Origin of the sequence: uncultured Selenomonas sp., assembly GCF_963528755.1 — a bacterium.
Classification (GTDB): domain Bacteria; phylum Bacillota; class Negativicutes; order Selenomonadales; family Selenomonadaceae; genus Selenomonas.
The window spans coordinates 113,855-170,241 of the sequence record NZ_CAURXA010000002.1 but is presented as its reverse complement, the minus strand read 5'-3'; the positions used below and the strand labels follow the sequence as shown (position 1 = coordinate 170,241).

The following is a 56,387-nucleotide window of genomic DNA, read 5'->3' as shown; positions in this document are numbered from 1 at the left end:
GCAGTCGGATGCGGATGCGCATGAACGGCATCTGCGCGTGGAAAACAGACATATAGATCAGACGAGGAGAGATATTTATGGCAAGCAGAGTTTTAGTGGTGGATGATGCGGCATTCATGCGAATGATGGTCAAGGACATCTTGTCCAAGAACGGCTACGAGATCGTTGGCGAGGCAGAAAATGGCATGAAGGCTCTGGAGAAGTATCAGGAGCTCAAGCCTGATCTCGTGACGATGGACATCACGATGCCGGAAATGGACGGCATCAGCGCGGTCAAGGAAATCAAGAAGGTCGACCCGAATGCGAAGGTTGTCATGTGCAGCGCTATGGGGCAGCAGGCGATGGTCATCGAGGCGATCCAGGCAGGTGCGCGCGATTTTATCGTCAAGCCGTTCCAGGCGGATCGCGTTCTTGAGGCCGTGCGTAAAGCGCTTGGCTAATGCTGGAAAGAAAAGGGTACTTCCTTTGCCTCCTCCTGTGGGTTTTCCTTGCCCTTGTCCTTCCGTCCGTCGGCTTGGCCGCAGACGGCGGAGGGTATCTTTCGGGCTATGAAAACCAGGATCCGGCGCCGAATGGTACGCCAGGCGTTTCATGGTGGTCGACCATCGCCTACGTCGCGAGCCTTGTTGTCGTGTTTCTCTTCGTGGCTGGCCTTGCCTATTATGTTTCCAAGATCTTGGGCGGACGTTTCGGGCGTGCGATGTCAGGCGGCGGCGGGCGCTTGCTGGAAAATCTTCCGCTTGGCCCGGGTCGCTCTGCCTGTGTCGTTGAGTTGGCAGGCAGAATTTTGCTGCTCGGCGTGACGGAGCATACGATCACTCTCTTGGGAGAGGTCGAGGATGCAGCGGAGGCGGAGGCAATCTTGAAGAAGAGCATGGAGGCGTCGCCGATGCCATTTTCCGGTGCGACGGGGCTTGAACGGCAGTTTGGCTCTCTTGACAAGCTGGCTGAAAGAATCCCGACGATATTCAAGAATGATGCATTTCGGAAGTAGAGGAGTTGTGAAGCGTTGATGGAGAAGCGGCCGATTTTGCTGGGAAGCCTCCTTTTCTTTTTCTTGCTGTTCATCACACAGGAAGCTCTTGCGGCACCTCTGATTCCAAGTCTCAGCGTCAATGTCGGCGAGGCAGCGGGGCCACAGGATGTCGCGGCGTCCCTGCAGGTTCTGGCTCTTCTGACGATTCTTTCGCTTGTGCCGTCGATTTTGGTTATGACGACCTCGTTCGTGCGCATCGTTGTCGTCATCGGTTTTTTGAGGAACGCCATGTCGACGCAGAATGTGCCGCCGAATCAGGTGGTGCTCGCACTGTCGCTCTTTCTGACGTTCTACATCATGCAGCCGTATTGGAGCGAGGCGAATCAGCAGGGAATCCAGCCGTACCTTGCGGGGCAGATTACACAGGAGCAGGCGATTGACAACACGCTTGCGCCTCTTAGAGAGTTTATGTTCCGTCAGACGCGCGAGTCAGATTTGGCTCTTTTCGTCAATCTTTCGGATGCCGAGCGGCCTCAGTCGCAGGCGGACGTCTCGACGGCGACCTTGATACCGGCCTTCGTCATCAGCGAACTTAAGACAGCATTTCAGATCGGCTTCATGATCTACATCCCATTTATCGTGATCGACATGATCGTGGCGAGCACCTTGATGTCAATGGGCATGATGATGTTGCCGCCTGTCATGATTTCCTTGCCGTTCAAGATCCTGCTCTTTGTCATGGTCGATGGCTGGCATATTCTGATTAAGTCGCTTATCGTGAGCTTTAGGTAGGAGGGACGCGGATGTCCAGCGATCTCATCATACAGATTGGGCAGAACGCCCTTTGGATCGTGCTCTTGGTGTCTGCTCCCATGCTTGGCCTCGGCCTTGCTGTCGGACTCCTTGTGAGCGTCTTTCAAGCGACCACGTCCATTCAGGAAGCTACGCTTGCTTTTATTCCAAAGATCATCGCGGTATTTGTCGCCATCTTGATTTTTGGTCCGTGGATGCTCAGCATCCTCGTGGAGTACTTCACGAATATTTTCGTGAACTTGCCGCTCTATATCGGATAACGAGGGGAGATGCGCCGTGGATTTTTACACCCTGCTCCAGGGGCATGCGGCAGCTTATCTGCTCGTTCTGACGCGCGTTACGGGAATTTTCGTCATCGCGCCTTTTTTTGGCAGCCTGAATATCCCCGCGCATATTCGTGTGGGGACTGCTGTTGCGTTTTCCTTCGTGCTGTTCCCCATCGTGGACAGCTACGGCCCTGTGTCGGCGCCAGACAATGTCTTCCTTTATGCGGCGGCAGCAGCAGGAGAACTCTTTGTTGGCTGGTTGATCGGCTTTGTGGCATACGTGACTTTTTCGGCTATTCATTTTGCCGGCAAGGTCATGGATATGCAGGTTGGATTCGCAATGGTCAATGTGATGGACCCGACTTCCGGTCAGCAAATTCCGCTTATCGGAAGTTTTCTTTATAATTTGGCGATCATCGTCTTTCTCGTCGTCAATGGACATCACATGCTCATTGCGGCGCTGTTTGAGAGCTTTCAATCCGTGCCGATGGTGGGGGTTTCGCCTTCGCCGAATCTTGCAGGCTTCGTTGTTAATCTGGTCAACGGTGTTTTCGTCACGGGCATGAAATTGGCGATGCCCGTGACGTTCTCCATACTATTGACGAACGTTGGGCTTGGTATCTTGGCGCGCACGATGCCGCAGCTCAACATCTTCGTCGTCGGCCTGCCGCTTCAAATCGTCATCGGCATGTTCGTCCTCTCGATCCTCATGCCGTTCTACGTCTTGTTTCTGGATGTGTTGTTCAATGAAACGTATGCGCAGATCACTACCGCCCTCCATGCAATACGATAGCGAAATGACCGAGTTCGTCTTCGACCTCCAGCTCTTTGCCGGAGAGAAGACGGAAGAGCCGACGGCGAAGCGGCGCAATGATGCGCGGCAGAAAGGGCAGGTCGCGAGAAGCCAGGAACTTAGCGGCGCCTTCGTGCTCTTGGCGGGTTTCTTCGTGATGCGTGCGCTCGGCAGCACGATTCTCGCGGAGATCGAGACGTACACGGTTCATATCTATGCGAACATGAACCAGACGATCGATGCGGAAACGGTCATGCGCCTCATCATCGATGGGATGATCGTTCTGGCAAAGACGGCGTTTCCTGTGATGATCGCCATCCTCGTCATGGGGCTAGCCATCAATTTCTACCAAGTCGGTTTCATGTTCACGACGGAGCCACTTTCTTTCAAACTAGACAAGCTCAATCCCATTACGGGATTCGGGCGGATTTTCTCGAAGCGCTCCGTCGTGGAACTGATGAAGTCCCTCCTGAAGATCGCGATCATCGGCGCGTTTCTCTACGTCTACTTGTCTGGAGAGATCATGCATATGCCGGAGTTTATCTATCTCGATCTCAAGAGCAGCATGGCGCGCATGGGAGATATCATCTTTTCACTCGTATTTCAGATTATCATCGTCTACTTCATCATGGCGGCAGCGGATTTTGCCTATCAGAAATGGCAGACGACGCAGGATCTCAAGATGAGCAAGCAGGACATCAAGGAAGAGTTCAAGCAGACGGAAGGCGATCCGCAGATCAAGGGCAAGATCCGCCAGAAACAGCAGCAGATGGCGATGAACCGCATGATGAAGGAAGTGCCGGAAGCCGACGTCATCGTGACGAACCCGACGCATTATGCCGTTGCTCTGAAGTACAAGGCGGGCATGAAGGCACCGGAAGTCGTTGCCAAGGGGCAGGATCTCGTCGCGCAGAAGATCAAGGATATCGCAAGAGAACACCGCGTGACGATCGTGGAGAACAAGCCTCTGGCGCGGGCGCTCTATGCGGCGGTGGAGGTCGGAGGCATCGTGCCACCCGAACTTTACCAAGCAGTTGCAGAGGTGCTCGCTTACGTCTACCGATTGAAGAAGAAAAAATTTGCTTAATGAGAAGTTTCCTAGGGATAGAGGAGCAAGAACAGCATGGCGACAGAAAATCCGACGCTTTCCAATGGCTTCATAACGAAATACAGCGACATCTTTATAGCTGTGGCAATCGTCACGATCGTCGTCATGATGATCATCCCGTTGCCGACGGCTCTTCTTGATTTGTTGATCTGCGTGAACATCACGTTGGCGCTTGTCATCGTCATGGTGACGATCTACAATGTGGAGGCTCTTGATTTTTCTGTCTTCCCATCGCTGCTCCTTGTGACAACGCTATTTCGACTTGCCCTCAACATATCAGCTACGAGATTGATCTTGTTGAACGGCTATGCAGGCGATGTCATCCTGGCGTTCGGTAACTTCGTCGTCGGCGGCAATGCGCTCGTTGGCTTCATCATATTCGTCATCCTCATCATCATTCAGTTCATCGTCATCACGAAGGGCGCGGAGCGCGTCGCAGAGGTGTCGGCGCGCTTCACTCTCGATGCGATGCCAGGCAAGCAGATGGCGATTGACGCTGATCTGAACCAGGGCGCCATCACGGATGCCGAGGCGAGCAAGCGTCGCTTGAAGATCCAGCAGGAAGCGGACTTCTACGGTGCGATGGACGGTGCTTCGAAGTTCGTCAAAGGTGATGCCATCGCGGCCATCATCATCATCATCATCAACATTACGGGTGGTTTCGTCATTGGCATGCTGACGCGCAACATGACGGCGCTGCAGGCTCTGCAGAGTTATACGCTGCTGACGGTTGGCGAGGGTCTCGTCAGTCAGATTCCGGCTCTGATGATCTCGACGGCGACGGGCATCCTCGTCACGCGCTCGGCGTCCTCTAAGGGAAACCTCGGCCTTGACGTGGCGCTGCAGCTCTTCAACCGCAGCCGTATCTTTTACATTGTCAGCGGTGTGCTGCTGTTCCTCGCCATCGTTCCGGGCATGCCAGGAATCCCCCTCGGCGCTCTTTCCGTCTTATGCTTCATCGCGGCGCGGCGTCTCAAAGGTTCGGAGAAGGCGGTCGAGAAAGTGCCTGAGCAGAAGAAAGCGGAGAAGGCGAAGGCGGATGCAACGAAGCCCGAGAACATCGTCAACCTGCTGCAGGTCGATCCAATGGAACTTGAGATCGGTTACAGTCTCATACCCCTCGTCGATACAGGGCAGGGCGGCGATCTTCTCGAGCGAATCGTCATGATCCGACGGCAGTGCGCATTGGAACTTGGCCTCGTCGTGCCGACGATTCGCATACGTGACAACATACAGATCAAGCCGAACAATTATATCATCAAACTCAAAGGAATCGAGACAGCACGCGGTGAGCTCATGCTCGATCACTACCTCGCTATGAACTCGGGCACGGTGTTCGAAGAAGTGCCGGGTATCGAGACGACGGAGCCGGCCTTCGGTCTTCCCGCGCTGTGGATTGCCGAAGATCAGCGTGAGCAGGCAGAGCTCAACGGCTACACGGTCGTCGATGCCGTATCCGTGCTTGCGACACATTTGACGGAAGTCATCAAGATGCATGCGGCGGAGATCCTCGGACGTCAGGAGACGCAGAACCTCCTCGACAACTTGAAGAAGACGAATCCAGCGCTTGTCGACGAGGTCGTGCCCGAGGTTCTCGTTGTCGGTGAAGTGCAGAAGGTTCTCGCAAACCTCTTGGCGGAGCGCGTTTCCATACGCGACATGGAGACGATTCTCGAAGTACTCTCCGACTACGGGCGCGCGACAAAGGACACGGACATTCTCACGGAGTATGTGCGCCATGCGCTCGCGCGTCAGATCTCGCAGCAGTATGTGCAGAACAACGTGCTGCCGTGCATTACGCTCGATCCGGGATTGGAGAACAAAATCGCGGGCGCAGTGCAACGCACGGAACACGGCTCTTATGTCAGCCTTGATCCCGATGCGATGCAGCGACTTTTGGCGTCGCTCAATGCGGAACTACCGAAGCTTACGAACATGGGTTACGAACCGATCGTGCTAACAAGCCCCGCTGTGCGCACCTACTTCCGCCAGCTTGTCGAACGCTCCGTGCAGGGGCTCGTCGTACTCTCTCATGCGGAAATCGAGCAGACGGTTGAACTTCAGATTCTTGGGACGGTGAGAATTTAATTGCGCATCAAGGTGTTTCAGGCCGCCACGATGAAGGACGCCATGGCTCAGGTGAAAGATGAGCTTGGTGACGACGCGGTGATCCTGCATACGAAAAAAATAAAGAAGGGCGGCATCCTTGGCTATGGCGCAAAAGAAATCTTCGAGGTGACGGCGGCTCTCGACGAGGTGACGCGGCGTCCCCCCAAGAAGCGGTATGAGCGTTTGCCGACGCTTGCCGAACTGCAGGCTGAGGCAGCAGGCGGAGAAACGAAGCCGAAGAGCGCGGTGCCGTTGCCGCAAGGTCATGCGGCTGCACTGACGCAAGCGGCGCCTGTTGCTCCCGCCCAGCAGGCGCCTGTCCCAGTTCCAGCAGGTTCGCCGGTCACTCCTGTGCCGCCGCTTATGCAGTCTGCGCAGCCGATGCAGCCGATGCAGCAGCCTCCGCCGATCGAGTTACAGCAGCCTAGGCTTTCGCAGAGCGCGGCCAAAAGCTACCGAACGGCGGGCACGGAAGCTGCGGTTGCTGAGGCCGCGAGGCAGGCGCGTGCAGCATCGCCCGTCGCGCATGGTGATGCTTCGGCTGAGCCGTTCGTGCCATCGTTTCCTTCGGGAAAAGCGCCGGAAGCTCCCTTTCAGCCGCTCGTGCCATCTGCCGGGGAAGCCCCTCAAGAACCGCCCGTACGCAAGGCGCGGCGCAGGAAGCCTGCACAGCCAAAGCGAAGAAAAGTGCATGCAGCGGAGGCGAAAGAAACTGCAGGAGTAGAGGTGGAAAGGGAGGCGTCATCTTCGCGCAGGGGGAAGCGTGAGGAGGACGAGGCAGCCGCATCCTCACAGGAAAAGCGGCGAGAAGACGAGTCGCCGTCTTCCAAGAGTGAGGAAGAGCGCCAGCGCGAAACCATCGAGGAATTGCAAAACGAGCTGGCTCAAATGAAGGCGATGCTCGTCCAGGTCGTCAGCAAGGAGAAGACGCCCGAGGACGAGATGTCCCTGCAGCAGGTGCTGAAGCAGCAAGAGGTCGAATCGGACATCATCGACGACGTCGTACTGCAGCTTCCCGCTGAAGCCATTCTGGCCGACAAGGATACGCCGCTTGCCTTAGAAGGGCTGAAGAAGTATCTCGCCGACAACGTGCAGATGGCGGACGGACTTGAACTCAAGAGCCGCAAGCGAAAGATCGCGGCTCTCTTGGGGCCGACGGGCGTCGGCAAGACGACGACGCTCGCGAAGATCGCCGCGCAGTGCGTCTTGGAAAAGGGCATCAGCACGGCGTTCATCACGGCGGATACGTATCGCATATCGGCGGTCGAGCAGCTCAAGACGTATGCTGACATTCTTGGACTTCCCATCGCCATCGTCTATACGCCTGATGAACTCAAGGAAGCCATACAGAAGTTTCGTCAGAAGCAATTGATTCTCATCGATACGGCGGGACGCAGTCAGCACAACCGCCGTCAGATGGCGGAACTCAAGGAATTTCTTGCCGTCAACCAGAATATTGAGAAATATCTCGTCCTCAGCGCCACGACGAAGAATGAGGATGCGAAAGACATCATCGACAAGTTCTCCGTCTGCAAGCCAGACAAGGTGATCTTCACGAAGACGGATGAAACAAAGAGCCTTGGCATCATCCTGAACATCTTGCGCAGGAAGGAAATGCGGCTCTCCTATCTGACGAACGGACAGAGCGTTCCCGATGACATTGTACCGGCAGAGGCTGGAAAGCTTGCGGAACTTTTTTTGAGGTAGATTATGCAGGACCAGGCAGCGAGCCTCCGAAAGCTCGTAGAAAACAAAAAGGACTCTGCCGCCGCGGATTCCGGCACGGACGCTGCCCGGGAGGCGCCAGAGCCGAGTGCGGCGCGCCCTGTACCAAAGGAGGGCGCACGCATCATTGCCGTCACGAGCGGCAAGGGAGGCGTTGGCAAGTCGAACTTGACCGTGAACCTTGCGCTCGCCTTTCTTGCCGAGGGAAAGAAGACGCTTGTTATTGACGCTGACCTTGGTATGGCGAATGTCGACGTCCTTTTGGGAACTTCTTCGAAATACAATCTTCTGCATCTCTTGGATGAGGATGTCGTGCTCGACGACGTGATCTTGAAGGGGCCTTATGGGCTTCGCTACATCTCGGGTGGCTCGGGCATGGAACAAGCGGGCGAGTTCACGCCCGCCGAGCGGGATTTACTCGAAGAAAAGCTCACGGGCTGCGGGGAATTGGCCGATGTCATCCTCATCGATACAGGTGCGGGCATCGGCAGAAACGTCCTCGATTTTATCTTGGCGGCGGATGAGGTAATCCTCGTGACGACGCCTGAGCCGACGGCCATGACCGACGCTTATGCCGTCATGAAGGCGTACAGCATGTATGCGGCGAAGCCGAACATGCGCCTCGTCGTCAATCGTGTCTACGACGAAGCAGAAGGTCTCGAAGTCGCGGAAAAGCTCAGGAAGACGGCGGAGCGTTTTCTGCACATGGAAATCCAATCCCTCGGGGCGATTTACGAGGATCGCACGATGATCCAAGCGGTGCGTCAGCAAAAGCCGATTCTTGAAGCGCATCCGGACGCGCTTGCGGCAAAGTGCATCAAAGCGATTGCGCGATCTATGCTCTATGGGGAAAAGGTCTTTATAAAAAAAGGTTGGAAATCATTTCTGCAATATTTCCTTGATTTTACACGATGATGGGGAGGTGCCTTGCCATGGCAGGCGATTTGATGAATGCGGCAACGGTGTTGAAAATTGGGCAGAGGGTTGAGTTTTACCTGGAAGATGACGATATAAGATATACGAGCCGCATAGAAGACATCACTGCGGACAGATTGATCGTCGCCATGCCCGTGGACGAAAAGCGCCGCCCCATCATACCGGCGCCGGATGAGCAGCTCTATGGCCTCGCCGTGGGCGAGGCATGTCGCTACCGATTTTTCTCCGTATTCAAGGGTAAGGCGCGTGATCCGATTCCTGTCTGGATGATCACGAAGCCTGAAATCGTCGAGCGCCATCAGAACCGCAGTTTTGTGCGTGCGATGGTGCGCCTGCCGATTCAAGTGCGAATCATCGATACGGAGGGGCGCGAGAGCGAACTTATGAAGCTTTACACCACGGACGTCAGCGGCGGCGGCGTTTCCTTCACCGTGCCGCGTCATGTCAAAGTCAACAGCCGGGCGTCCATTGTGTTCACGAACTTCCCCAATATCGGCACGCTGTCCGTCATGGCTCGCATCGTGCGCTCCCTGCCGCTTGAGCCGAGTGATCGCGGCTGGCAGATTGGGGCGCACTTTCTGGAGCTTGACCGGGGAACGATGAATAAGATCGTCCACTTTGTCTTCAGTGAACTGCGCCGTCAACTCACCTTACACCCTGACAGTCCCGCTCAGGAATAAAAGCAGGATTTTTGGTGGTGACGGCGAAGAATATTAAAGAATGATGCAAGTAATTCGCGATTCGCGTTCTGCCTGGCTGGTACCAGGGCTCTTGGCGAAGGTTGCGGAGCAAACTGACAGGCTGCTGTGCCTCTTGCGCAGATACTGCAATGAGCAAGACGCCCGGAGGCGGCAGAAAACAAACAGGGGGATTTGAATATGGAAACAAATCAGTACATGGACATGTTTTTGGACGAGTCGCGCGAACATCTGCAGTCCTTGAACGATGGTCTGCTGAGCCTCGAAAATGACCCGAACGAGGTGTCCGTCGTCAACGAGATCTTTCGTAACGCGCATACGCTGAAAGGCATGTCGGCGACGATGGGGTTCAACAAGATCGCCGAACTTACGCACGAGATGGAAGATGTCCTTGACCTCATCCGCAACAACCAGCTCAAGGTGACGGAAGACATCATTGAGACGATCTTCAAGTGCCTTGACTCCCTGCAGGAGATGATCGAGAACGTCGGCAACGGCGATCCCGAGGATCTCGTCGACGTTTCCGACCTCGTGAAGAAGCTCTCGTCCATTTCCAAGGGCGAGCCGCAGCCAGAGGCGGAAGCAGCGCCAGCCGCAGCGGAGGCGCCGGCAGCTGAGGCAGCGCCCGCATCTTCGCTCGATTATACCGAGGATGACAAGGACGCGATGCGCGCGGCGAAGCAGGGCGGTATGGCGGTCTTTCATATACACATCCGTCTCGCCGACACGTGCCTCTTGAAGGCAGCGCGCACTTACATGGTCATGAATGCCCTTGACGAGATCGGCGATGTCATTAAGTCGGTTCCGCCAGCGGAAGACCTGGAGGCGGAAAAGTTCGATCATGATTTCGATCTTGTGCTCGTCACGACATCTGATACGCAGGCGGTATCCGATGCGCTCGCACCTGTTTCCGAATTGGAAGAGGTGAAGATCGAGGAAGTCAACCCTGACAATCTCGCAGCCCCTGCTCCTGCAGCAGCGCCAGAGCCGGCGCAGGCCGCCGCTCCCGCTCCTGCAGCGGCGGCTCCTGCGTCAAAGCCCGCAGCAAAGCCTGCGGCGAAACCGGCTGCAAAGCCCGCAGCAAAGCCCGCAGCCGCAGAGAAAAAGCATCACGCGAGCCAGTCTGTGCGCGTTGACATCGAGAAGCTCGACAACCTCATGAACCTCGTCGGTGAACTCGTCATCAACAAGGTGCGCCTTGAACAGATCGGCACGACGAATCGTATGCCAGAACTGACGGAGACGTTGGAGCAGATGGATCGTGTGACGACGGACTTACAGAATGTCGTCATGAAGGTGCGCATGGTTCCCGTCAGCCAGGTGTTCAATCGCTTCCCGCGCATGGTGCGCGACATCGCCAAGGAACTCAACAAGGACATCAACCTCACGGTCGAGGGCGAGGAAACCGAACTCGATCGCACGGTCATCGACGAGATCGGCGATCCGTTGATGCACCTTCTGAGAAACTCGCTTGATCATGGCGTTGAGCATCCTGACGACCGTGAGAAGAAGGGCAAGCCGCGCACGGGTGAGGTCGGACTCATCGCGCGTCACGAGGGAAATAACGTCGTCATTATGGTCACGGACGACGGCGCGGGCATCGACGCCGAAAAGATTCGCGCAAAAGCAGTGGAGAAGGGGCTCTACACCCAGGATGAAGCCGACGCACTTTCTGATGCGGATGCTGTGCGCATCATCTTTGCGCCAGGGTTCTCTACGGCCGATCACATCACGGACATTTCGGGTCGCGGCGTAGGCATGGATGTCGTGCGCAGCAAGATCGAGTCGTTGGGCGGTCATGTCGATGTCGAGACAAAGATTGATGAAGGCTCCGTATTCAAGATCAAATTGCCGCTGACGCTCGCCATCATCCAGGCTCTCCTCGTCAAGGTGCAGGAAGAGATGTATGCGATTCCTCTCGGCTCGATCGACAGCACGATCAACATCCATCCGGATGACATCAAGACGGTGCAGAATCAAGCAGTCATCGTACTGCGCGGGCAAATCATTCCGATCATCAACCTCAGCACGGCGCTGCAGGTGCCGCGCACAACGGAAGAGGACAACGACGACATCTTCGTCGTCGTCGTGTATATCGGCGAGCGCAAGGCGGGCATCGTCGTAGACAACCTTATCGGTCAGCAGGAAATCGTCATCAAGACGCTCGGAAAACTCCTTTCCGGACTCAAGATCTTCTCCGGAGCCACCGTGCTCGGAGATGGCCGTGTCGCCTTGATTTTGGATGTCGGTACGGTCGTGCAGCAGTAAGGGGGAGGATTAGACATGGCTAAGGAAAAGAAGGCAATCATGGAAGACGTTCAGGTGGCCGCATTCAAGCTCTTGAAGGAAGAGTACGGCGTCAACATCCTGAACGTGCAGGAAATCAAAGTTTTGACAGACATCACGCGCGTGCCCTTCGCCCCCGACTACATCAAGGGCGTCATCAACTTGCGCGGCAGCGTCCTTCCCGTCATCGACCTCAAGCGTCGCATCGGTCTTGAGGACGCTCCCTATACGGATGCGACGCGCATCATCATCATGAAGATTGGCGAGTTCTCCATTGGTATGATCGTCGACGCCGTGACGGAAGTGCTGACCATCTCCGGACGTGACATCAATCCGGCGAAGGACGTCAGCGACAGCACGAGCAACCGCTTTGTCAGCAGCATTGGCAACATTGATGCGCGACTGATCATCATGCTGAATCTCGATGAGATCGTTGACCTGCCGGAAGATATGAAATAAGACATTGTATCCTTCTCCTGCCTCGCAGGATGGGAGAAGGATATTTCTATCGGATCATGCCAGTATGCTAGAGGTGCAGTTATGACGGAAGATATTATCGATCTTTCCCCGGTACAGCTTGATGTGCTGCGGGAGATAGGAAATGTCGGTGCGGGAAACTCTGCGACGGCCTTGTCGCAGCTTATCAATCGCCGCATTGATATGAATGTGCCGAAGGTTTCGGTCGTCCCTCTCGACGAAGTTCCCGATCTCGTCGGTGGGCCGGAGACGATCGTCGTCGGCGTTTTTCTGCGCGTCTATGGCAAGGCGCCGAGCAACATCCTGTTTCTCATGCCGAAGGACAGCGCTTTCTACCTTGTCGACGCCCTCATGGGCAAGGAGTCGGGGGAGACGACGCACCTCGACATGATGGCGGAGTCTGCCTTGATGGAAATCGGCAACATCCTGGCAGGAGCTTACCTCAATGCGCTCTACAGCTTTACGAACCTCTCTCTCATTCCGTCGATTCCTGCGCTCGCCATGGATATGGCAGGCGCCATCTTGAACGTCGTGCTCGTACAGCTCGGCCAGATGGGTGATCACGCCATGGTCATTGAGACGGAGTTCCTTGCCGAAGATGATGAGTTGCGCGGGCACTTCTTCCTTGTACCGGATCCAGGCTCCATGGAAATGATTCTTTCTGCAGTGGGGGTTGGATGACATGGCTGATATGTTACGCGTAGGAATCGCGGATTACAAGGTCGGTAAGGCTCCGCAGCAGATCATCAGCTACGGTCTTGGCTCCTGCATCGGCATATCCCTCTACGACCCGCAGACGAAGGTTGGCGGCCTTCTGCACATCATGCTGCCAGACAGCACGCAGGCGAGAGCGCACGAGAATCATGCGAAGTTTGCTGACACAGGCGTGCCATTGATGCTTGGCGAGGTCTTGAAACTTGGTGCAGCGAAGAACCGTCTCGTCGCCAAAATCGCGGGAGGCGCGCAGATGTTCTCGTTCGCCAATGCATCCGATGTCATGCGCGTGGGCCTTAGGAATGCCGAGGCTGCAAAGAAGGCACTCTCCAAGGAAGGCATACGCATCATTGCCGAGGATACAGGCGGCACATACGGCCGCACGGTACAGATCGATCTGGCGACGGGAGACTACAAGGTCAAAACGATCGATCGCGGGGAAAAGATTATTTAACGGGGGATGGACTTTGTTTAAGATTGGAACAGCACTCGTCACGGGCGTCCTCGCAGCCTTCCTTACCGTTCTGACAGCCGTCTCGGCAGGTGCACGGTTTTCCACTGCAGCGGGGAGAAGCCTTGCGGTGTTTCTTGTCGTCACCGCACTCATCTTTCTCGTTGCCTTTTTTTTGGAAAAGCAGTTTCCTGCGCTTTTTTCGCAAGCGCAGCTGGAGGAAATTCCAACGAGGAAAGAGGGAAAAGCGACGCAGACGGCGAATGATAAAGAGAAGTCGAAAGGCTTGGAAAATGCCGGAGAAGATGGGGAAGCAGCAGACGCGCAAGTGGATGGTCAAGAGCAGGATGCGGATTTTGAGGTCATGGAAGAGACCGCCGCTGCGGTTCCCCGTGGAGAATGACTAGACGAGGAGGCGGCTGATTGATGAAAAAGGCAGAGACCACCTCCGCAGAAATTCAAGATCTTTGGGCGCTTTACCGGGAAACGCGCGCACCAGAAGTTCGTGACAAACTTGTCGAAAAGTACTTGCCGCTCGTCAATATCATTGCGGGACGCGTCGTCGTCGGTTTGCCCGCACATGTTGATCGGGATGATCTCGTTTCGAGCGGCTTTTTTGGTTTGCTTGACGCAATCGAGCGATACGACGTCGAGCGCGGCAACAAATTTGAAACGTATGGCGGCGTACGTATTCGCGGCGCCATGCTTGACTATTTGCGTACGATGGATTGGATTCCCGTATCGAAAAGGCAGAAGATTCGGCGCTATGAGCAGGCGGTGACGACATTGGAAGGCCGCCTGGGGCGCTCGGCGACGGACGACGAACTTGCCGCGGAACTCAAGATATCGAAGAAGGAACTGCACGATCTCGTTTCACAGACGAATATCGCGACGGTCATTCCACTTGAAGAGTATGTCCGCACGGAGTCCCCGTCCTCACAGACGATTGATCCCGAAGAAAATGCCGAGAAAAACGAATTGCGCGACACCTTGGCGGAAGCAATCGATCAGCTTCCAGAGAAGGAGCGCACGGTCGTTTCTCTCTATTATTATGAGGAACTTACCCTAAAGGAAATCAGCCTCATCCTGCATCTTTCGGAGGCGCGGATTTCTCAGCTCCATACGAAGGCCGTCTTTCGGCTTCGGGGGTTTTTGGCGAGATGGAAAACAAGCCTCATGGAGTGAGGCAAGAAGGAGGCAAAAAAGGGCATGAGCGAACAGGAAAGGGCTGACGGAGAGCGTCCGGTCTACAGCAAGATCAACGTCCACATCAGTTCGGACAAGATGGTGGCCACGGTCGGGTTTGACCACACGGATTCCAACGCATATCCGACGGCGGAGATGATCAAGAAGGCGCTCCAGGACAAGGGTGTCGTATTCGGCTTCGATGAGGCGGCGATCGAGCAGGGCGCGAAGGACGGCCAGGATTTTGAGGCGGCGCTTGGCAAGGAGCCGCAGCATGGCGAGGACGCCTATCTGAAGAAGAACTACGACCTCGGGGTCAAGGGACGCCCTAAGACGGATGAGTATGATCGAGCAGATTATAAGAACATGAACCTCTTCGTACTCGTGAAGCAGGGCGAGCTTCTCGCTGAACGCGTTCTGCAAACGGACGGAGAGCCAGGCATGAACGTGCTCGGCGGCAAGGTCAACCAAAAGAAGGGGAGGCCGCTCGTATTCAAGGCTGGGAAAAATGCTTCGATTCGCGATGAGAATTTCCTCTATGCCGATATCGACGGTCAAATTGTTGATACGGGAAAAGTCATCGGCGTCGACCCTCGCCTCGTCATCAAGGATGATGTGGGCGTTGGCACGGGCAACATAGACTTCACAGGGGCGGTCGCTGTCCAGGGAAGCGTGCAGGCAGGATTCGTGGTAAAGGCTACGGGTGACATCGAGGTCGGCGGCATCGTTTCGGGCGCTGAGGTCGAGGGAAACAATATCCTCATCAAGGGCGGCATTCAGGGCATGAACCGTGGCTTCGTCAAGGCGAAGGGGATGCTCATGGCATTCTTTGCGGAAAATGCAGAGATCGAAGCGGGACATAATGTCACGATTGCCGACGTTGTACTGAATTCACAGGTGCGCGCAGGCAAAAAGGTCACGGTGCTCGGCAAGCGCGGGCAGATTATGGGCGGCTCTACGTTCGCTGGGGAAGAAATCGAGGCGACGCAGATCGGCAATCCCGCGAATGTCGCGACGAAACTTGAGGTTGGCGTCAACCCGATGGTACAGCGGCAGTACAAGGCGGTGTGCCAGGAGTACGGTGATACGAAGAAGAAGCTCGATGAGATCAAGAAGACTCTCGCTACGCTCGGTAAGGTTGACATCAGCAAACTGCCGCCCGAGAGACAGGAAATGGTCGCGCAATTGGGGAAGGTGCGCTTTCAAGTGGAAGGACAGTTGGAGCGTCTTCTGGAGGAGATGGACGGACTTGAGGAGAAAATCCAGAGCATGAAGCGCGGCCGCATTCGTGCCGCCGATACGATATATCCGGGTGTGAAGCTCAAGATCAATAATGTCATCAAGAATATTCATTCGGAGGAAAAACGCTGCACGTTGAGCGTGGAAGGTGATCAGATCCGCACCGGCGCTTATTGATTTTGACGACGTTTTTGCAGATTGTGTCCCTTTGATTGCGCTCGGAAAGGATGGTGGGATGCATGGATGTAACCCCGATGAGCTTGCAGGCAATCGTGCCACGCACTTCCGAAGCCACGCAGGTACAGCATAACATGAATCAGCAGTCGGCTGTGCAGCAGGATTTTCAGGCCGTGCGTGACAAGCAGGAAACAGCGTTGAAACAGACGCAGGTCAGGAAGAAGGATCAGGCAGAAGAAGAACGCATCAAGGACGATCCCGATCGCCGCAAAAAGCAGGGGCGCGGCAGGCGAGGCTCTGGTGGAGGCAGGCATGCCGATCAGGAAGAGGAAGCGCCGACGGAGAGGTTCGCCGTCGATGTGTTCCGCGGACGCAATATTGATATATCTACGTAGGGAATGAAACGGGGCTGTCATAAGTCGTAGTCGACTCATGTGACAGCCCTATTTTAAAGAGAGATCTGAATTTGTCAGCGATTCATGGAGATAAGGGGAGCTGCGAGAAGTGATCACGGAAATTCTGGGTGCATTGATTGTCTTGGGGGCGGTGCTCGTCCTCATCATGCGGCGCCTTTTGAGCAAGGGAAAGGCCAAAGAGAAAGAATCGGTTGAAGTTTCCGCGAGCCGTCTGCGCTATGAGATCGAGCGCTCAGGTGACGCCGTCATCGGCAGGATGCAGATCCATGTCGAACGATTGGAGCGCATTTTGGCGGAGGCGAACGCGCAGAAGGCAGCCTTGGATGAGCGTCTCGCTGCTCTCGCGCAGTGGGAGAAGGTCTACGGTGCACGGCTCGGCGCTTTGCCGCAGCAGATGGAGTTCGCGTCTTCTGCGCCCCGCACGGCGACGCAGGCGCATCCGGCTGCTTCTCACGTCACTGTGGCGCCTGCTGTTTCCGCTCCTTCTGCCGTTGAACTTGCCGCATCGTCCGCTGCAGCCGTTGCGCCTGCTGTGGCCTCCGCCGTCGGTGCAGGAGAGCCGGCTTCGAGCTTTCAGGCAGCCCTGATGAAGCAGATGGCCGGAAGCCCGATTGGCAGTGCGGTGGATTTGCAACTGCCGCCTGAGGAAATGGAGACGGACGCGGCGGCGAACGTCACGCATGGCGTCCAGGCGGCGCAGGAGAATATGCGTCGGGAGATTCCCGTCCAAGAGGACGCCGCATCCCTTGCGTTGTCGGCGGCGCAGACGCCCGATGAGACACAGGACGATGAGGTGTATGAGTACGAGGAGTACGAGGAAGACGAGTCGGAGGAAGAAGACGAAGAGACAGTGATGGAAGAAGAGGCGGACGAATACGAAGAGGACGAACCGGCGGACGAGGAAGAGCCGCCGGAATTTGCGGGCGGGGATTTGACCGCTGTGCGGGAAGGGAACGAGGCGGACGATGCGAAAAGTCCGTCGTCTGATGCGCCTCCGAGCCGTCAGCAAGAGCAGATCCGTGCTTTTCTACGCCAAGGAATGAGTGCGGAGGAAATTTCTCAGCGTCTAGGGCTCGGACTCGGCGCCATCGAACTCGTTCGCAACATGGAAAAGCGTGCGCATGAAGAGTAAACTACACGCACAAACGTCCACCTTGTGGACATTGTGCGCCGCCCTTAATGAAAGTTACCCAATCAGTCTGCGCCCTTCGGGCTTGACTTCTTGGACTTTCATAGTAAACAAAAGGGCTTGGCAAAATGCCAAGCCCGCAATATTCATGGTGCGACAGGAGGGATTCGAACCCCCGACCCACGGCTTAGAAGGCCGTTGCTCTATCCGACTGAGCTACTGACGCGGTGGTCGGAGCAGCAGGATTTGAACCTGCGACCCCCTGGTCCCAAGCCAGGTGCTCTACCAAACTGAGCCATGCCCCGAAAACATCAATGAAAAGTGTATCACGCGTAATGTGGAAATTATAAAGGATATGGCGCATTTTGTCAAGATACGGAATTGCTTGACATAAGAATTACTTAATGGTATGCTTTGCCGTGGAATTCCAAGATGTCAAGCCAGAAGGATGCAGACCGATTGTCTAGATTTCTGTAAATGTGCCGCGCAATGTCCATGAAGTGGACGTTTCTGCGTGTAGCTTGTGAGGTTTTCCCTAAAAATTTTATAAGGTTTGGATCAGGTGTCGCAAGACTTAATAGGGAATCCGGAGAAAGCCGGAGCGGTCCCGCCACTGTAGCAGTGAGCTGCCTGCAAGAAGTCACTGAAGCATATGCTTTGGGAAGGCGCAGGCGAGCGATGAGCTGGAGTCAGGAGAACTGCCTGATCGACAATCGCCGTTTGACCTACGAGTGATGGGGAAGGGGATTTTGCGCGATCATCGATCGTTCCAGCTTCTGCTGGTTTTTTATGATGTTCTATGGTGCGAAAAAGCCTCTTCCTTGACGGGAAGGGGTTTTTTCTTGCAAGGTTGGCACACATAACGCCTGCAAGGCGAATGTTGGTGCGTGCTATTGCAGATGGCGTGATTGTTAGGCTGGATGCATCGTATATGGAAGGAGAAGATCATGATGACAGAAAGAGGGCATACGCCTGCAGTGCATACAGGTTACAAGCTTCACGAGGAAGTAAAGACAGCGGGCACCGCTTTGCGGCGAGCCGCAAGCCTCGGCGTGCTTGTGGCGGACAATGCCGCGTTCTCTGCTGGTGAAGAACGTGATGCCATCCTCGTCATGAGTTTCGGCACGACGTTCAAGGAGACGCGCGAGAAGACGATCGACGCCGTAATGGAGGAGGTGCGGCGCGCGCATCCCGCCGCCAAGGTCATGCTCGCCTTCACGTCGCATATCGTCGTCGAGCGCGTGGAAAAGAACGAGAGCGTTCGCTATCCTACGCCCGAAGAGGCGCTGCAGAAGCTCAAGGAAGAGGGCTGTACGCGTGTCGCTCTCGTCTCGCTCGACATCATCCCGGGCATTGAGTATGCCTACAAGCGGGAAGTCTTCGACGAGTGTAAGCCGTGGTTTCAGCGCATGACGCTCGGTACGCCTCTTGTCTATTGGCAGGGGCAGGAGGAGAAGCGCGATGATGTCGCAGAGGTCATGACGGCTGTTGCGAAGGAGTTGCCGGCGCGTGCAGAAGACGAAGCCGTGCTCCTCATGGCGCACGGCACGCCGCATCCGGCGAATGCCTACTACGCTGTCATGCAGGAGCGCTTGGAAAATCTCGGTGAAGAGCGCGTCTATATCTACACCGTTGAGGGTCGGCCGAATTTGGACGATGTCGTGCCGAAGCTCAAGGAGGCGGGCATAAGGAAGGTCACGCTCGCCCCATTGATGCTCGTGGCAGGCGATCATGCGACAAACGATATGGCGGGCGACGAGCCGGATTCGCACAAATCGCTTTTGGAGCGCGAAGGCTTTCGTGTGCAGACGATTCTCAAGGGCATCGGAGAAAACGCCGCTGTGCGCAAAATTTTTGCGGCACGTGCAGCTGAGGCATATGAAGCGCTGAGAGGGAAAGACTGAGATTTTAAAAGAAAGGTGTCAAGGAAATGGGAATGTTTACGAGACAGAAATTGACGATCGCTGTGCTGTTGGCATTCATGAGTATGGGATTGGCTGGAACCGGTCAAGCGGCAGAAATGGAAAAAGCAGCCTCAGAAGAAAAGGAGACGGTAGCCTCCGAGGAGGCAGTGGAGCATCAGATCGATGAGACCGTGGTAACGGCGGATCGACATAACCGTGGCTTTGCCGCGCGACGCGGCTCCGTCGGTATCCTCGGGCAGCAGGATACGATGAAGACGCCGTTTACGGTGACGAACATCACGGAGGAGACAGTGCGCTCCTTCAGCGACCCGTCTCAACCCTTGGACAGCATCTTGGCGCAGTCGCCGTCAATCCGCCAATCGGGCAGCATCCTGCACAATGACTTCACGTTCCGCGGCTTCCGTGCTAACGGCACGAGCACTTACGTGAATGGCATTCCGGGGATATGGACACAGTTCAATGCGCCGATGCATGTCATCTCGCGCGCCGATGTTGTGGCTGGTCCGAATAGCGGCCTTTCAGGTACGGGCACGCACTATGAATCGAATGCTGCGGGTGGTCTCGTAAATTTCGTGACAAAGCGTGCGGAAGAGAAGGATTTCAATCGCTTTACGGCCACATTCTCGGGAAAGGGCATGTTGGGCGGCTATCTCGATCTCAGCCATCGCTTTGGCAGGAATCGTGATTGGGGCGTGCGCGTCAATATCGAAAAGGTTGATGGAGAGACGGCGGTCGACAATCAGAAGGTCAAGTCGTCAAGCATCTATGTGAATGTTGATCACCGCGACGAGCGCAGCAAGACGAACCTCTTCACGGGCTATCGCAGCAACGAGATCCTCGGGGGGCAGCGCTGGTTCAAACTTGGAGGAGCCGTTACGAAGCTGCCTGCCGTTCCCGATCATTCGCGTGACTATGCCTTCGATGGCATGGACAAGGCATCATATGGCTGGGTGCTCGCGCTGAATCATGAGCAGAAGATGAATAAGGACTGGAAATGGTTTATGAATTTCGGTCTCCTGCACAATAAGCTCAACAAGAATGTCATGTACGAGTACAGCGCCTTGACAATCCTGAATGATAATGGAGATTTCAATATTCGCCAACAGAGTTCGGCGACGCCGCAGAAAGCTTATTACTGGCAGGCAGGCGTTCAAGGTGATGTAAAAGTGGGCGAGACGAGGAATCATCTGACACTCGCCGTTGATCGCGCATGGCGTCAGCGTCATGGGACGAAGAACTTTACCACATATAATCTTGGCACGGGAAACATCTACACGAGAATCTTTAACTATATAGATTCAGCACATCCCGAATACGAAACGTTCTTGTCCAACAAAACGCGCATCGCAGGCATTTCTTTCGTCGATTCGATTGATTACAAGAAGCTCAATGTGCTCTTGGGAATCCATCACCACTCTTCGCATGTTGATTCTTACAGTCAGACGACGGGTCAGGTGTCGTCGAGTGCGAACGACAGTGCCTATTGCCCGACGTATGCCATCATGTATCATCCTGTGGAGAATTTCTCTATCTATGCGAGTCATGCCGAGAATTTTGACGTGGGGACGGTTGTAGCCAGCAAGTATAAGAACAAGGGCGAGATACTTCCTGCGGCAAAGACGAAACAGAACGAGATCGGTTTCAAGTATGTCAACAAGGGTATCTTGACGACGTTGAGCTTCTTCGACATCGAGCAGGCGAACAACATTGATGTGGTGCGCGGCAGCGACATGTACCAACTGCAGGATGGCAGGATCCGCCACAAGGGCGTGGAGCTTTCTGTGAGCGGCAACGTGGCGAAAAAATGGAATTTTGCTGCGGGATTGTCGTATCTCAACGCGAAGTACGATAAGACAAAAGGCGGGCAATATGACGGCGTTATTGAGTCGGGACGCCCGTATTGGTCAGGCTCGCTCCTCGTGCGCTACAATGCGGATGAGAAGTTCGGCGCCTTCGGGCGCATGGTTTACACGGGAAGCGCACCGGTACTTTACGAGAAGTTCTGGGCGCCTTCGTACGCTGTGTTCGATCTCGGCATCGAATACAAGACGAAAATCGATAAGCTTCCGGCACGTTTCGCGCTCACCTGCTACAATCTTTTCGACAAGTCGTACTGGATGATTGCGCGCGGCGACAATCTCTACATGTCGACGCCCCGCACCTTGGCGCTGTCGATGAGCGTAGATTTTTAAGAAAGCGTTGTTTCTAAAGATAAGAGCATAAATGAGGGCGGGAGCTGCGAGGCTTCCGCCTTGATTATAGGAGGAAAGCATGAGGTGGAAGAAAAATGGCGCATGGCTCTTGGCGCTTCTGTTGCTTGGGATGCTGCTTCTGGCAGGCTGTGCCAAGACGGATGCACCGAAAGAGCAGAGTCCGCGCGGAGAGGATGCCATCGTTCTGGCGGCGTATCGACACTTGGCTCCGGGAGAGCATGACGGCTACTATTGCAGTAAGATTCTGGAGGTATGGGAGCCGCTCGTGACAAACGATGAAGAGACGGGCAGACCAGCTCCTTGCCTTGCACAGAGCTGGGAGATGTTCGATGGAGGGCGCAGATGGCGCTTTCATCTGCGCCGCGGCGTGCGCTTCCACGATGGAACGGAATTCACGGCAGATGCCGTGCTCAAGAATATGGAACGACTGGAAAAGGGCGTGAAGCCTTCGGGCTTCTACATGCTGAACATCCGCAATTTTTATCCTCATCTCGTACGGGCATACAAACTCGATGATTATACGGTGGAATTTACCTTTTCCGAGCCGAATGTCAATCAACTCTACAATATGATGAATTTCGGCAGTGCGATGTACGCACCATCGTGCCTGGCTGAAGATGGCAACTTCTCGCGCGAGGCGATCGGCACAGGGCCGTTCAAGATTGCAGAAAACAAGCTGGGCGAGTATGTCATTCTTGTGCGCAATGAAGATTACTATGGGGAAAAAGCCCGTGCGGAGAAAATCATCGTGCGCAATATACCGAGTGCCGACGTGCGTTTTTCTGCGTTGAAGACGGGTGAGATCGCGGGTGTGCTCGATTTGAAGGCGATGCCGCCGTCCTTGGCGGAAGAGCTCAAGAAGGACGGGCGCTTCACGCTTTCAGTCAGCCGCTCTTCCCTAGTTCAGATGCTCCTCGTGAATGGCACGAAACCGCCATTTAACGACGTGAGGATGCGCAGGGCGCTGAGCCTCGCCCTGGATCGCAAGACATTGGTGGATGCACTCTTCCTGGGCTATGCCGTGCCGACGACGAATCTTTTGAGTAACGCCAGCCCCTTTTATCGTGAACTTCCTGTGCCGTACGATCTGGCTGAGGCGAAGCGCCTGGCAGACGAGGTGCTGCAGGGGAAACGCTGCAGCGTGCGCTACTTGCTCAACGGCGCCGATCCGCTGCAGAAGGGAGAAGCGGAACTCATCGCGTATTGGCTTTCTGAGATTGGTCTCGACGTGCATATCGTGCCCATGGAGTATTCGACGATGACGGCGGAACTCAGGCACGGCCGCTATGAGATCGCGCGTTCCCAGCAGGGATTGCCGAATGGCGATCCGCAGTTCATATTCAATGCGTTTTTACTGCCCGACGGTGCGCGCAGCAAGGCAGCATGCCTTGGCTATCGAAGCGAGGAGGTTGAATCGTTGATGGCGCAGCTCAAGACGCTGACCGATGAAGCCGAACGCGCGAGGATATTCCTGCGCCTGCAGGAAATTTCTGCAGAGGATCTGCCCGTCGTGCCGCTCTATTACGACGAGAACATCGTTGCTTGCAATAAGGAAATTACGGGCTACAAGGCTTTGGTCTATGGCATCACGTTATCAAAAGTGGAGAGGAAGTGAGCGAATGGAATCTTTTGTTGTGCGGCGCATATTGTCCGTGCTTCCCGTCTTGCTCGGCATCAGTCTTCTGACTTTCGGACTGAGTTTCCTCGCATCGGGAGATCCAGCTGAGCTTATGCTTGATCAGACGGGCACGTCGGCGGCATCGGCAGAGGAGATTGCGGCGATGCGCGAGAAAATGGGGCTTGACGAAGCGTGGTATGTGCAGTACGGAACGTGGCTGTCCCATATCGTGCAGGGCGATGCCGGCACGGCTTGGCACACGGGAAACAGTGTTTGGCAGGAAATCGAAAGGCGTTTGCCCGTGACGGTGACGCTCGCTCTTTGTGCGCTTGCATGGGCGGGCGCTGGCGGCGTTGCTCTCGGCATCCTCGTCGTGTTTTTTCGTGGAAGCTTGCTGGGTCATGTGTTGTCTGCGTTGATCCATCTTTTGCTTTCGACGCCGAGTTTTTTTCTCGCCATCGCCTTGATCCTAATTGTTGGAGAAACGTGGGGAATTTTGCCGACGAGCGGCATAGAAAAGATCGAGGGATACATTTTGCCGTCGATGGCGCTTTCCCTCGTCACTTTGGCGATGACATCGCAGCTTCTTTCGAGCCGTTTGCACGAGGAACTCGGTGCGCTTTACTGCAAAGTGGCGGCGGCGCGCGGGCTTTCCTCTTGGCGCGTCCTCGTCACTTATGCGCTGCCTAATGCGCTTTTGCCCGTGCTCGCGCTTCTGGGAAATTATTTTGGGGCGGTGCTCGGCGGTTCCGTCATCGTCGAATCCGTTTTTGCTCTGCCGGGGATTGGTTCCTTGGCGATGGAAGCCATACGCTTTCGTGATTATCCGCTTCTGCAAGGCTATGTATTCTTGACGGGGACGATTTTTGTCTTTGTATCGCTGGGCGTCGATCTTCTGGCGTATTATCTTGATCCACGCACGCGGCTTGGGAGGTCGTCATGATGCGCCGCCCCTCGCTTTTGACGCTGATCGCGGCGCTCATCGTACTCTCGGTCGTGCTTTCTGGTATCTTCGCTGCATGGCTCGCGCCGTACAATCCCTTTCAGCCCGATATGGCGCATCGTATGGAATTGCCAAATGCCTTGCATTGGCTCGGAACGGACGCCTTGGGGCGCGATGTGCTGAGCCGACTTCTCTTCGGCAGTCGCTATACGATTCTTCTCGCACTCTTGTCTACTGCAGTGGCGCTTTTGCTTGGGACATTGGCAGGACTCTTGGCGGGATATTATGGAGGCGTTGTCGATGCGTTCCTCACGGCAGCAGCAAATATCTTTCAAGGTATTCCCAGCGCCTGCTTCATGGTCGCTGTAGCGGGCTTTTGGGGGCCAGGCCTGGACGGTCTTCTGGTCGCCCTCGTCGTGACTTCTTGGGCGGGATTTTCCCGCATCGTTCGCTTGGAAGTCCTGCGGTTGCGGCAGATGGCTTTCGTAGAAGGTCTGCGCGTCTTGGAATGCAGCGATGCGCGGATTCTCTTGCTGCATATCGTGCCGAACCTCTTCAGCAGTTTGCTCGTGCTCGCAGCGCTGCGCTTGGGACGAGGTATCCTGGCGATTGCGGGACTAAGCTTTCTCGGTCTCGGCGTGCAGCCGCCTGTTCCCGATTGGAGCGTGATGGTCAGCGATGCGATGCTCTACTATCGAAGTGCTCCACATCTCGTCTTGATTCCCGGCGTGTGTATCCTGCTCTTGGTCGCATCTATCAATATCTTGGCGAGCGAATTGCGCAACCGCTTGGATGTGCGTTGGGATGAGGTGAGAAGATGAAAAAAGAGGGAAAGGGCTTCGAGGTGCAGGAACTCTCCGTGTCCTTTCGCGTGCGCGGAGAAAGGGTTCCTGTGCTGCATGATATGAGCATTCATCTGACACAAGGAGGTGTGATGGGCATCATCGGCGAGAGCGGCAGCGGCAAATCCGTATTCGGCGAGGCACTCTTCGGACTGCTGCCGGAAAGTGCAGAGCTTCGCGGCAAGGTGCGGTTCGATGGAAAAGACGTATTCGCATTGACACAGCGCGAGAAAACATCTTTGTGGGGCCGTGTCTGGGGGCTGGTGCCGCAGCTGCCGCAAGAGGCGCTGTCGCCCTTGCGGACAATCGACGGACATCTGAGAGATGTGCGCCGTGGAGCGGGCATGAAGCCTCTTACCCAAGAGAAAGCGGCAGAACTTCTTCGTTCCTTTGAATTGGCGGAGCCGGAGCGCGTGCTCCGGTCGTATCCGCATGAACTTTCGGGCGGCATGCTGCAGCGCGTCCTCTGCGCCATGGCAGCGGCTTGCCGTCCCGCATGGATTTTGGCAGATGAGCCGACGAAAGGCCTCGATGAAGACGCACGCGATGCCGTTGGTAGAAGTCTCGCACGTATGGCGGAGCGGACGCGCTGCACGCTTCTCGTCATTACGCATGATATTGTTTTGGCACACAGTATATGCGATCGTCTCATTGTCATGTACGAGGGGGAGATCGTGGAATTTCTTGCTGTTGCGCCGGAGCTTGCGGCGCATCATCCGTATACGCAGGCGCTGCTGCGGGCTTTGCCGGAAAATGGCTTTGAAGCTCTGCCGCTGCAGGCGGAAACATCGGATGATGACGGCTCAGGTTGTCGATTCGCTCAGCGCTGTGCGCATGCAGATGCTCGCTGTCGCAGGGAGCGTCCATCCCTTTATGCGGCAGGTTCAGGGAAGGTGAGGTGTTTTCTCTATGCTGGAAGCGCATCGGCTGACGAAGCATTATAAGGATCGGGCGAAGGGCGGGCGCTTTTGTGTTCTGCACGAAGCTTCCTTGACGCTACATGAAGGTGAGGCAGTCGGCCTTATGGGCAAGAGCGGCTCGGGAAAGAGTACGCTCGTGCGTCTGCTGCTTGGATTGGAGATTCCCGATGGCGGTGAGGTGCGATGGCGAGGGAAGGATGTTTTTTCTCTGGCACGAAATGAGCTGCGCGATTTTCGGCGCTCGGTGCAGTTCATATCGCAGACGCCGGATACGTTCTTCGATCCGCGATACACGTTGGAAAGGAGCTTGCGCGAGGCGCTGCAGGTGCAGGATGTGGCGCCTCGCGCGATATGGAGGGAGTGTATAGCAGAGCAGCTGGCGCGCGTAGGCTTGAACGAAAAGCTCTTGCGGCGCTATCCACACGAACTTTCCGGCGGGGAGATGCAGCGCTTTAGCATCAGCAGAGCGCTCTTGCTGAAGCCGTCCCTTCTGATTCTCGATGAGCCGACTTCGATGCTCGATATTTCCGTGCAGGCGCAGATCTTGCATCTCTTACGCGATTTGCGAGAAAAACAGAGAATTGCCTGTCTGCTTGTTTCTCATGATGTGGCTGTGGTACAATGGTTCTGTCAGCGTTCGCTATATTTGGAAAACGGTGTTTTGTATGAGTCATGAAAATGCGGCAAGGAGGTTTCGCCATGCTGTCTGCCTCTTTACCGGTGCTGTCGCGCCGCGGGTTTTTGAAAGTATCGCTGCGGACGCTGTTCTCGCTGGGAATCGGCAGTCTGTTCCCCGCGCGCTGGCGCAAGGCTTTTGCAGCTGAAGGATTGGAAGCGTTCTTCGTGCGGCAGATCATCACCGAGGACAGCCGAACCTCGCGCATGATTGCCTGGGAGTCCACGGTGAGTGAGGCGCAGGCTGTCGTCGATCTGCGGCTTGCGGGCGCAGAAGGGTGTTCTTCCTTCGCTGCGAGCGAGAAACTTCTCGATGACGGCGGCGAGCAGCTGTTTTCGCATGAGGCGCTTCTGACAGGACTTTCGCCGGGTGCTTCATACGAATACCGCCTGCGCACGGGCGATACATCGTCGCCTTGGTTTTCGCTGCGGACGGCGGGGGACGGCTCCTTCAAGGCGCTGATCTTTCCCGATTCGCAGTGCTCGGACGGCTATCGCACATGGAAGAAGGCGGCGGAAAGTGCGGCGGTGCAGCACCCGGACGCCGACTTCTTCATCATGATGGGTGACCTCGTCGACAACGGGGAGGCTGCCTACCAGTGGCGACAGTGGTTCGAGGGGGCGGCGAGAATCATCAGCCGCCTGCCGTGTGCTCCGCTGATGGGCAATCATGAAGCGTATGATCTCGACTGGCAGTGCCGCCTGCCCTTGGCTTGGCTCGGCTACTTTCCTGTACCGGGCAACGGCAGTCTGCGCTTCTCGCATTGGTACTATTCCTTCGATTACGGGCCGTGTCACTTCGCCGCGCTCAACACGCAGTGGGAGGAAGTAGAGGCATTGCGTGCGGGACTCCTGAAGGAGCAGATGGCCTGGCTGCGTCGCGACATGGCGGCGAGCCGCAAGAGGTGGAAGATCGTCTTGATGCATAAGGACGTCATCGAGTACGACTACCCCGATTTGAGCGATCCCGTCACGGGAGACATCAGTGCGACGGGGCGTCTTCTCATGCCGCTCTTCGATGAACTGCGTCCCGATGTCGTTTTGACGGCGCATCAGCATACGTATCGGCGGCTAGGGTCTATCGTGAATTTTGCGCCGAGCAAGGAAGGGCCTTTCTATATCGATACGGGAAACTGCGGCAATTGCTACTACGATGTGTCTGTGAATGCGCGTTTTGACAAGAAGGTGCTCGCCCAGCCTGAGCGCGGCAATTATATGACATTGGAGGCGTCGGCAGAGCGTCTGCACTTTTCGTGCTTTCTGCCCGACGGAAGCCTTGTCGATGAAGTGAGTTTGCGGAAGTGATGACAGGAAGAAGAGGAGATATGACGACAGAATGCTTTGCACCCGAAGAAGTGCTCGCACTGGAGGAAAAGATCTATTTTTTGCAGGAGGGCGGAAAGAAGACGCGTATAGGAATTCTCAAGGAGATGACGGCAGACCGTCTCATCGTTGAAATGCGCATGACGGATGCCGAGTATGCGCACGGCCCTGAGTCTGGTGCACGTTTTCACTGTGCCATGCCGAGTGAGAAATGCACCTATCGCTTTTCTTCGGTGTTTTGCGCGAGCAGCCCCCTGCCTGATCATATCTGGTACATGGAACTTCCGGCGGAGGTCGAGCGCCAGCAGAAGCGCGATTTCGTGCGCGTGCCCGTGCCGCTTCCCATGCAGGTGACCTTGCCGAATCTCTACGGCGGCAAGAACAAGGCGAAGGACACGACGCTCGTCGACATCAGCGGCAACGGCGTGTCCTTCGTGTGGAAAGAGCCGTTGGAGGACGGTATGGAAATCGAGATCGCCATACCCGATCTGCCCGCCGTCGGCGAGCTGAAGACGACGGCCGTCGTCATGCGCTCGCTCGACCGCACGGCGCTTGCGACGCCTGTTTATCACATCGGAGCACACTTCGCGGCATATCTTGACAAGAGGCAGCAGAACCAGCTCGTTCGATGTATCTTCCTGCTGCAGCGCAAGTATTTGGAACGCGGGCTTGGCATTTGAGCGCGGAACAAGATTGCGACGAAATACGCCCCCGAGAGCCGAGGATGGCTTTCGGGGGCGTATTTCGTGTCTGCGGTTTCGTGCAGGATGGCATTTGCTTTTTCAAGCGAGAAACGCCGTGAGAAGTCGCTCAAGCGATTCTTGGTCGGCGGCACCCATCGTCTCGCGCGCCGAGTGCATGGCGAGAATGGGCGATCCGATGTCCATCGTGCGCACGGGGACGAAGGAGGAGGCGATGGCGCCGAGCGTCGAGCCGCCGCGGCTGTCGGCGCGGTTCACGAACCTCTGCCAGGGGATCTCATGCTCTTCGGCAAGCGCGCGCACGATGGCGGAGGCTTCGGCATCTCCCGCGTAGCTCTGCGACGCCGCCTGCTTGAGGACGACGCCTGCTGCGAGCGCGGGATGCACGACGGGATCGCTTTTCGCCGCGTGCGAAGGATGGACGGCGTGCGCCACGTCGACGGAGAGCAAAAAGCCGTCGGCGAGCGCACGGCAGACGGCGTCGCTTTCGCCCGAAAGCTCTTGATAGATGCGGCGCAGCACATCGCCGAGCACGGCGGAGCCGGCGCCCTGCTTCGTGCGGCTGCCGACCTCCTCGTTGTCGAAGAGCGCGATGAGGCGAATGCCCTGTGTGGGATGCGCTTCTTCGATGCCCTTGAGGCAGGCGAGCACGGAGGTGAGGTTGTCGAGCCTCGGCGAGGAGATGAATTCGTCGTGAAGTCCAAAGGTGCAGCCCGCCTCGCAAGGGTAAGCGCCGAGATCGTAGGAGAGGATGGCGTCCCGCTCGGTTTCGCAGGCTTCGGCGAGCCAGGCGAGGAAGAAGTCCTCTTCTGCGTCCTTACCGAGGAGAGCGGCGAGCGGCAGCATGTCTTTTTGCGCGTTCAGGGCACCGTCCTTGTTGACGTCACGATCCATGTGGATGGCGAGGCTCGGGATCGTCATGAGCGGCTTTTGAAAGTCGACGAGCCGCACCTCGGGATGAAAGGCGTCTTTGCCGCGCAGCACGATTTTGCCCGCGAGCGAGAGCGGTCGGTCGAGCCATGTGCGCAGGATGAGTCCGCCGTACGTTTCGACGTTGAGCGTGCCGCAGCCGTCGCGTGTCATGCCTGCCTCGGGCTTCAGGCGAAAGCATGGGAAGTCCGTGTGCGCCGCTGCCATAAGAAGAGGCGTGCCGTGGCTCTTGAGCGGCTTCTCGCCGACGACGAAGGCGAGGAGCGTCGAGCCGTAGACGCGCAGGAAGTAGCGTCCGCCGGCGGCAAGACGCCACGAGTCCGCAGGCTTGAGTTCTTGAAAGCCCGCACGAAGAAGTCTCTTGGCGCTCTCCTCTACGACATGAAAAGGGGAGGTCGAGCATTGGATGAAATCGAGCAGTTCTTCCGCCGCTGCGGGTATGGCTGTATTTGTCATGAGAGATTCCTCCGTGTATGTCCTCAAAGCTTACGAATTCCCGGCAGGATGAGTGCCGCACTGACGATCAGCCCGATGAAGAGCGGATGGATGGCGCTTTCAAAGGCGGCTGCCGCCGTAGCGGCTGCCGTAGAAAGCAGCATAGAGGCGATGGCCCAGCGCGGGGAAAGCCGCTCAGGAAAGAAAATCGCCAGTGTCAGCGGCAGGAAGATGCCGCCGCCGCGAAGCGCCATCGACAGGTAGTTCCAGACGAGCACCTCGCTGTCAATGAAGCAGATGGCGAAGAGGGCGGCAAGCGCCATGACGAGGAGCACCATGAGACGGTTTAAGAGGAGAAGCCGGCCTTCGCTCTTCACGGCGAGGAGCGGTGCGAATACGTCGTGCGAGAGCATTGTGCCGATGCCGAGTGAGAGTCCGCCGATGCTGCCGACGAGGGAAAGCACGATACCGCCCATGGCGATGCTGCCGATGAGTGTTCCCGCGTGCGTAAAAAGGTAGGTGGGCAGTGCGAGGATGGGTGCGATGTCGGGCGCGGCCGCGTGCATGTAGATGCCGATGATCGAGCTCGGCAGCCCGACGGGGATGACAATAAGCGCGGCGGTGAATGCACCGACGGTTGCCGTGCGTGGGTTGGCGGCGGAGAAGATGGCCTGGATGTAGGACTGCGTGGAGATGATGCCGACGATGAGCGAGAGGAGTCCGGCGGCGATGCTCTGGGCGCCGGCATGTCCGAGGCTCCATGTGCCGGACGCGAGTGGCGCCGCCGCTGTGAGCGCGGGAAGACCGTGCCAGGCGGTGACGCCTGCGAGACAAAGGCTCAGCCATAGGACAATCATCTTCAAGATGCCGCCGACGCCGGCGCTCTTCATGCCGCCGAAGAAGACGTAGCAGGCAACGAGGGCAATGAGGGCGAAGGCCGCCGTGCCGTAGCCGACACCGAAGAGCGTGGAGATGAGATGAAGCCCCGGCAGCATGCTTGCAACGGCGCTGAAGAAGATGCCGACGGAGGAGACGAGGCTCGAAAAGACACTCGCACTCTTGCCGTAGCGGATGCCGAGGAACTCGGGGATCGTTTCGAGCGAAGTGCGCCGCAAGGGTCTCGCATAGAAAAGCCCCATGACGACGAGAGCGATTCCTGTGCCGAGCGTGAACCACCACGCGGAAAGCCCGAGCGAGTAGGCGAGCTGCGCCGTGCCGACGGTCGCGCCGCCGCCGACGCAGGTGCCGGCGATCGTGCCTGCGACGAGCGGCGCACCGGCACTGCGCCCATTGAGGCTGAAGCCTTCCGCCGAGCGGATGGAGCGGGCGGCATAGAGACCGCTCGCGAGGACGAGTGCGATGGTCGCGAGCATGAGTGCAAGCTGTGTTGTAGAAATTGCCATAGAAAGCGAGCCTCCCAGAACGATTTTTGTCGGAAGATTTTCCTTTCTGCCATTATACGCCTACGAAAGTCGACAGGCAAATGATTCTTCCGTTGGCTTGTACTGGGCATTTTCTCCTGTGATTTTAAGGATTTTCGGCAGGTTTTTGTGTTTCTTCATGGAATAGATATAGGGAGAAGGTTCGTGAGAAAGGATGTGATCGTATGGAATTTGTCGGCGGGACTCCCGCCCTGCAGGTGCTCCTCGTCGCCGTGATCTTTCTTTCTGTGCTCATGGAGGTCAAGACGGGCGGCACGGGATTCGGCGTCTTGCTCGGACTCATTGCGGCAGGCGTCTTCTTCAGCAGTCAGTATGTGAAGGGACTCGTGAGTCTCTACGAGGTCGCCGTCTTTCTCGTGGGCATCCTTTTGATCGTAGCCGAGGTGCTCCTGCCTGCTACGGGCGTCTTGGGTGCTCTCGGCGTCGCGGCGATGCTTTACAGCGTCGTTCTCGCGCTTGGCGGCGACGTCAATGCCGTCTACGCGCTTTTTGCCGCATTCGCGCTCGCGCTTCTTCTCTTCGCACTCATCGCGCGCTTTCTGCCCGAGAGCCGCCTTTGGAAGAGGGTCGTGCTGCACGACGCTTCGACGAGTGCAAAGGGCTATGTGAGCGCTGAGGAGCGCACGGATCTCATCGGACGTGAAGCTCTTGTTCTGACCGACGTGCGTCCTGCCGGTTCGATCCTCGTCGACGGTGTGCCCGTCGATGTCGTTTCCGAGGGCGCCTACATCGAGAAGGGCGAGCGCGTCTGTGTGACGGAGGTGCACGGCAGCCGCATCGTCGTGCGCCGCGTCAGGAAAAAGGATTGATTGGAGGGTTCTTTATGGAAAGCGTCATAGCATTGGCATTTCTCTTCGTCGTTGCTGTCCTCGTCGTCATGGTGTTCCTGCACTTCGTGCCCATTGGGCTTTGGATTTCGGCGATTGCGGCGAACGTTCCCGTGAACATCATCACGCTCATCGGCATGCGCATGCGCCGTGTGCCGCCCGGCAAGATCGTCATGCCGCTCATCAAGGCGAACAAGGCGGGGCTTGACGTGCAGGTCAACCAGCTCGAAGCACACTACCTTGCGGGCGGTAACGTCGACAAGGTCGTCGACGCCCTGATTGCCGCACACCGCGCGCAGATTCCCTTGCCGTTTGAACGCTCGGCTGCCATCGACCTTGCGGGACGCGACGTGCTCGACGCCGTGCAGATGAGCGTCAATCCCAAGGTCATTGAGACGCCGATCGTCTCCGCCGTCGCCATGAATGGCATCGAGCTGAAAATCAAGGCGCGCGTGACCGTGCGCGCCAACATTGACCGCCTCGTCGGCGGCGCGGGCGAGCCGACAATCATCGCACGCGTCGGCGAGGGCATCGTCACGACGGTCGGCTCTTCGGCGAGCCACGGCGAAGTGCTCGCGAACCCCGACGTCATCTCGAAGACTGTGCTCGGCAAGGGACTTGACGCAGGGACGGCGTTTGAAATTCTCTCCATCGACATCGCAGATGTTGACGTTGGGCGCAACATCGGCGCGGAATTGCAGACTGATCAGGCTGAGGCTGACAAGCGCATCGCGCAGGCGAAGGCCGAGGAGCGCCGCGCCATGGCGGTCGCCAAGGAGCAGGAGATGAAGGCCTACACGCAGGAGATGGAAGCGAAGGTCGTCGAGGCGCAGGCGGAAGTGCCGCACGCGATGGCGGAAGCCTTGAAGAGCGGCAACCTCGGCGTCATGGACTACTACAACCTGCGCAACGTGCAGGCGGACACCGACATGCGCACGGCGATCAGCGAGGCGGGCGCGAATCCGCCGCATACGACGAAGTAAGATGGAAGAGGGAAGGAGGCAGTCGGCATGAGCGTCACGGGCATCGTCCTCTTCGTCATATTCCTCCTCGTAAAAAGTCTGTTGGACAAGAAGAAAAAAGAGGCGCGTCGGCAGAAAGCGCCGGAATCCTCGGCATCTCTGGACGAAATGGGAGGAACGGCTGAAACGACGCAGGTCATGGCCGAGAATCCCACAGAAGTACGGGATTTGCTGCGCCGCTTCTTGGACGAGCGGGCGGCAGCGGTTGAGACGAGAGATGTACCGAGCGAGGCGCTCTCCGAAATCGAGCCTCCTTCTGCTGCCCGCTCGCCCGCTTCTCAGCGCCATGCGGAAAACAGGGGGAAAAAGCTGCAGAATTCGCCGGAAGAGGCGGCGAGTCCCCGTGCCCTCGCACTCGATCTTGCGCCCGCCGGCCTGCTGCAGGCGGTCGTGCTCGCCGAGATCATCGGACGTCCCAAGGCGCAGCGCAGGCGAAGTCCGTATTTCCGTCCGTAAGAGGAGAGAAGAATCCCCGACACTCCGCAGCAGCGGCAGGCGGCGGGGATTTGCAATATGTAGGAAACAGGAAGAAGCATCCAGGAAAGTGCGGGACGTAACCGCGCTTTTCAAGGGAGGGTGAATCGTATGGCAAGAGAAAAGATCGGTTTTATCGGTACGGGCGTCATGGGAAGCAGTATGGCGAGAAATCTCATGAAGGCCGGCTATCCCGTCAGCGTTTACACGCGCACGAAGGAAAAGGCGGAAAAACTCATTGAGGAAGGGGCGGCTTGGGCGGCCTCGCCGAAAGAATTGGCGAAGGAGGCGGACATCGTCATCTCCATCGTCGGCTATCCGAAGGATGTCGAGGAGATCTACCTGGGCGCTGAAGGCGTCCTCGCAGCGAAGGAGGGCGGCATTGTCATCGACATGACGACGTCGAGTCCTGCGCTCGCCAAGAAGATTTTCGCTGCGGCGAAGGAAAAGGGCGTCGCAGCGCTCGATGCGCCCGTCTCGGGCGGCGACATCGGCGCGAGGGATGCGACGCTCGCCATCATGGTCGGCGGTGAGCGAGAAGCATTCGAGCGGTGCAAAGACCTCTTCGCCGTCCTAGGAAAGACCGCGCGTTATTTCGGTGTGGCGGGCAGCGGGCAGTTCGTCAAGATGAGCAACCAGATCGCCATTGCCTCGAACATGCTCGGCGTCGCCGAGGCCATGGCGTATGCGAAGAAGAGCGGCTTGGACGCTCAGGCGGTGCAGCAGACGATTGCAGGCGGCGCGGCAGGCTCGTGGTCGCTGACGAACCTTGCGCCGAAAATGCTCGCGGACGACTGGTCGCCAGGCTTCTTCATCAAGCACTTCCTCAAGGACATGCGCATCGCCGTCGAATCGGCTGAGGAGATGGGACTTGACCTTCCGGGGCTCAAACTCGCCAAGAAGCTCTACGAGGAGCTTTCTGCGCGAGGCATGGAAGACTGCGGCACGCAGGCGATCTTTTGCTGGTACGAAGGCGAATGAAGGGGCTTTTTTGAGGGCGACTCACTTCCTGCCGAAGGCGAAGAGCTTTACGGCAAGGAAGGTGATGGGCACGCCGAGGATGGCGGCTAATATGAAAGCCGCGAGACTGGGAAAGCCGAGCTGGTTGTAGAAGAGGAAGACGATGACGTTCTGAATCACATAGTTCGGAATATAGGAGATCGCGAACTTCACACACTTTTCGAGCGTCATTGGTTCGTGGAAGATCAAGCGGCTGTTAAGCGCGTAGGCGATGATGTTTGCGAGGATGTAGCCGATGTTGAACGCGAGATTCGTATCGACGAGAAGCTCGAAAATTTTGGCGAGCAGGCTGCCGTTGAACGTGTTAAGGCAGCCGACGGCGAGAAACAATAGGAACTCGCGTGTGAAGAAGTGACGGCGCATCGTTTTGGAAAATGCGGACATGAAAATCCTCCCCTTGCTTGTTTGTTGTCAGTATAGCATAAGAAGGGCAGGAGAGGAAAGGAAATGCGCCGCAGGATATGATGAAAGAAGAGGAGCGGATCATGAAGGGAACCGTTGTAGCGACGTGGATGGATACGGCGCAGAAGCTTTGGGACGGGACGGCCGTCCAAGAATCATGCCGGGAGGCGGGATGGGCGCCAGGCCGCATCTTCACCCCGTTGGAAGATGTGCCGGACAGTGAGATCCGCACCTTTGTCGATGCTCTGGCAAGGCATACGGGGCAGACGTCGGATGACGTTTGGTACGAAGTGGGGCGCGACAACATCCTGACCTTTGCCGCTGTATATCCGTCCTTTTTTGAAGGCAAGAACATCTATACGTTCCTCGCTTCCATCTACAATGTGCATGTGGAAATCGTCAAGAAGATTCCGGGCGCGAATCCGCCGCTCTTGAAGGTGACGCCGCTGTCCGAGCACGAGGCGGAGCTTCTTTACAAGTCGAAGCGCAGCCTCATTCCGTACTTCCGCGGCCTGTTGAAGGGCGCGATCGACTACTTCAAGGAGCCGGTCGAGGTCAATGTCGTGGAGGAAGGGAACGGCGTCGTGCGCCTGCGGCTGCGCTTCAAGGAGCGCATATTGGAAAAGCGGAGATTTTCGTTCAGCTGTGCGCTTGGCCTGTTTTCTCGCTCGTTGCCCGTCAAGTTCGCCGTCATGTCCTTCGCCGCCTCGCTCGTGCTCAGCGTGCTCTTTTGGCTTTTCGGCACATCTTCTGTCGTATTCGCCTTTCCCCTTCTCATGGGCATCGTGGGCGGCGCCGGTGCATTCTTGCTGCTCGCACCGCTGCGCCTTTTGCGCCGCGAGCTTGCGGACATCGCCGAGCATCGCTTCTCCGCTGATCTCGTGCTGACCTCGCGTGATGAATTTGAGGAGCTGGGGGCGCTGATCGATGCCTACAAGAAGTCGGTGCGTGCAGACTTCACCGGATTTCGCGGCATGGGGGATGAACTCATCGCCTATGGCGGCAAGTTCAATGAACTGGCGAGCAACATGAGTCATGCCTCCGCCCACATCGCGGAGGTCGTCGACAGCGTGTCGGAAGCGACGACAGAGAGCGCTTCTTCGACGGGGCAGGTTGCCGAGGTTTTGAACCGAAACGTCGAGGCGCTGCAGCAGGTCGTCTCCTCGCAGGAGAAGAACAATCGGAGCCTTGCGGAAGCCGTGGAAAATGTGGCGCGCGGCTTCGACGGCGTGCGCGCCTCCAGCGATGCGCTGGGCAGGAGCATGGAAAACTTCGCCGCCGTGCGCAACGCCGCCGACTCCTTGAAGAGCGAGACGGAGAAGATCATCTCCATCGCCAACATGGTGACGGAAATCGCCTCGCAGACGAATCTTCTCGCCCTCAACGCTTCGGTCGAGGCGGCGCGCGCTGGTGAGCAGGGCAGGGGCTTTGCCGTCGTCGCGCAGGAGATCGGCAAGCTCGCCGCCGAATCGCGCGATCAGGCGGACACGATCACATCCGACGTGCGCAACATCACGCGCATCATCAATGACGTCGTCGCGAGCATCGACACGGAATACCATGCGCTCGGCAAGGAGAGCGGCGAACTCGTACAGGTTGTCGAGAGCAACAACGCTTTCGTCGCGAACATCCGTGAGGTGTCGGCGAGCATCGGCGGCATCATAGAGCGTCTCAACGACGAGATGAGACGCATGAATGACGCCATCGGGCAGGTGAAAAACGTCGCAGGACTTTCTGAGGAGAATTCCGCTGCAGCAAAGTCCGTCAACGAGACGGTGAGCGACCATCACGGGAAATTGCAGGACATGATGGAAAAGATCCAGGATTTCCAAAAGATCGCCGTGTCGTTCACGGACGACATCAAGAATTTCAAAATATGATTTTCAAAACGCTTGCTTTGTCTGACCGTGCATAGTATCATAGGAGCGTAGCGGGGCGCTGCCCCGAAAATTTCATTCTGACAAGGAGGAATTTCTTATGAAAACTTGGACTTGCACGGTCTGCGGCTGGGTGTACGATGAGGCGAAGGGCGATCCCGACTATGATCTCGCTCCGGGCGTGAAGTTTGAAGATCTGCCGGAGGACTTCGTCTGTCCCTTGTGCGGTGTGGGCAAGGATATGTTTGAAGAGCAAGCATAGCCTTTGCGCATACTGATAAATGGGAGTAATGATTTCATCAAAATTTGCATGAAACAAATTGATTATTTCTGTAAATTTTGGTATAATCAAAGGCGATGAACTTGGGTTTTACTTATTATCCAAGCACTGGAGATGCGTCCCGGCAAGTGGGGGATGCCTCGCCGAATTTCAAAGGAGGCAGATTTTACATGAAAGTAACAGTTGTTGGTGCAGGTAATGTCGGAGCTACCGTTGCGAACGTTCTTGCGACGAAGGCGTTCTGCAGCGAGGTTGTCCTCGTTGACATCAAGGAAGGCGTGCCTGAAGGCAAGGCCATCGACATCATGCAGACGGCTCACATGCTGAACTTTGACACGACGGTGAAGGGCGTCACGGCTCTGCCGGACGATCCGAACGGCTATGCTCCTACGGCGGGCTCCGAGGTCGTCGTCATCACGTCCGGCATGCCGCGCAAGCCAGGCATGAGCCGCGAGGATCTGATCGGCGTCAACGCAAAGATCGTCAAGAGCGTTGTTGATCAGGCTTTGAAGTTCTCCCCCGATGCGTACTTCATCATCATCTCCAACCCGATGGACGCCATGACGTACTTGGCGCTGAAGGATTCCGGCCTGCCGCGCAACCGCATCCTCGGTCAGGGCGGTATGCTTGACAGCAGCCGTTTCCGCTATTACCTCTCCGTTGCATTGACGGAAGCCGGCTATCCTGCGACGCCGACGGACATCGACGGCATGGTGCTGGGCGGCCACAGCGACAAGACGATGGTTCCGCTCGTAAGCCATGCTACGCTGCGCGGCGTTCCCGTGACGCAGCTCCTCTCGAAGGAAGCTCTGACGGACGTCGTCGAGAAGACGAAGGTCGGCGGCGCAACGCTCACGAAGCTCCTCGGCACGTCCGCATGGATGGCTCCGGGCGCTGCGGCGGCGATGATGGTCGAGGCGATTGCTCTCGATGCGAAGAAGCTCATTCCGTGCTGCGTCGGCTTGGACGGCGAGTACGGCGAGAAGGATCTCGCGATCGGCGTGCCCGTCATCCTCGGCAAGGGCGGCTGCGAGAAGATCATCGAGGTCAAGTTCTCCGACGAGGAGAAGGCAAAGTTCGAGGAGAGCGTCGCTGCTGCACGCAACACGAACTCGAAGCTCGGCGATGCGCTGAAGTAATCTCTCATACGTCAAAAAGCTCCTGCATCTTGCGGGAGCTTTTTCTTTGGGAAAATGGCTTTTTTGACGATATAATGTCATAAGAGTGGAAAAAGGGGAGTGGATGTATGAAGGCTTTGGCAGGGAGATTTGCCGCCATCACGCTGGCGGCTGTCGTCCTTTGCGTTGGCGGCTATTGGTTCTTCTTTGCGGGCGGCAGTGCAAGGCTTCTTGCAGGCAGTTCGCAGCAAGCGGCGAGCACATCGTCTCAGGAGAAGGCGCAGGAAGGGAAGGCGGCGAAGGGGGGCGAAGCGGCCGCTGTGGACGCCAAGGACGTGAAGGAAGCGCAGGAAAAGGCGAAGGAAGAAGCGGACAAGGAAAAGGAAAAGAAGGAAGGCAAGAGTCCGTATTCGCTGCAGGTTATGATCTTGGAGGTGAAGCGCGTCGAATCAATCGAGGGCGCGAAGGCGGATGGGCCGTTCCTCATCGTCAAGGCCTCGATCGCGAATGCCGACAAGCAGCCCGTGAGCGTCGTGCCGCAGGGCATATCGCTCACGGACAGCGATCAGGAGCGTCACAGCGTATCGAAGGACGGCATGGCAGCTCTTGCTGCACGACAGACGCCCGTGTTCAACGCTGTCGACATCCCACCGGGTGCAGCGGCGACGGCGAGCCTCGTCTTCGAGCTCGACGCGGACGAGCATCCCTCCGTGCTGACGATACAGCCTGCAGGCGGAGGCGACGTGATGAAGTTCCATCTGCCGGAAAGCGTGAAAGGGATATGAAAAAAGGAGCCGACCGGCTCCTTTTTTCATGCACGCAAAGCGAGTGCCGGCGTGCGCAGGTTACAGTCGTTCCGCGAGCGCTGCGGCAACCTTCGTTTGTTCTTCATCGGACAGCGGATGCTCGTCGGGAAAGTTCTTGATATGATCGAGCACCGCATCTTCCGACGTGTAGCAGCCCTCGATCTGTTCTTCGAATTCTGCACGCGTGAAGCAGACGCTGCCGTCGATCCACGGGCGAACGCCGCAGGAGGCGAGGTACGACTGCAGTTCGCGGATGTTGCGCTTCATCTGCTGCAGGGGATTCTTCATCGGCACGCGATACGGCGTGCCCTTGCTGCCGACCTTGTGACGAATCCAGTCGCTGCCTGCCGTCGGCTCGATCTTGCCCGAGCGCGTCTTGACGTCGACGATGAAGACGCCGTTCGTCCCGACGATGACGGCATCGAGGTTCGTGCGCACGCCGATGCTCACGTTCGTGAAGATCTGGAAGGATTCAGGCAGACTCTTGAGAAATTCGACTTTTTCCGAACTTTTCATCGTGGCCGCTTTCGGTCCGCGTGCACTGCTTCCTGCGGCCAGTGTGACGACGGCGAGAATGATTCCTGTGAAGATGTAGAGCGCGTAGGGATCGGGCTCAAGGAAGACGAGTCCTGCGAGCCAGAGAAGGAAGACGATGAGGCAGACTGCCGCGAGGAAACAATAGGTAAGCTGCGCCGTATTGGCAGGAAGTGTGTTTTGTGGTTGAACTGTGGTCATAAATGACTCCTTTCTTGGAGAAATCTAATAAGACAAAAAGCCTAAGAAAGGTAGGTTTTTTATTAAGTTGCAGACTATTTTGAACGATATAAGGGGCATAAGGGAAAACGATTTTCCTTTGATGGAATCCTTTTTCATTTTCAGGAGGTGTCCGCCATGATTGACAAGGTTGAAAAGATCGCACGCATGAAGGGCGCCGTCTATGATGTACGTCGCCGCGAGGCGAAGGACGGCGAGAGCGGGAACAAGAAGGAAAACTTCAAGCGTATGCTCGAGTCGGCGATGGAGAAGAATAAGAAGAATCGCGAGGAAAGGGAGAAAGAGGCGGAGCAGGACGCCTATCATCTTGATGTGCACCGCGCTACGCAGCCGCTTTTCTATCGGAACCGGCAGATGCTCGACCTGCGGGGGCTTGTGAGCCGAATCTATGCTGGATGACGTCACTTTTATGAAGGAGGCGCTCAAGGAGGCGCAGGAGGCTTTCCAGGCGGGCGAGGTGCCCATCGGCGCCGTGCTCGTCGATGCGGAGGGCACGATCGTCGCGCGTGCGCACAATATGCGCGAAACCTGGCACGACGGCACAGCACATGCCGAGATCATCGCCCTGCAGGAAGCGGCGAGGAAGCTTGGCCGCTGGCGTCTTTCGGGGCTGACGCTCTACGTTACGATCGAGCCTTGCCCGATGTGTGCGGGCGCGCTCGTCATGAGCCGCGTCGATCGCGTCGTCTACGGTGCGACGGACGCGAAGGCAGGCGCGTGCGAGTCGCTTTTCAACATCGTCCGCCATCCCGCGCTCAACCATCAGCTGGAGATGCGTGCAGGCGTCCTAGAGGACGAGTGCAGAGCCATCATGAAGCGATTCTTCGGGCAGCGGCGCAAAAAAAGCAGTGCTTTGAAGAAGTGTACGAATCAAGCGTTCGATGCGCCCGAGTGATCGGATGCTTTCTTAAATATCCCAGGCAAGAAGCTCGGGGCGCGGTGTTGCGCGGTCGATTTCGTTCAAGATCCAAGAGGCGTTCTCATGCGTGGCGGAGAACGCCTTTTCGAGTGCGTCTTCGTACTCTGCGGGAATCTCCATTTCGTGGAGCGCCATGTGCATGTAGTCCTTTGCGACGAGGACGACACCGCGCTCGGCGGCGAGCTGTGCCTTGAAGCGGTAGCCGTAATAGAGATAGCTGTTGTGCTTGACGGGAATATCCTCGTAGGCGGCGATGCGCTCGTCGCATTCGGCTTCGGCTTCGGCGGCGCGTCCCATCGCGTGCAGGATGTTCCAGCGCGCTGCCCAAAGCTCGCCGCGCAGGATGAACTTGTAGAGATAGTCCGTCTCTTCGGCAAGCTCGATCGCGAGATTTATATGGGCGAGCGCATCTTCGTTTTCCTTCGCCGCATGCTCGATTTCGCTGAGGCGCTGCAGGGCGAAGACCCTTTCTTCGATATCCTCGCTGTTTCCCTCGTCGACGTCCTCGTCGAGAACGGAGCAGAAAAGCTCCCGCGCCTCCTGTGTTTTGCCGATTTCCTGCATGGCAAGAAAATGGCCGAGCCGTGCGCGCGCGTGCCAGTCGCCGAAGCCGCTCGCAAAAAGCGCCTCGGGCGGCTTCCTCTTGCTCGCGAGCACAAGGGCGACGAGCGCATCAAAATCCTCTTTTGTCACGGATGAATCCTCCCTTGAATCTCTCATATATGTTTCTATATTCGACCTTCGCCTGCGATTCCCTGCCGTTTGCAAAACATCTTCTTCTTGCGGTATAATCAAGATGTACGAAGGAAAAATCTGTCCTGTATGAAATGGATGTGAGGAAATATTGAAGCGGATGATCGTCAATGCCGATGATTTCGGTCGCCATGTGCGCATCAATGAGGCGGTGGAAAAGGGTGTCGAGATGGGCGTGCTGCGTTCGGCGACGCTGATGGCGGGCGCTGCGGCGTTCGAGGACGCAGCGAAGCGCGTGCGACGCCTGCCGAAACTCGGCCTCGGCATACACTTCACTCTGGTCGATGGTTTTCCCGTCCTGCCGCCCGAGGAGATTCCGTCGCTCGTCGATGAAAGCGGCGCCTTTTTGCCGAACTACGGCGCTTTTTCCAAGCGCTATGCGAAGGGCGGCGTGCACCTTGCGGAGGTGCGTGCCGAGCTTGCCGCGCAGCTGAAAAAGTTTGAGACGGCGGGACTTTCGCTCGATCATGCCGACAGCCATCAGCACATGCACGTCCTGCCGGGAATCATCGAAATCGTCATCGGGCTTTGCCGCGAGGCGGGGATCCCCGCGCTTCGCGCACCGTTTGCGCCGCTCTTTGCCGGGAAGTTCGGCGGCGTCGGCCAGTTCGCAGGCCGCGTCGGACTCGCGCTCCTCGCGAGGAATGCCGCGAGTCTGGCGAGGAAGGCGGGGATTTCTGTGCCCGATCATTTCGCGGGCATCGTCGCGGGAGAAGCCGTCGATGAGGCGGAGCTGCTCCATGCGATCAAGAACCTTCGAGAAGGTGTGACCGAGGTCATGATGCATCCGGGCACGGCGAACGAGGAAATCGTGCGCGTCTCGGGCTGGCAGCACGACTTCGAAGCGGAGCTTGGTGCGATCCTCTCGCCGAAGGTCGCGAAGCTGGCGAAAGAGGAGGGCGTTGAGATCGTGAACTTTCAGGCATTGGGAGGAAGGATTGCATGACGAGAGGAAGAGTCTGGCAGACGGTTCTTGTGGCGGCGGGAATCTTTGCGCTGATGTATGCGCTCAATCATCTCATGCCGCTGCATCGCGACGATTATGACTATTCGATGATCTGGCAAACGGGGCGGCACATCGCTTCCCTTTCGGACGTCATGGAATCTTTGCATCGTCATTACCTGCTGCATGGCGGGCGCATGGCAGCATTCTTCTTTCTTGATGTCTTTCTCCTTTTGGGCAAAGGGATCTTCGACGTTGCCAACGCCTTGATGTTCCTGGTGTTCACCGTATTGCTGACGATCCATGCGCGGCGCGATGAACGCTTCTGGCAGGAGCCGGGCATTTTTGCTGTCATGGGGATTCTTGCCTGGCTCTCGTTTCCGCATTTTGGCGAGGTGGCTGTTTGGAAATGCGGCGCTGCCGTCTACTTGTGGACGGGGGTGATCGTCGCCCTCTTTCTCGTGCCGTACAACCTTCATTACAAAACAATTAATAAGGGAGATACGCCTGCAAGACATTGGCTCATCGGGCCGATGTTCGCACTTGGCGTCCTGGCGGGTTGGTCGGTGGAAAACCTTGCCGTGACGGTGTTCGTATTGGCGGCGGGGCTTTCTTGGCAGGCGAAACGCAAGGGCGACTTGCCCCTTTGGATGCCGGCGGGGGCTTTCGGCGCACTCGCAGGACTCGTGCTGCTCGTGGCGGCGCCCGGCAATTTCGTGCGCTACGACGCGCAGGGAAGCGGCAAAGGAATCTTCACCCATATCGGCAACCAGTTTGCGGGAAACGGTGAGATGGTACTTTATCTCCTGCCCGTCATCTTGCTGCTGATCACCGCGGGACGAATCTATCGACTGTATCTTGCGGAGGATGCAAGGGCTGGCGGTGAGACGGCGGAACCTTCCGGGCAAGCTTTTGGCTGGGGCAGGATGCTTTGCCTTGCCGTCATTGTTCTGCTCGTCGTTTCTTATTTCAACGGCAGCTTCTTTGCCGCTGCTCTGCGCGATTTCCTCGTCGCCCATGTGCTCGCACCGCTGGGGCTTGATAAGCCACGCACCGTCGAGCACTTTGCCAATGTCATGGCAGGATTCGAGGAGATGGCGATCTATTGGCTCGCGATCTTCTTCTTCTATGGCCTTTTGAAGCGTTCTTTGGGCTTCTCGCGCAAGGCGCTTGCCGCCGTTCGCACGGTTTCGTGGCGCAGTGTGCTCCATGCTTTTCCTGCAGCACGCTATGCGGCGTTCCTCATCGCGCTGGCGATTTTCAACAACTTCGTCATGATTGCCGCACCGACGTTTCCGGCGCGGGCGACGTTCAGCTCTGTCGCCATGATCCTCATCGCCGCCTGTGCTGTGCTGCGCGATCCTGTTGTCCGTGATTGCCTGTGGAATCGCGCGAAGAAGACGCTCCTGGCGGCATCTCTATCCATCGGCCTCTTCACGATGACCGCTGCGCTCTTCATCACGGCGGCGATGCAGCAGGAAAACGACGTGCGCCTCGCCATCGTCAAGCAGGCAGCAGAAAATGGTGAGGAGATCGCCTATATGAAACCCATCCTTTTGAAAAATCGCGCTCTGCGCCACGTCTTCTTCGTCGACTTCGACAACGGCGTGACGAAGGACGGTCTTTGCCAGTATTACGGTATCAAGGACATTTGTGTGGAAAGATAATGAAATAAGCAAGGCTGCTGCATGAAACGGATACAGCTTCATGCAGCAGCCTTGCTTATATTTGTTCCTGTAGCTTATGAGGTCAGACCCAATTCTTGACGTAAGCCGTTTTGCAAGGTCTGGGAGAAGTTGATGTTGTTGGCGACGGCTAAATCGTTCATCCATTGTGGAATCGAGATGGTTTTCTTTATAGATTTGTTGAAATGTAGGCGGGCGTATTCTTCGACATTGACGGAGACGAGTGTGATGAAGCGGGAAATTTCCTCAGAATAGTCTTCATCAGGTTCATCTTCAATGTGGGGATCCAGCTTATCCATTGGTGTGGGCGCAGGAATGGCAGAGCCGTCTTTTTGCGCCGTGTGAATATATCCCGCCAAGCAGTCAACAGCCATGGACATGGCTTCTTCCATGTTTTCGCCCTCGGTGGCAAGGTGATGCAGGTCGGGAAAGATGACAGAATAACTGCCATTTTTTTGCTGATAGAAAATTGCCGGATAAATCGTGAGCATGAAAGCACCTCGTTTTCTCTCATTTCAATCCAGCTTGTCGCAGGATGGAATGAAGGGTTCGCTTCGTCAGATCCTTTGGTTTTGTATGAAAAGGGATAGTTACTTTTCCAGGCTTGCAAGGATGCGTATACTGATGATGTGATCCTTGGATATTTTCTAAGCGCCAGCCATCTCGCATGATGAGATTTTCTGCTTCTTTCGGGGTCATTGTCACACACGCTCCTTCCTTATATGATAACATAATTATGTGCATAAAAAAACCCATCTTGCGATGGGCTTTTTTAATCGTATGCCGCTCAGCCTTCGTGACGCGGTACGAGGTCAGCGGATTCGAGGGTGCCTTCCTTGGCACGTTCGGCAAATTCGGCGGTGGCGGTGAAGAGGACGTCGCTGGAGCTGTTCAGAGCCGTTTCGCACGAGTCCTGCAGAACGCCGATGATGAAACCGACGCCGACGACCTGCATGGCGACATCGTTGTGGATGCCGAAGCTTGAGCAGGCGACGGGGATGAGGAGCAGTGAGCCTCCGGCAACGCCTGAGGCGCCGCAGGCGCCGACGGTCGAGATGACGCAGAGGAGCAGTGCCGTCGGCATGTCAACCTCGATGCCAAGAGTGTGTGCGGCGGCGAGCGAGAGAACGGCAATCGTGATGGCGGCACCGCTCATATTGATCGTCGCGCCGAGCGGGATGGAGAGAGAATAGGTGTCCTCCGACAGTCCGAGACGCTTGCACAGCGAGAGGTTCACAGGAATGTTCGCTGCAGAACTGCGCGTGAAGAAGGCGTAGATGCCGCTTTCCCGGAGCGTCGTCCAGACGAGTGGGAAGGGGTTGCGGCGGATGTGCAGGAAGACGATGAACGGGTTCATGATGAGCGCGACGGAGAAGAACGCCGCGAGGAGGACGGCGAGGAGCTGCGCGTAGCCGATGAGGGCAGCGATGCCGCTTTCGCCGATGGCGTTCGCGACGAGGCCAAAGATGCCGAAGGGGGCGAAGCGGATGACCCACTGCACGATCTTCGTCACGGCCTTGGCGAGGTCAGCGATCATTTCTTTCGTCGAGTCGTTCGCTGAATGAAGTGCGACGCCCGCGAGCACAGCCCATGCGAGGATGCCGATGTAGTTCGCCGTCACGATGGCGTGCAGCGGGTTGTCGACGACGCTCAGGATGAGGTTGTGCAGGACCTCGACGATGCCGCTCGGCGGCGACACCTCAGACGAGGCGACAGCGAGATGGAGCGTCGTCGGGAAGAGAAACGAGTAGCTGACGGCGACCATCGAGGCGAGGAAGGTGCTGATGATATAGAGGCGCACGATGGGGCGCATCGAAGCGCTGGCGTCCGCGTTCTTCTGTGCCATGGCGTTCATGACGAGCACGAAGACGAGAACGGGCGCGACGCCCTTGAGCGCCTTTACGAAGAGGTCGCCGAGGATGGAGATCGCAGGAACGACCTGCGGCAAGGCAACGGCGACGATGATGCCGAGGACGAGTCCGATGGCGATGAGCTTGATCAAGGCAGTTTCCTGGTACTTTCTGCCGATGGAACTGAACAAAGAAATTCCTCCTTTAATAATCGTAAAGTACTTTGACAGTATAGTATAAAGCCAGAAAATATGCAAGTTTTTTCTGGCTTTGTGTATTTATACAGTGGACACGATGCGCATTTCTTTTTTAGAGCGAAATAACCTGTTTCATGCGGCTGAGGAGCGGCAGGTCGTGGGTGATGACGATGAGCGTGCCGCCCCTTTTGTCGAGGGTTTCGAGCACGGCGGCGATGAGTTTTGCGCCGCGTGCGGCGTCGAGGCCTGCCGTCGGCTCGTCGAGCAGCAGCAGGGGAGCGCCTGCTGCGAGCGCCAGCGCCGTTAAGAGACGGCTTCTCTGGCCGCCTGAGAGGCGCGAGGCGTTTTCGCCGAGCGGTTCGTCGAGTCCTTGCGGCAGGGAGCGCACGACGTCAGCGAGCTGTGCCGTTTCGAGCGATTGCCACATCGTATCTTCCGTGATACTTTTGTGCAGACGCAGGAAGTTGTCGCGCACCGACGTGCTGAAGAGATAACTGCCCTGTAAGGAGACGCCGAAGAGGGAGCGCACTGCGTCCGCCGTCAGAGAAGTATGGGCGACGCCGCTGTAGAAAATCGTACCGATGTCGACGTCCCAGAGGCGTAAGAGAAGGCTCGCGAGCGTCGTCTTGCCCGCGCCGCTCTCGCCGATGATCGCCGTGTGCTCGCCTCGTCGGATACAGAAGGTGAGGTTTTCGAGGACGGGCAGTCCCGCTTGATAGGCGAAGCTGATGTTTCGTGCTTCCAAGAGGGGGACGGCGCTGTCGGCGGCGGGGAGCGCCGGCATTGGCGGCTTTCTTGTCGCCATTTCTTTCGTTGGAGCTGCTTCCGGCTGCATCTCGCCTTTCGAGGGAAGGATATTCTGTGCCGCTTGTCGGGCGGCCGAGGCGCCGAGAATGGCGGCGGGAAGAGCGCGGTATTCGGATAGGGCGGCCTCAAGGGCGAGCGCCCAGACGGCGTATTCGATGCCGCTGATCTCGCCGGCCTGCGCATGGGGCAGGAGGAGTAGCAGCAGCCCAACCCAGAGAATGACGCGCGAGGCGTCGAGCAGCGTGAACAGGCGCTCGCGTTTTTGGCGCTTTTCCGACTGTTTTTCCTGAAAGGTTTTGGCAGCGTCGTCGAGCATTTGCCGGGCATGGGGAAGTGCGCCCGCCTGATGAAGTTCGGTGCGCCCGTCGACGAGATCGAGGAGCGTGTCCCGATAGGCGGCGCTTTCTTCGCGCAGGCTTTCCTCCTTGAGCAAGAGGGGCAGGGTGAGGTGCAGCAGGTAAAGCGCCGCGACGAGGGACGCTGCGAGTGTGGAAAGCGGCAGGAGCGCGGCAGCGGTGAAGAACGCGACGAGTCCCGCGAGGAGCGGCGGCGGCACGGTGCGCAGGTAGAAGTTTCGCAGCGTCTCGCAGCCCGTCAGAAGGTCGTGCAGGAATTCGCCCTCGCGCATTGTACCCTCCTTGAGCGGCAGCTTTTCTGCCGCTTGGCGGTAGGTCAAAAGCTGCAGCTTCTCGTAGCAAGCGAAGGCGAGACGGTGCGAGAGAAGACGGTCGAGGTAGCGGAAGACGGCGCGCGCGACGCCTGCGGCACGCACGCAGGTGATGCCGAGCGTCAGCGCCGAGAGAGGCGGTGCGAGTGCGGCGCTCGCGATGATCCACGCGGCGGCGCCGATGAGCGCGATACCCGATAGTGCGGCGAAGAATGCCGCGAGAAGCGCAGGCAGTCCTTTGGCAGGAGAAGCGAGGCGCATGAGATGAAGGATTTCCGTCATTCGGCGTCACCTCCTATGTCGATGATATGATCGGCCCAGGCGATGAGCGCGGGACGATGCGAGGCGAGGATCAAGGTGCGGCGGCGAGAGAAATCATCGAGGGCGGCGAGAACCGCCTTTTCCGTCTCCTCGTCGAGTCCTGCCGTGATTTCGTCGAGGATGACGAGTGGGCGAGCTTGGAAGAAGGCGCGCGCAAGTCCGAGACGTCTCCTCTCGCCGGCGGACAACGGATGTCCGCCCGCACCGAGCGGCGTGGCAAGCCCTTGGGGAAGCGCTGCCAGGAAGCCGCCGAGCGCCGCTTGCTCAAGGGCGGCGCTCAGGGCGCTCTCCGTTGCGCCCTCCTGCCACAGGCTGATGTTTTCGGCGAGCGTCGTGTTGAATACATGCGTTTCCTGCGGCACATAGGTGATGATCGCGCGGCGCGAGGCAGGCGAAAGATGCGCGAGGTCGTAAGACTTTCCGTCGCCTGCGCCGTCCTGCAGGACGATCGTTCCTTCGGTCGGCGTGAGAAGACCGGCGAGAAGATTGAGCAGGGTCGTCTTGCCCGCACCGCTCGCGCCGATGAGCGCGGTCTTCTTGCCCGCGCGAAAGTTGAGATCGAGTCCTTGGAGGACGGCTTCTTGCGTCAGCGGATAGCGATAGGAAAGTTTTTCGGCAAGGAGGCGCGGCGGCACGAGGATCTGCTCACACCTGCCGTCTTCTTTGTCGAGGGGAGCGGCGAGCCACGGCTCAAGCGCCTTTGCTGCCGTGTGCGCGTCCATGGCGGCGTGGAAGGCGATGCCGCCTTCTCGCAGCGGCTGGTAGAAGAGCGGCGCGAGAATCAGCACGAAGAATGCCGTAGGAAAGCCGATCTGCCCGTCGATGAGCCTAAGGCCGATCGACACGGCAATCAGTGCGATCGAGAGCGTCGTGATGAGTTCGAGCGCGAAGGAGGAGACGAAGGCGAGGCGCAGGACGGCGAGCGATGCTTCGGAAAAGGAGCGGCTGCTTGCCCTTAGATGCGCACCTTCAGCTTCCGTGCGGCGAAAGAGCTTCAAGGTCATCGCTGCGCGGATCATCTCGCCGAAGCCCGCGGTCAGGGCCTCCATCTTCGACCACTGGCGCTCGCTCGCGCGACGCGTCGCCTTGCCGATGAGCATGAGCAAGAAGGGCGCGATGGGGAGTGTCGCAAAAAAGAGCAATGCCGAGAGCGGATCGAAGACGGCGCTGACTGCGAGGATGAAGGGCACGAGCACGGCGAACGATATGGCCGTCGGAACGACGGTATGAAACCACGGCTGGAGTGCGTCCACGCGTTCTAACGCCAGGGTCAGGACGCCGTGCGTATCGCGCCCTTCAGCAAGAAGTGCACGGTGCAGAGTCTGGCGGCAGAAGAGGCGCATGTGCTCGGACAGACGGTCTTCCAGGCTGCTTTTGGGCAGACGCAGGAGAGCCGCGCCCAGGACGCACAAAAACAGCACCAGAAAATCTGATGCTGTTTCGTGCATTCCCGCGCCACGGAGGAAGACCGCGTTGACGACGGAAGCCGTCTGCCATGCCGCGGCGATGAGGAAGACGCCCGAGAGCGCTTCGAGCAAGGCGCGGCAGAGGACGATATGCTTTTTTTTCTTGAGCGTGAGAAAGAGCAGACTGTTCTTCATGTATCACTCAATAGCCGTGGTGGTTGGCGTCGGCAGCCGTCACGCGCTTGCGGAAGATGTAGTAGGTCCAGATCTGATAGCAGAGTATGATCGGGACGAGGCAGCCGGCGGCGATCGTCATGATCGACAGCGTGTAGGGCGTCGAGGACGCATTGTAGATCGTCAGGCTGTACTCGGGCGAAAGGCTCGACACCATGAGGCGCGGGAAGAGCCCGAGGAAGAAGGCGACGACCGTCAGGGCGACAGCGAGGCCGCTGCAGACGAAGCCCTTCGTCGAGGCCTTGTTGATCACATTCGCATAGGAAGCGAGGAAGACGACGGCGGCGAGGATGAGAGCGCCCGCAGCGAAGGGATTCGCGTAGAGGTCGGTATAGACGTAGGTGAGTCCCATGCACAGGACGAAGAAGACGACGGCGAGAGCGCCGGCTTTTTTCGCCACGTCCTGCACGCGCATGATGAGGTGGCGGTCGGCGAGGCGCATCGTCAAAAATGCCGCACCGTGGAAGGCGAAGACGAAGACGAAGGCGAGGCCGCCGACGATGGAATAGGGCGAGAGCAGACCGAAGAAGCCGCCCGTGTACGTCATGTTCGCGTCGATAGCAAGGCCTGCGATGAGGTCGGTCACGGCGACGCCCCAGAGGAAGGCGGGAACGACGCTGCCGAAGACGATGCACTTGTCCCAGCCGCTGCGCCAGACGGCGGAGTCCTTGTGGCCGCGCAGTTCGAAGGCGACGCCGCGCAGGATGAGCGCGACGAGCATCAAGAAGAGCGCGAGGTAGAACGTGCTGAACATCGTCGCGTAAAGGTGCGGGAAGGCCGCGAAGCTCGCGCCGCCCGCCGTGATCATCCACACTTCGTTTCCGTCCCATACGGGCAGGATCGTGCGCAGCGTGATGCGGCGCTCCTCATCGGTCTTGCCGACGAAGGGCAGCAGCATGCCGACACCGTAGTCGAAGCCCTCAAGGAAGAAGAAGCCCGTGAAGAGCACGACGATCAGGACAAACCATAAGATGTTCAAATCCATTATGCTGCACTCCTTTCCGGCGAAGGACTGGTCTTGATGAAGCGGATCGCAACGCCGAGGGCGAAGACGATGAGCACGAGATAGATGAGCGTGAAGCCGATGATCGTCAGCCAGATATCCGTTGTGGTGAGGTTCGGGGAGACGGCGTCAACCGTCTTCTGCAGGCCGACGACGATCCAAGGCTGACGTCCTGATTCGGTGACGAACCAGCCGACGGAGTTGGCGATGAAGGGCAGCGGCAGACTGTAGAGCAGCACCTTGAGCATGCAGCGCTTGTCTGCGAGCTTGCCGCGCATCGCGAGGAGGAGCGCTGCGCCCGTGATGAGAATCATGAGGCCGCCCGCGCCGACCATGATGCGGAACGCCCAGAAGAGCGCCGTGACGTTCGGCACGTAGTTGTCCGAGCCGTACATCTGGACGGCTTCTTCCTGCAGGTCGCGGATGCCCTTGATTTCGCCGGCAGGCTTATTGTAGACCATGAAGGAGAACATCGCGGGAATCGTGATCTCGAAGTCGTTCTGCATTTTGTCCTCATTGATGATGGCGAAGGCGGCGAACGGTGCGGGATCTTCCGTCTCCCACAGAGCCTCCATGGCGGAGAGCTTCATGGGCTGGACGTCCTTCAGGTACTGGGCGTGCATGTGGCCGGCACCTGCGACGCCAAGAAGGCCGATGAGCGTGAAGGCGAGGATGCCCTTGATGGCTTTCTGGAAGAGGTCGGCGGCAGGGCCTCCCTGCAGGATCTTGTAGGCGGTGATGGCTGCGAGCAGGACGCCCGCCGTCGACATGCCCGCGAAGAACGTATGCGTGATCTCGCCGATGACGTAGTGATTCGAGAGGAGAGCGCCGAAGTCCGTCATGACGGCGCGGCCGCCTTCGATGGCATAGCCCGTCGGATGCTGCATGAAGGAGTTGGCGACGATGATCCAGAGCGCCGAGAGGTTGCCGCCGATGGCGACGAGCCACATCGTCACGCAGTGAAGTTTTGGCGACAATTTATCCCAGCCGAAGATCCAGATGCCGAGGAACGTCGACTCAAGGAAGAAGGCGGAGAGCGCCTCCAAGGCGAGCGGCGCGCCGAAGATGTCGCCCATGAAGCGCGCGTACTCCGACCAGTTCATGCCGAAGTGGAACTCCTGCACGATGCCCGTGACTACACCCATGGCAAAGTTGATGAGGAAGACCGTGCTGAAGAATTGCAGCAGCTTGCGGCTTTCCTTCTTCCACTGCGCGTCCTTCGTGCGGACATGACAGGTTTCGAGAAGCGCCAGGAAGAATGTCAGCCCCAGCGTCAGCGGGACGAAGAGAAAATGATACGTCGAGGTGATGGCAAACTGCCATTGTGATAGGACAGCCGTGCTCATAGAATAATACCCCTTCCTTTCAGAAAATAATTATTTTTTATGCGTCCATTATAAAACAAGGGACAGCAAAAAACAAGGCATAAGTGTATCGGTGAATTTGAATCTTTGGATAAGGAAATCGCCGTAATTTTTTAAGGGATTTCAGGCAAACTCAGCGGTTCGTTAACATTGTTGAAAAAAGCCGCCCCCGCGAAGAGGCTATACTCGCATGTTTCGTGCTCCTTGAAGCTCAGTAGTCGAGCGTGTGCGGCGCGAATTTGAAGCCCTTGAGTCCGAGCGGGACGAGCGTCGCTGCGACGATGCCCGCGAGCATGGAGAGGACGGAGAGCAGAGGCAAAAAGCGCAGGTCGCCGAGGAAGAAGAGCGAGGCATGCAGCAGGACGGCCGCCAGGACGGCGGCGAGGAAGGCGAGAGCGAGCGCGAGGCGCACGGTGCGGACGGTCTTCCTTGAAAGCGTGATGAGCTGGGGAATGTGCGAGGGATCTCCTGAGGCGATGAGGATGTCGGGTGAGATCTCGCTCTCGCTCGTCTGCATGGCGAGCACGACGTCAGCCATCGAGGCTGCCTCCGCGTCCTCCTTCTTGGCGGCGAGCAGGGCGACAGAGTGCCCGTGCGCCTGAAGCATCTGCACCTCCTTCGCTTTGTCGGCGGGCGCAAGATCGGCGCGGTAGACGGAGATGCCGGCATCCTTCGCCGTGCGTTTTGCTGCAGTGCGGCAGTCGCCCGTCATCATGACGGTCTGGACGCCCAGAGATTCCAGCAGGCGGATCGTGCGCGGCATGTCGCTTCGCGCCTCGTCGGAGAACACGAGGAGGCCCTTGGCGATCTTGCCCGTGGCGAGATAGATGACGATCTTGCCGCGCGAGGCGAATTGGTCGCCCTGCGTCAAGAGGGAATTGCTGATCTGGACGCCCTCTGCCTCGAGCCATTCGCGCTTGCCGAGGCGCACGGCTCTGCCATTGATCAGTGCCTCGACGCCCTTGCCGGGGATGCTGCTCGTCGCTGAGACGCGCATGAGGCGAGCACCTCGACTGACGGCGCTGGCGACGAGGACGCGTGCGAGCGGATGGGAGATGCCGTTTTCCGCGCTCGCGGCGAGTCCCAGGATCGCACTGTCGGAAAGCCCCTCGCCGACGATGGTCGCGAGGAACGGCCTGCCTTCGGTGATGCCGCCGCTCTTCGAGAGCGCGATGGCGCTGATGTGCTTGAGCGTGCCGAAGACGCCGGCGTTCTTCACGAGAATTTTCTGTGCGCGGCACTTTTTCAGTGCTTCGGGCAGGGCGAACGAGGAGGCGAAGAAGAGTGCGGCAGGGCACGCGAAGAAGAGCACGGCGAAGAAGAAGATAGCCGTCTGCAGAGGATCGAGTCCCATGGTTTGCCAGAGAGCGGCATCGGCGATGGCGAGCAGCAGACCGAAGGCGAGAAAGCGCAGGGCGGCATTGTCCGTGACGGCGAGGAGCGACGTGTGCTCGGGCGTCTTTGCTGCCTCCTCCTGCATGGGTGCGGCGCTTGCGGCAGGTTCATCTTCCTCTTCCTCTGCGGGCAGCGCCTCGCCTCGCGCACGTCTCGCTTCCCGCTCGGCGAGGCGGCGCTCCTCGGCGCGCAGAGCTTCGAGTTCGCGGTAGCGCGCCTCGGACTCCTTCTTTCGCCGTTCCTCCTCTTCGCGCCTCTGGCGCTCGGCTTCATGCTCTGCCATCATCTCCTCTGCGCCCGGTGGCATGACGCCATCTTCCTCGTCGAGCGAGAGCTTCCGCGCGGCGAGGCGCACTTCGAGGTATTTGCCGCCGAGCGTGAAGGTCAGGAAGAGGCCGAGCGGCGTGAAGAGAAGCTGGTGAAAGAGCGCTTCTCCCGTCAGCATCATCTGCACCATGAGGAGGAGGCTCGCGATGACGGCGGAGATGGCGCTGACGGCGATGAGTGAATCGGCGCACGGCGATTTGAAGAGCAGGCGGATACCGCGCACGAGGATGGATTTGCACGCGAGCAGCATGGCGAGCGCGAGGACGAACTCGATTCCCGCAAAGAGAAGCGGTGCTTCTTCGGGCGAGAGCGGTCCTAGGTCTATGCCAAACGTGGAGGCTGCGAGCAGTCCCGGCGAAAAGGCGAATGCCAGAAGTGTCAGGAGCAGGACGATGAGGAGGGAGGAGCGCACGTCCTTTTTAATGCGTTTCGCCTCCTCTGATGCTGCAGACTTTTCGTCCATAATAAAATTCCCTCTTTTCCAAGGTGTAATAAAATAGAATTCACATTATCTAATTCGCCTTTTGCTGGTTAATTCCTACCAAATTTTTTCTAAGGCTTGCTGTAAAGAGAAAAAATTGATAGAATTTATGGCGGTATATTGAGGGAAGGATGGTGCATTTCTTTTGCTGAAGCTTTTGGCGCGGGCGAAGATCAACCTGACGCTCGATATCTTGGGGAAACGTCCCGACGGCTATCACGAGGTGGAGATGGTCATGCAGTCCGTCGCGCTTGCGGATGAGGTCGAGCTGGAAAAGACGGCGCAGGGCATTTCTTTGGAGATCGAAGGCGCGGCGCTCGCTGCAGACGAGAGCAATCTCGCGTGGCGTGCGGCGGCGCTCTTTTTGTGCCGTTTTCCGTCGGCGGGTGGCATAGCGATCCGCCTGAAAAAGACGATTCCGATGGCGGCGGGACTTGCGGGCGGCTCTGCGGACGCTGCCGCCGTGCTCCTCGGGATGAACGATCTTTTTGAGAAGGGGCTGGATGAGGCGGCGCTTGCGGAGCTTGCAGCCGAGATCGGCTCTGACGTGCCCTTTTGCCTTGCGGGCGGCACGCAGCTGGCGACGGGGCGCGGCGAGATTCTGCGCCGCCTTGCCGACCTGCCGCCTTTTCCCGTCGTGCTGGCGAAGCCGCCCGTCGACGTTTCGACCGCCTGGGCGTACGGGCGCTACGATGCGCAGAAGGCGGTGCGCCACCCGGACACGGAGACGATGCTCGCCGCCATCGGTGCGGGAGACCGCTCTCGCATCTGCCGGGAGTTGTGCAATGTGCTCGAAAGTGTTACCATAGAGGAGCATGAGGAGATCCGTCGCTTGAAGGAAAGGATGCTGGGGCAGGGCGCACTCGCCGCCATGATGTCCGGCTCAGGGCCGACGGTCTTTGCACTGATGGAAAGCGAGGGGGCAGCGCAGAATCTGGCGAAGAAACTGCGCGAAGAGACAGATGCCGCTGTCTTTTGCACAAAGACGCAGGGGGCGCAGATGTTCTGACGCGCCGTACCTGTGCGGGGGGAAAAACGATGGGACAGGAAATGAAGCTTGCGCCGATCCGCCTCGACAGCTACCAGCCTCTGCGCGAGGTGGTTGCCGAGGCTCTGCGCGATGCGATCAAGAGCGGAACGCTTGCGCCTGGGCAGCGGCTCATGGAAATCCAGCTTGCCGAAGAACTTGGCGTCAGCCGCACGCCCGTGCGCGAGGCGATCCGAAAGCTGGAGCTGGAAGGCTACGTCGTCATGATGCCGCGGCGCGGCACCTACGTCGCGAACCTTTCCATCCGCGACGTCAACGACGTCTTCGAGATTCGCACGGCGCTCGATTCGCTCGCCTGCGCCCTCGCGGCGGAGCGCATCACGGAGAGCGAGTTGGAGAGCCTGCAGCGTCTCCTCGTTGCCATCGGAGGACAGATTGAGGCGGGCGACATGGAAAAGATCGTGGAAACGGACATGCGCTTTCACGACCTCCTCTATCAGGCGAGCCGCAACACGCGTCTCGTCGGCATCATCTCGAACCTGCGTGAGCAGCTCACGCGCTTTCGTTCCGCCTCGATGTCGTTTCCGGGCCGTCTCAAGGAGACGCTTGAGGAGCATAGAGAGATCGTCGACGCCATCGCCCAGGGCGACGTGCAGGGCGCGAAGCAGGCGGCGGAAGCCCACATGGAAAAAGCGGAGCGCACGCTGCTCATGAGTATGGAGGCGGCGAAGAATGCCGGCATCTGAAAGATGGAGGGAAAGGATGCGTCCAGAACTCTGCAGGGATCGGCTGCGGAGTTTCCTGAGAACGATGCTGAGGAAATGTCTTTGAGCAATGGAGGCTGAACGAATGGCAGATCTGACAACAGTCATATTGGCGGCGGGCAAGGGGACGCGCATGAAGTCGTCTTTGCCGAAGGTGCTGCACAAGGCGGGCGGCAAGGCGATGCTCGCCCATGTGCTCGCGGCCGCGAAGGAGGCGG

General features: G+C 57.6%; 56 protein-coding genes, 2 tRNA genes and 1 riboswitch (1 of these 59 cut by a window edge). Of the genes, 43 read left to right on the top strand and 15 right to left on the bottom strand.

What is annotated here, in order from left to right; all coding sequences use genetic code 11:
* Window positions 1-77 precede the first annotated feature (77 nt).
* The 19 genes from RWS31_RS02965 to RWS31_RS02875 all read left to right on the top strand — a co-directional run bounded on the left by RWS31_RS02965 (window position 78) and on the right by RWS31_RS02875 (window position 17,501).
* On the top strand, window positions 78-440 hold the full coding sequence (locus RWS31_RS02965) for a response regulator (protein ID WP_006191318.1): 363 nt from the start codon (window positions 78-80) through the stop codon (window positions 438-440).
* Window positions 440-994, top strand: a complete 555-nt coding sequence (gene fliO, locus RWS31_RS02960; protein WP_314595966.1) for a flagellar biosynthetic protein FliO — start codon at window positions 440-442, stop codon at window positions 992-994. The genes RWS31_RS02965 and fliO overlap by 1 nt, the downstream gene beginning before the upstream one ends.
* A 15-nt stretch (window positions 995-1,009) precedes the next feature.
* Complete coding sequence (gene fliP / locus RWS31_RS02955; protein WP_399553732.1) at window positions 1,010-1,768, top strand: flagellar type III secretion system pore protein FliP; 759 nt, start codon at window positions 1,010-1,012, stop codon at window positions 1,766-1,768.
* A gap of 11 nt (window positions 1,769-1,779) precedes the next feature.
* Window positions 1,780-2,049, top strand: a complete 270-nt coding sequence (fliQ, locus tag RWS31_RS02950; RefSeq protein WP_006191321.1) for a flagellar biosynthesis protein FliQ — start codon at window positions 1,780-1,782, stop codon at window positions 2,047-2,049.
* A gap of 16 nt (window positions 2,050-2,065) precedes the next feature.
* Entirely contained in the window at window positions 2,066-2,848 is a 783-nt protein-coding gene (gene fliR / locus RWS31_RS02945; RefSeq protein ID WP_314595964.1) for a flagellar biosynthetic protein FliR, read from the top strand.
* Window positions 2,835-3,935, top strand: coding sequence for a flagellar biosynthesis protein FlhB (flhB, locus tag RWS31_RS02940; protein WP_399553731.1), 1,101 nt, complete (start codon window positions 2,835-2,837; stop codon window positions 3,933-3,935). Before fliR ends, flhB begins: the two co-directional genes overlap by 14 nt.
* A gap of 36 nt (window positions 3,936-3,971) precedes the next feature.
* Window positions 3,972-6,044: a flagellar biosynthesis protein FlhA gene (gene flhA / locus RWS31_RS02935; protein WP_314595960.1), complete on the top strand. Its 2,073-nt coding sequence runs from the start codon at window positions 3,972-3,974 to the stop codon at window positions 6,042-6,044.
* Entirely contained in the window at window positions 6,045-7,772 is a 1,728-nt protein-coding gene (gene flhF, locus RWS31_RS02930; protein ID WP_314595958.1) for a flagellar biosynthesis protein FlhF, read from the top strand.
* Window positions 7,773-7,775: 3 nt separating this feature from the next.
* The gene (locus RWS31_RS02925; protein WP_314595956.1) at window positions 7,776-8,705 is read left to right on the top strand and encodes a MinD/ParA family protein; all 930 of its coding nucleotides are present in this window, start codon (window positions 7,776-7,778) and stop codon (window positions 8,703-8,705) included.
* Between the two features lie 17 nt (window positions 8,706-8,722).
* Window positions 8,723-9,406, top strand: coding sequence for a flagellar brake domain-containing protein (locus RWS31_RS02920; protein WP_314595954.1), 684 nt, complete (start codon window positions 8,723-8,725; stop codon window positions 9,404-9,406).
* Window positions 9,407-9,604: 198 nt separating this feature from the next.
* Window positions 9,605-11,692, top strand: coding sequence for a chemotaxis protein CheA (locus RWS31_RS02915; RefSeq protein WP_314595952.1), 2,088 nt, complete (start codon window positions 9,605-9,607; stop codon window positions 11,690-11,692).
* Window positions 11,693-11,707: 15 nt separating this feature from the next.
* A complete protein-coding gene (locus tag RWS31_RS02910) occupies window positions 11,708-12,169 on the top strand; it encodes a chemotaxis protein CheW (RefSeq protein WP_314595950.1) in 462 nt (153 codons plus the stop codon).
* 81 nt (window positions 12,170-12,250) lie between these two features.
* Complete coding sequence (locus RWS31_RS02905; protein ID WP_006191336.1) at window positions 12,251-12,868, top strand: chemotaxis protein CheC; 618 nt, start codon at window positions 12,251-12,253, stop codon at window positions 12,866-12,868.
* 1 nt (window position 12,869) lies between these two features.
* On the top strand, window positions 12,870-13,355 hold the full coding sequence (locus RWS31_RS02900) for a chemotaxis protein CheD (RefSeq protein WP_314595948.1): 486 nt from the start codon (window positions 12,870-12,872) through the stop codon (window positions 13,353-13,355).
* 13 nt (window positions 13,356-13,368) lie between these two features.
* Window positions 13,369-13,755 carry a hypothetical protein gene (locus RWS31_RS02895; RefSeq protein ID WP_314595946.1) on the top strand — a complete coding sequence of 129 codons (387 nt, stop codon included), beginning with the start codon at window positions 13,369-13,371 and terminating at the stop codon, window positions 13,753-13,755.
* Window positions 13,756-13,778: 23 nt separating this feature from the next.
* The gene (locus tag RWS31_RS02890) at window positions 13,779-14,537 is read left to right on the top strand and encodes a FliA/WhiG family RNA polymerase sigma factor (protein WP_314596280.1); all 759 of its coding nucleotides are present in this window, start codon (window positions 13,779-13,781) and stop codon (window positions 14,535-14,537) included.
* Between the two features lie 24 nt (window positions 14,538-14,561).
* A complete protein-coding gene (locus RWS31_RS02885; protein WP_314595945.1) occupies window positions 14,562-15,953 on the top strand; it encodes a FapA family protein in 1,392 nt (463 codons plus the stop codon).
* 77 nt (window positions 15,954-16,030) lie between these two features.
* Complete coding sequence (locus RWS31_RS02880) at window positions 16,031-16,348, top strand: hypothetical protein (protein WP_314595943.1); 318 nt, start codon at window positions 16,031-16,033, stop codon at window positions 16,346-16,348.
* Between the two features lie 109 nt (window positions 16,349-16,457).
* Window positions 16,458-17,501 carry a hypothetical protein gene (locus RWS31_RS02875; RefSeq protein WP_314595941.1) on the top strand — a complete coding sequence of 348 codons (1,044 nt, stop codon included), beginning with the start codon at window positions 16,458-16,460 and terminating at the stop codon, window positions 17,499-17,501.
* Window positions 17,502-17,647: 146 nt separating this feature from the next.
* Here the strand turns inward: RWS31_RS02875 and RWS31_RS02870 are convergent.
* Window positions 17,648-17,724: transfer RNA gene (locus RWS31_RS02870), tRNA-Arg, on the bottom strand.
* Between the two features lie 2 nt (window positions 17,725-17,726).
* Window positions 17,727-17,803: transfer RNA gene (locus tag RWS31_RS02865), tRNA-Pro, on the bottom strand.
* Window positions 17,804-18,041: 238 nt separating this feature from the next.
* Window positions 18,042-18,219: riboswitch (cobalamin riboswitch) on the top strand.
* 226 nt (window positions 18,220-18,445) lie between these two features.
* On the opposite strand from RWS31_RS02865, the gene RWS31_RS02860 reads away from it, so the two are divergent.
* From RWS31_RS02860 to RWS31_RS02820, 9 genes are all read left to right on the top strand, one after another.
* Complete coding sequence (locus RWS31_RS02860) at window positions 18,446-19,402, top strand: sirohydrochlorin cobaltochelatase (protein ID WP_314595939.1); 957 nt, start codon at window positions 18,446-18,448, stop codon at window positions 19,400-19,402.
* 32 nt (window positions 19,403-19,434) lie between these two features.
* On the top strand, window positions 19,435-21,615 hold the full coding sequence (locus RWS31_RS02855; protein WP_314595937.1) for a TonB-dependent siderophore receptor: 2,181 nt from the start codon (window positions 19,435-19,437) through the stop codon (window positions 21,613-21,615).
* Between the two features lie 79 nt (window positions 21,616-21,694).
* A complete protein-coding gene (locus RWS31_RS02850; RefSeq protein ID WP_314595935.1) occupies window positions 21,695-23,251 on the top strand; it encodes an ABC transporter substrate-binding protein in 1,557 nt (518 codons plus the stop codon).
* Window positions 23,252-23,255: 4 nt separating this feature from the next.
* On the top strand, window positions 23,256-24,197 hold the full coding sequence (locus RWS31_RS02845; protein WP_314595933.1) for an ABC transporter permease: 942 nt from the start codon (window positions 23,256-23,258) through the stop codon (window positions 24,195-24,197).
* Window positions 24,194-25,018, top strand: a complete 825-nt coding sequence (locus RWS31_RS02840; protein ID WP_314595931.1) for an ABC transporter permease — start codon at window positions 24,194-24,196, stop codon at window positions 25,016-25,018. The genes RWS31_RS02845 and RWS31_RS02840 overlap by 4 nt, the downstream gene beginning before the upstream one ends.
* Window positions 25,015-25,983 (top strand): ABC transporter ATP-binding protein, encoded by a 969-nt coding sequence (locus RWS31_RS02835; RefSeq protein WP_314595929.1) that lies wholly within the window; start codon window positions 25,015-25,017, stop codon window positions 25,981-25,983. The genes RWS31_RS02840 and RWS31_RS02835 overlap by 4 nt, the downstream gene beginning before the upstream one ends.
* Window positions 25,949-26,635, top strand: a complete 687-nt coding sequence (locus RWS31_RS02830; RefSeq protein ID WP_314595928.1) for a dipeptide/oligopeptide/nickel ABC transporter ATP-binding protein — start codon at window positions 25,949-25,951, stop codon at window positions 26,633-26,635. Before RWS31_RS02835 ends, RWS31_RS02830 begins: the two co-directional genes overlap by 35 nt.
* Window positions 26,636-26,658: 23 nt before the next feature.
* Window positions 26,659-27,939 (top strand): metallophosphoesterase family protein, encoded by a 1,281-nt coding sequence (locus RWS31_RS02825; RefSeq protein WP_314595927.1) that lies wholly within the window; start codon window positions 26,659-26,661, stop codon window positions 27,937-27,939.
* 20 nt (window positions 27,940-27,959) lie between these two features.
* On the top strand, window positions 27,960-28,637 hold the full coding sequence (locus tag RWS31_RS02820) for a PilZ domain-containing protein (RefSeq protein ID WP_314595925.1): 678 nt from the start codon (window positions 27,960-27,962) through the stop codon (window positions 28,635-28,637).
* A gap of 102 nt (window positions 28,638-28,739) precedes the next feature.
* Here RWS31_RS02820 and RWS31_RS02815 read toward each other — a convergent pair whose 3' ends face one another.
* Together RWS31_RS02815 and RWS31_RS02810 are read right to left on the bottom strand one after the other, a co-directional pair.
* Window positions 28,740-30,044 carry a M18 family aminopeptidase gene (locus tag RWS31_RS02815; protein WP_314595923.1) on the bottom strand — a complete coding sequence of 435 codons (1,305 nt, stop codon included), beginning with the start codon at window positions 30,042-30,044 and terminating at the stop codon, window positions 28,740-28,742.
* 23 nt (window positions 30,045-30,067) lie between these two features.
* A complete protein-coding gene (locus RWS31_RS02810; RefSeq protein ID WP_314595921.1) occupies window positions 30,068-31,426 on the bottom strand; it encodes a sodium:solute symporter family transporter in 1,359 nt (452 codons plus the stop codon).
* A 203-nt stretch (window positions 31,427-31,629) separates the two neighbouring features.
* Here RWS31_RS02810 and RWS31_RS02805 point away from each other — a divergent pair, with 203 nt between their 5' ends.
* From RWS31_RS02805 to RWS31_RS02790, 4 genes are all read left to right on the top strand, one after another.
* Entirely contained in the window at window positions 31,630-32,274 is a 645-nt protein-coding gene (locus RWS31_RS02805; RefSeq protein WP_314595918.1) for an NfeD family protein, read from the top strand.
* A 14-nt stretch (window positions 32,275-32,288) separates the two neighbouring features.
* The gene (gene floA, locus RWS31_RS02800; protein ID WP_314595916.1) at window positions 32,289-33,275 is read left to right on the top strand and encodes a flotillin-like protein FloA; all 987 of its coding nucleotides are present in this window, start codon (window positions 32,289-32,291) and stop codon (window positions 33,273-33,275) included.
* A 27-nt stretch (window positions 33,276-33,302) separates the two neighbouring features.
* Window positions 33,303-33,770 carry a dihydropteroate synthase gene (locus tag RWS31_RS02795; RefSeq protein WP_314595914.1) on the top strand — a complete coding sequence of 156 codons (468 nt, stop codon included), beginning with the start codon at window positions 33,303-33,305 and terminating at the stop codon, window positions 33,768-33,770.
* 120 nt (window positions 33,771-33,890) lie between these two features.
* Window positions 33,891-34,769, top strand: a complete 879-nt coding sequence (locus tag RWS31_RS02790) for an NAD(P)-dependent oxidoreductase (protein ID WP_314595912.1) — start codon at window positions 33,891-33,893, stop codon at window positions 34,767-34,769.
* A gap of 21 nt (window positions 34,770-34,790) precedes the next feature.
* Here RWS31_RS02790 and RWS31_RS02785 read toward each other — a convergent pair whose 3' ends face one another.
* Entirely contained in the window at window positions 34,791-35,192 is a 402-nt protein-coding gene (locus tag RWS31_RS02785; protein ID WP_314595910.1) for a GtrA family protein, read from the bottom strand.
* Between the two features lie 101 nt (window positions 35,193-35,293).
* On the opposite strand from RWS31_RS02785, the gene RWS31_RS02780 reads away from it, so the two are divergent.
* The 4 genes from RWS31_RS02780 (at window position 35,294) to RWS31_RS02765 (ending at window position 39,270) form a co-directional block, all read left to right on the top strand.
* Window positions 35,294-37,090 (top strand): heme NO-binding domain-containing protein, encoded by a 1,797-nt coding sequence (locus RWS31_RS02780; protein ID WP_314595908.1) that lies wholly within the window; start codon window positions 35,294-35,296, stop codon window positions 37,088-37,090.
* Between the two features lie 97 nt (window positions 37,091-37,187).
* Window positions 37,188-37,349: a rubredoxin gene (locus RWS31_RS02775; RefSeq protein WP_009647070.1), complete on the top strand. Its 162-nt coding sequence runs from the start codon at window positions 37,188-37,190 to the stop codon at window positions 37,347-37,349.
* A gap of 188 nt (window positions 37,350-37,537) precedes the next feature.
* Window positions 37,538-38,506, top strand: coding sequence for a malate dehydrogenase (locus tag RWS31_RS02770; RefSeq protein WP_009647064.1), 969 nt, complete (start codon window positions 37,538-37,540; stop codon window positions 38,504-38,506).
* Window positions 38,507-38,613: 107 nt separating this feature from the next.
* The gene (locus RWS31_RS02765) at window positions 38,614-39,270 is read left to right on the top strand and encodes a DUF4352 domain-containing protein (protein WP_314595904.1); all 657 of its coding nucleotides are present in this window, start codon (window positions 38,614-38,616) and stop codon (window positions 39,268-39,270) included.
* Between the two features lie 60 nt (window positions 39,271-39,330).
* Here the strand turns inward: RWS31_RS02765 and RWS31_RS02760 are convergent, their stop codons facing one another.
* A complete protein-coding gene (locus RWS31_RS02760) occupies window positions 39,331-40,026 on the bottom strand; it encodes a nuclease-related domain-containing protein (protein WP_314595902.1) in 696 nt (231 codons plus the stop codon).
* 156 nt (window positions 40,027-40,182) lie between these two features.
* On the opposite strand from RWS31_RS02760, the gene RWS31_RS02755 reads away from it, so the two are divergent.
* Together RWS31_RS02755 and tadA are read left to right on the top strand one after the other, a co-directional pair.
* Window positions 40,183-40,464 carry a rubrerythrin gene (locus RWS31_RS02755; protein ID WP_314595900.1) on the top strand — a complete coding sequence of 94 codons (282 nt, stop codon included), beginning with the start codon at window positions 40,183-40,185 and terminating at the stop codon, window positions 40,462-40,464.
* Window positions 40,454-40,960 carry a tRNA adenosine(34) deaminase TadA gene (gene tadA, locus RWS31_RS02750; protein WP_314595898.1) on the top strand — a complete coding sequence of 169 codons (507 nt, stop codon included), beginning with the start codon at window positions 40,454-40,456 and terminating at the stop codon, window positions 40,958-40,960. Before RWS31_RS02755 ends, tadA begins: the two co-directional genes overlap by 11 nt.
* Window positions 40,961-40,972: 12 nt before the next feature.
* Here the strand turns inward: tadA and RWS31_RS02745 are convergent, their stop codons facing one another.
* A complete protein-coding gene (locus tag RWS31_RS02745) occupies window positions 40,973-41,677 on the bottom strand; it encodes a tetratricopeptide repeat protein (RefSeq protein WP_314595897.1) in 705 nt (234 codons plus the stop codon).
* A 160-nt stretch (window positions 41,678-41,837) separates the two neighbouring features.
* On the opposite strand from RWS31_RS02745, the gene hpnK reads away from it, so the two are divergent.
* Window positions 41,838-42,683: a hopanoid biosynthesis-associated protein HpnK gene (gene hpnK / locus RWS31_RS02740; RefSeq protein WP_314596278.1), complete on the top strand. Its 846-nt coding sequence runs from the start codon at window positions 41,838-41,840 to the stop codon at window positions 42,681-42,683.
* On the top strand, window positions 42,680-44,347 hold the full coding sequence (locus RWS31_RS02735) for a DUF6056 family protein (protein ID WP_314595894.1): 1,668 nt from the start codon (window positions 42,680-42,682) through the stop codon (window positions 44,345-44,347). The genes hpnK and RWS31_RS02735 overlap by 4 nt, the downstream gene beginning before the upstream one ends.
* A 74-nt stretch (window positions 44,348-44,421) precedes the next feature.
* On the opposite strand, the gene RWS31_RS02730 is transcribed toward RWS31_RS02735, so the two are convergent.
* The 8 genes from RWS31_RS02730 to RWS31_RS02695 form a co-directional block, all read right to left on the bottom strand.
* Window positions 44,422-44,856, bottom strand: a complete 435-nt coding sequence (locus tag RWS31_RS02730; protein ID WP_314595892.1) for a type II toxin-antitoxin system HicB family antitoxin — start codon at window positions 44,854-44,856, stop codon at window positions 44,422-44,424.
* A gap of 19 nt (window positions 44,857-44,875) precedes the next feature.
* A complete protein-coding gene (locus tag RWS31_RS02725) occupies window positions 44,876-45,064 on the bottom strand; it encodes a type II toxin-antitoxin system HicA family toxin (RefSeq protein WP_314595890.1) in 189 nt (62 codons plus the stop codon).
* An 88-nt stretch (window positions 45,065-45,152) separates the two neighbouring features.
* Window positions 45,153-46,406: a serine/threonine transporter SstT gene (gene sstT, locus RWS31_RS02720; protein ID WP_314595887.1), complete on the bottom strand. Its 1,254-nt coding sequence runs from the start codon at window positions 46,404-46,406 to the stop codon at window positions 45,153-45,155.
* A gap of 118 nt (window positions 46,407-46,524) precedes the next feature.
* The gene (locus RWS31_RS02715; RefSeq protein ID WP_314595886.1) at window positions 46,525-48,168 is read right to left on the bottom strand and encodes an ATP-binding cassette domain-containing protein; all 1,644 of its coding nucleotides are present in this window, start codon (window positions 48,166-48,168) and stop codon (window positions 46,525-46,527) included.
* Window positions 48,165-49,808 carry a thiol reductant ABC exporter subunit CydD gene (gene cydD / locus RWS31_RS02710; protein WP_314595883.1) on the bottom strand — a complete coding sequence of 548 codons (1,644 nt, stop codon included), beginning with the start codon at window positions 49,806-49,808 and terminating at the stop codon, window positions 48,165-48,167. The genes RWS31_RS02715 and cydD overlap by 4 nt, the downstream gene beginning before the upstream one ends.
* Before the next feature lie 7 nt (window positions 49,809-49,815).
* Entirely contained in the window at window positions 49,816-50,832 is a 1,017-nt protein-coding gene (gene cydB / locus RWS31_RS02705) for a cytochrome d ubiquinol oxidase subunit II (RefSeq protein ID WP_314595881.1), read from the bottom strand.
* Window positions 50,832-52,196 carry a cytochrome ubiquinol oxidase subunit I gene (locus RWS31_RS02700; RefSeq protein WP_314595879.1) on the bottom strand — a complete coding sequence of 455 codons (1,365 nt, stop codon included), beginning with the start codon at window positions 52,194-52,196 and terminating at the stop codon, window positions 50,832-50,834. Before RWS31_RS02700 ends, cydB begins: the two co-directional genes overlap by 1 nt.
* 229 nt (window positions 52,197-52,425) lie before the next feature.
* Window positions 52,426-54,399, bottom strand: coding sequence for an HAD-IC family P-type ATPase (locus tag RWS31_RS02695; protein WP_314595878.1), 1,974 nt, complete (start codon window positions 54,397-54,399; stop codon window positions 52,426-52,428).
* Window positions 54,400-54,562: 163 nt separating this feature from the next.
* Between RWS31_RS02695 and ispE the strand changes: the two genes are divergently transcribed.
* From ispE to glmU, 3 genes are all read left to right on the top strand, one after another.
* Entirely contained in the window at window positions 54,563-55,426 is an 864-nt protein-coding gene (gene ispE / locus RWS31_RS02690; protein WP_314595876.1) for a 4-(cytidine 5'-diphospho)-2-C-methyl-D-erythritol kinase, read from the top strand.
* A 29-nt stretch (window positions 55,427-55,455) separates the two neighbouring features.
* Entirely contained in the window at window positions 55,456-56,151 is a 696-nt protein-coding gene (locus tag RWS31_RS02685) for a GntR family transcriptional regulator (protein ID WP_314595873.1), read from the top strand.
* Window positions 56,152-56,254: 103 nt separating this feature from the next.
* On the top strand, window positions 56,255-56,387 hold the beginning of the coding sequence (gene glmU / locus RWS31_RS02680) for a bifunctional UDP-N-acetylglucosamine diphosphorylase/glucosamine-1-phosphate N-acetyltransferase GlmU (RefSeq protein ID WP_314595871.1). 1,256 nt of this gene lie beyond the right edge of the window; 133 of the gene's 1,389 nt are visible here — the first part of the coding sequence; its start codon is at window positions 56,255-56,257; its stop codon lies off the right edge, out of view.

Bases quoted from the DNA above. Each gene is read 5' to 3' on its own strand.
- RWS31_RS02965 (WP_006191318.1), top strand. From the start codon at position 78: ATGGCAAGCAGAGTTTTAGTGGTGGATGATGCGGCATTCATGCGAATG.
- fliO (WP_314595966.1), top strand. From the start codon at position 440: ATGCTGGAAAGAAAAGGGTACTTCCTTTGCCTCCTCCTGTGGGTTTTC.
- fliQ (WP_006191321.1), top strand. From the start codon at position 1,780: ATGTCCAGCGATCTCATCATACAGATTGGGCAGAACGCCCTTTGGATC.
- flhB (WP_399553731.1), top strand. From the start codon at position 2,835: ATGCAATACGATAGCGAAATGACCGAGTTCGTCTTCGACCTCCAGCTC.
- flhA (WP_314595960.1), top strand. From the start codon at position 3,972: ATGGCGACAGAAAATCCGACGCTTTCCAATGGCTTCATAACGAAATAC.
- RWS31_RS02925 (WP_314595956.1), top strand. From the start codon at position 7,776: ATGCAGGACCAGGCAGCGAGCCTCCGAAAGCTCGTAGAAAACAAAAAG.
- RWS31_RS02920 (WP_314595954.1), top strand. From the start codon at position 8,723: ATGGCAGGCGATTTGATGAATGCGGCAACGGTGTTGAAAATTGGGCAG.
- RWS31_RS02915 (WP_314595952.1), top strand. From the start codon at position 9,605: ATGGAAACAAATCAGTACATGGACATGTTTTTGGACGAGTCGCGCGAA.
- RWS31_RS02910 (WP_314595950.1), top strand. From the start codon at position 11,708: ATGGCTAAGGAAAAGAAGGCAATCATGGAAGACGTTCAGGTGGCCGCA.
- RWS31_RS02905 (WP_006191336.1), top strand. From the start codon at position 12,251: ATGACGGAAGATATTATCGATCTTTCCCCGGTACAGCTTGATGTGCTG.
- RWS31_RS02900 (WP_314595948.1), top strand. From the start codon at position 12,870: ATGGCTGATATGTTACGCGTAGGAATCGCGGATTACAAGGTCGGTAAG.
- RWS31_RS02890 (WP_314596280.1), top strand. From the start codon at position 13,779: ATGAAAAAGGCAGAGACCACCTCCGCAGAAATTCAAGATCTTTGGGCG.
- RWS31_RS02885 (WP_314595945.1), top strand. From the start codon at position 14,562: ATGAGCGAACAGGAAAGGGCTGACGGAGAGCGTCCGGTCTACAGCAAG.
- RWS31_RS02880 (WP_314595943.1), top strand. From the start codon at position 16,031: ATGAGCTTGCAGGCAATCGTGCCACGCACTTCCGAAGCCACGCAGGTA.
- RWS31_RS02860 (WP_314595939.1), top strand. From the start codon at position 18,446: ATGATGACAGAAAGAGGGCATACGCCTGCAGTGCATACAGGTTACAAG.
- RWS31_RS02855 (WP_314595937.1), top strand. From the start codon at position 19,435: ATGTTTACGAGACAGAAATTGACGATCGCTGTGCTGTTGGCATTCATG.
- RWS31_RS02850 (WP_314595935.1), top strand. From the start codon at position 21,695: ATGAGGTGGAAGAAAAATGGCGCATGGCTCTTGGCGCTTCTGTTGCTT.
- RWS31_RS02845 (WP_314595933.1), top strand. From the start codon at position 23,256: ATGGAATCTTTTGTTGTGCGGCGCATATTGTCCGTGCTTCCCGTCTTG.
- RWS31_RS02840 (WP_314595931.1), top strand. From the start codon at position 24,194: ATGATGCGCCGCCCCTCGCTTTTGACGCTGATCGCGGCGCTCATCGTA.
- RWS31_RS02835 (WP_314595929.1), top strand. From the start codon at position 25,015: ATGAAAAAAGAGGGAAAGGGCTTCGAGGTGCAGGAACTCTCCGTGTCC.
- RWS31_RS02830 (WP_314595928.1), top strand. From the start codon at position 25,949: ATGCTGGAAGCGCATCGGCTGACGAAGCATTATAAGGATCGGGCGAAG.
- RWS31_RS02825 (WP_314595927.1), top strand. From the start codon at position 26,659: ATGCTGTCTGCCTCTTTACCGGTGCTGTCGCGCCGCGGGTTTTTGAAA.
- RWS31_RS02820 (WP_314595925.1), top strand. From the start codon at position 27,960: ATGACGACAGAATGCTTTGCACCCGAAGAAGTGCTCGCACTGGAGGAA.
- RWS31_RS02815 (WP_314595923.1), bottom strand. From the start codon at position 30,044: ATGACAAATACAGCCATACCCGCAGCGGCGGAAGAACTGCTCGATTTC.
- RWS31_RS02810 (WP_314595921.1), bottom strand. From the start codon at position 31,426: ATGGCAATTTCTACAACACAGCTTGCACTCATGCTCGCGACCATCGCA.
- RWS31_RS02805 (WP_314595918.1), top strand. From the start codon at position 31,630: ATGGAATTTGTCGGCGGGACTCCCGCCCTGCAGGTGCTCCTCGTCGCC.
- floA (WP_314595916.1), top strand. From the start codon at position 32,289: ATGGAAAGCGTCATAGCATTGGCATTTCTCTTCGTCGTTGCTGTCCTC.
- RWS31_RS02795 (WP_314595914.1), top strand. From the start codon at position 33,303: ATGAGCGTCACGGGCATCGTCCTCTTCGTCATATTCCTCCTCGTAAAA.
- RWS31_RS02785 (WP_314595910.1), bottom strand. From the start codon at position 35,192: ATGTCCGCATTTTCCAAAACGATGCGCCGTCACTTCTTCACACGCGAG.
- RWS31_RS02780 (WP_314595908.1), top strand. From the start codon at position 35,294: ATGAAGGGAACCGTTGTAGCGACGTGGATGGATACGGCGCAGAAGCTT.
- RWS31_RS02775 (WP_009647070.1), top strand. From the start codon at position 37,188: ATGAAAACTTGGACTTGCACGGTCTGCGGCTGGGTGTACGATGAGGCG.
- RWS31_RS02770 (WP_009647064.1), top strand. From the start codon at position 37,538: ATGAAAGTAACAGTTGTTGGTGCAGGTAATGTCGGAGCTACCGTTGCG.
- RWS31_RS02765 (WP_314595904.1), top strand. From the start codon at position 38,614: ATGAAGGCTTTGGCAGGGAGATTTGCCGCCATCACGCTGGCGGCTGTC.
- RWS31_RS02760 (WP_314595902.1), bottom strand. From the start codon at position 40,026: ATGACCACAGTTCAACCACAAAACACACTTCCTGCCAATACGGCGCAG.
- RWS31_RS02755 (WP_314595900.1), top strand. From the start codon at position 40,183: ATGATTGACAAGGTTGAAAAGATCGCACGCATGAAGGGCGCCGTCTAT.
- tadA (WP_314595898.1), top strand. From the start codon at position 40,454: ATGCTGGATGACGTCACTTTTATGAAGGAGGCGCTCAAGGAGGCGCAG.
- hpnK (WP_314596278.1), top strand. From the start codon at position 41,838: ATGATCGTCAATGCCGATGATTTCGGTCGCCATGTGCGCATCAATGAG.
- RWS31_RS02735 (WP_314595894.1), top strand. From the start codon at position 42,680: ATGACGAGAGGAAGAGTCTGGCAGACGGTTCTTGTGGCGGCGGGAATC.
- RWS31_RS02730 (WP_314595892.1), bottom strand. From the start codon at position 44,856: ATGCTCACGATTTATCCGGCAATTTTCTATCAGCAAAAAAATGGCAGT.
- RWS31_RS02725 (WP_314595890.1), bottom strand. From the start codon at position 45,064: ATGACCCCGAAAGAAGCAGAAAATCTCATCATGCGAGATGGCTGGCGC.
- RWS31_RS02715 (WP_314595886.1), bottom strand. From the start codon at position 48,168: ATGACGGAAATCCTTCATCTCATGCGCCTCGCTTCTCCTGCCAAAGGA.
- cydD (WP_314595883.1), bottom strand. From the start codon at position 49,808: ATGAAGAACAGTCTGCTCTTTCTCACGCTCAAGAAAAAAAAGCATATC.
- cydB (WP_314595881.1), bottom strand. From the start codon at position 50,832: ATGGATTTGAACATCTTATGGTTTGTCCTGATCGTCGTGCTCTTCACG.
- RWS31_RS02700 (WP_314595879.1), bottom strand. From the start codon at position 52,196: ATGAGCACGGCTGTCCTATCACAATGGCAGTTTGCCATCACCTCGACG.
- RWS31_RS02695 (WP_314595878.1), bottom strand. From the start codon at position 54,399: ATGGACGAAAAGTCTGCAGCATCAGAGGAGGCGAAACGCATTAAAAAG.
- RWS31_RS02685 (WP_314595873.1), top strand. From the start codon at position 55,456: ATGGGACAGGAAATGAAGCTTGCGCCGATCCGCCTCGACAGCTACCAG.